This is a genomic window from Autumnicola patrickiae, assembly GCF_031846525.1.
Lineage (GTDB): Bacteria > Bacteroidota > Bacteroidia > Flavobacteriales > Flavobacteriaceae > Autumnicola > Autumnicola patrickiae.
The window spans coordinates 1-48,774 of the sequence record NZ_JAVRHM010000024.1 but is presented as its reverse complement, the minus strand read 5'-3'; the positions used below and the strand labels follow the sequence as shown (position 1 = coordinate 48,774).

The window sequence follows — 48,774 nt, the reverse complement described above, 5'->3', positions numbered from 1 at the left end:
CAAGTGCAAACAACGCAAACGGAGGTTAATCGGATTATAAGTGAACATGGGAGGACCCACGAAAAGGGCGACGGGATCATCTATGTTTCTGAAGTGGAGCAGCTCTTCAAAGTAAAGACCGGCGAAGAAAGTAAACACGAACTTTAACCCCGAAGGCTTCTATAATTCGGGAAAATAGATAGCCCTAAAGAAAAAAGAAGGGATCATGAAAACATACCAAAGACACCGAAAAAGCTATCGTAAAAATTTAAGAAGTGGTGAAAAATCTTCTTCTAGGATAACCGTTAAAGATAAAATCATCGCTATTATAGCATTTATTGGAATATTCGTCCTGGCAGTCTATTTAGCGATAGTGGTGGCTATGCATTAATTAACATCCTGTATAACTGACATTTTCTTTACTTATCTTAAAATGACTTTCATCTATTCTAAAAACCATAATTCTAATTGTGAAAATTAATATTATGTTGTAGTTTTAGTTAATTATTTAAACAAAACCGTTTAAAAATTATCAGTAAATATGATAATCGTCATATTTAAGTTGGCTTTTCCTTATTAAGTTTGAAAATATTCTTTATATAAAGTAAAAGTTAATATTTGTTAATTTTTTTAGATCCGTACTGTGCAAAGCTTTAAAAAAATAATAGCTGTCTCTTTAATATTCGCGGTAATGTTCGCTACCTCGTCTTTTACTGTGAGTATGCATTACTGTTGCAATAAGCTCGTGGATATGGCTGTTTTTACTAAAGCAAAGGTTTGTGACGCTGCACTTCAGGCTCAAACCAATCCTTCAAAAAAATGTTCGTTCGAAAAAAAAGGATGCTGTGACAATAAATCTATAGTGAAAGAAGGCAGTGATAATCTTCAAAAAACTACATTTAAAATGGAGAATCAAAATCTGGTTTTCCGGCACACATTTTTTTACGCTTACATAAATCTATTCGAGGGACTTGTGCAAAATGTTGTCCCTTTTTTAAATTATGATCCATCCCTCATACCAAAAGACTTTCAGGTACTCCACGAGGTATATTTAATTTGATTTCTTTCTAAGTAGGTTCTTTGATTAACCTGCACCACCGTGTTGGCCCAGTACTTCGCACAGGCTTACAACGGGTGCGCCCATTCCTGATCACGCCACACTGTTAACTATTTGCTAAATAGCAAATTAAAAACCTTTGTTAGGATAAGGAATATTCTAACAATCAAAAATGAGACTATGGATTTACAGAAAGAATTCTGGATAAAAAATATGGTATGTAGCCGCTGCCTAAAAGTTATAAAACAGGAACTGGAAGAGCTTGGGATTATCGTGCTCTCTTTGGAATTGGGTAAATTATTAGTGGAAGCATCAAATAAAACGGACAGGAATATTACTGAAAATGTAACTAAAGTTCTTCATTCTAATGGTTTTGAAATTGTACAAAGTGAAGAAGATATGCTGGTTGAAAAAATGAAAATCATTCTGATAGAACTGCTTACTGAACTGCCCCTCCATTTAAAAGTAAATACTTCAAAGCATCTGTCTTTAACCCTTCACAAGGATTATAAAATATTGAGCAAGCTGTTTTCTAAAAATGAAAATACCACCATTGAAAAATATTTTATAAAACTGAAAATAGAAAAGGTAAAGGAATTTATTCAATTAAAGCAGTATTCTTTTTCAGATATAGCATATATGCTGGATTACAGCAGTATAAACCATTTATCAAGACAATTTAAAGAAATCGTGGGAATGAGTATGACGGATTATAAAAATTCAGAAGATTGGAAAAGAAACTTTTACGATGAAATTATATAAATAAGAAAGAAGATTATGAAGATGAAACACTTTAAAAGCAAGTAGGTTTACATTCAATTTAAGCCTGGACATCTCCTAACGGCTTGTGTTGATAACCCCACAATTATTTCACAAGCCAGTTTCAGGCCCTTCGAATGATGAAAAGTAAGAATTAACCAAAAAATTAAAACTATGAACAAAATATTAATCGTGATTTTATTAATTCCTTTTATAGGATTCGCTCAAAACATTGAAAATGTAGATTATATCTCACCGTTCCATAATGATATTGCAGCGGTTAAAAAAGGGGATAAATGGGGGTTTATTGACAAAGAAGGCACACTGGTAATAAATTACCGGGATGACCTTGTGCCTACCAAAACAGGTAATGCAAGTTATCCGGTATTCAGTGAGGAAAGATCCCTGATCGTCCACAAAAAAAATGGTATTTCGTATTTCGGGTACATAGATAAATCTGGAAAAACAGTTATTGAACCGCAGTTTTTAAATGCCACCAATTTTAAAGAAAATGCAGCTATAGCACTGAAATTGGTTAAGGAAAATCTTGGCAGTAATGATGTACTGATGAAAAATGTAGTGAATTACCATTATTTCGAAGTAATTATTAATACGAATGGGGAAATAGGTCAATATTTAACTGAAGACCCTATACACATTACCCTTTCGAAAGAATATTTAAAAGATACCCCAGCTATTACTTCCAAATTTATTTCTGACAATCTAATAGCAATCAGGAACAATAATAAGGGATGGAGGATTAAAAAAATCAATTAAAACAGATATTATCAATTTCAAAAACAAAAAACAATGAAAAATCACTGGTTATGGATGGTCCTCGGTTGCGGGCTTCCCTTGTTATTCATCTTTTTAGCTCCCTCAATTGGGATTGGAGGCGGGACCTGGCTTTTTGCATTCATTATAATAATGTTCGCCATACACCTGCTAATGCCAATGCAACACGGGAGCCATACGCACGGATTATCTGATGAGAACTTAAATAAGAAGAACAAAAAAGAGGGTGAAAAAAGAGATCATCATCACTAAAGTTTAAGATATGAAACGAAAATTTCAAATTAATGGCATCAGTTGCAGCGGATGCGTTAACAGGGTTAAGAAAGTTTTAGAGGCGCTCCCAGCTGTGGAAAAAACAGAAGTTTTTCTGAACCCAAAAGGAGCCACAATTATCACAATGAAGGAAACCCTAACAGTTGATGAACTACAAAAGCAACTAGACAACCTGGAGGGCTATACTATTGAAGAAATTAAAAAATAACTTTAAAACTCAGCACTATGCACTATTACGACGGAACTTTTGGAGGTATGCACCTTATTTGGTGGTTTATCTGGTTAGCATTTATTATATGGATTTTCTTTATCCCAACAGATATTCCTTACCAAAGAACAAAAGAAGAAAAGCCATTGGATATCCTAAAAAAAAGGTTTGCTAAAGGTGAAATCTCAAAGGAGGAATTTGAAGAATCCAAAAAATTAATAAACTCAGATAACTAACCTAAAAACACACAAACTATGTATCGATTGAACGTAAAAAAATTTGGTTTTGCCCTCGGTCTTACTGGAGCTTTGATTTATTTGGGCTGTATGATCGTGATGGCTACAGCGGGACAAGAAGGAACGATTATATTTTTCAATAGTCTTTTACACGGTCTGGACACAAGCAATATTATAAGAATGGACGTTCCCCTATTGGAAGCATTTTTCGGTATTGTTCAAACCTTCATTTTAGGTTGGTTAATTGGAGCGTGCATTGCAGCATTTTATAACGCCCAAGTTAAAAAGGGATAATTTTTTATCAGGGAAATTTAAAAAGCATTTGGCAATAAACCTCTTTAATTAGAATATAACTATATAAAATAAGTTTTAAATCCTTAATAATGCAGAGTAAGAAACCTCTTAGAAATATTAAAACAATAGCTGTTCAAGTATTAATTTGGGCAGGCATTTTCTATTTCCTGGTACACCCTTTTACAATGGTGCTCTATTGGTTTGAATATAGTAACACAGTGTTTTCGTTTTCCCTGTTTCAAGATGTTTTAAAAACTCGATTTTTAGAGTCTTTCACTTTTGATATGAGTGGAATGGGTGGTTTACTCACGCTCTTAGGTGGTCTTTTGGGACTACTGTCTGGTTTGTTTTGGATAAACCTTAAAAGGAAAAATGAACTCATTGGAACACAACAACAGCTGCTTGTTCGTGATATTGAAGAATTAATTGAGTCGGGCGAAAATGAACGGGTAGAATTCAAGTCTTCGATACGGTATGATTATTACCGTAAAACAACCAATAAAGAACTGGAACTGGTCATTGCCAAAACCATCACAGGTTTTATGAATGCCAAGGGCGGTAAATTAATTATTGGTGTAGATGATGATGGAAATATTTTAGGCTTGGAGAATGATTTCAAGACACTCAAACACAAAAACAGGGATGGTTATGAACGTGAAGTTTTTAGAATAATTTCTACCCAGTTGGGCCACGAGGCTTGCTTCAGCAATCAGGTTTTATTTTATGGTTTAAATGAAAAGGAGGTGTGCGTAATAAATATTGAACCTTCTGAAAAACCAATTTATGTAAGTGATACTGAAAACACCACTTTTTATGTTCGGACGGGTAATGCTACGTATCCTTTGACAGTGAAGGAAGCTGTTAATTATTTAGAAAATAGAAAATTATAAGAGTATGCAATACGTCTGGTTTATATGGTCACTTATAATTCTTGCGCTTTGGGCAGTCATCTATCTGTTGAGAAAAGAATCAAGAAAAGAGATGCTCAAAATGAGCCTTATAACAATGCCTTTTGGATTAACAGAACCCTTTTTTGTGCCAGAATATTGGTTCCCGCCCTCCTTATTCAATTTAGCAGAACAAACAGGTTTTGACATAGAGAGCCTTATCTTTTCTTTTGCTATTGGCGGGATTGGCACGGTGCTCTACAACCTTATTTTTAAGCGAAGCCTCGTTGAAATACCGCATAACGAGCGTGGTCACCAGAGACATAAGCTACATATTTATATACTTTTTATACCTTCCTTGGTCTTTTTCATACTCGCCCTATTCACATCGCTCAACCACATTTATTGTGGGATTATCGCTTTGTTTATAGGTGCCTTGGCAACACTCTATTGTCGTCCTGATTTGAATAAGAAGATTTGGGTTGGGGGAATCTTGTTTACAGTATTGTACTTTATTTATTTCGGAAGTATCCTTCCATTCTATCCTCAATATGTGGAGCTGTATTGGAACCTCGATAACCTGACCCATATTCTCTTCTTGGGTGTGCCCATAGAAGAATTACTGTTTGCCTTCACTTTTGGAATGTACTGGTCTGGATTGTACGAACACCTGTATTGGCGAAAACTTATAAAATCGAAAGGAATTTCAACCAACTAAAACATTCAAATTATGAAAATACTATTGGCAGTAGACGGTTCAGACTTTAGCAAAGCTGCTGTGGATGAAATTAATAAAATGATGTTACCATCATATGCTGAAATCTGCATCATAAATGTATATGAGTTTCCCGCGATGATTGGCCCAGAATTAATGACCACGAGCGGAAGCCTGAACAATTACTTCGAAGAATATATAAGCGGTGCCAAAAAAATAGGGAATAAAATTGTTTCGGAAGCCAGCGATGTCCTTAAGAGCAAAAATGAAGCACTCGCCATAACTACCATCGTAGTGAGTGGATTGCCCAAAAGTGCTATTCTCGAAAAAGCCGGGGATTGGAAAGCAGATTTAATCGTAGTTGGCTCTCAAGGGCAGGGAGCATTTTCACGATTTTTACTTGGCTCCGTTTCACAATATCTAGCAACTCACGCCAAATGCTCGGTACTTATTGCAAGAGATAAGGATGAAGGGTGAATGCTATATGAACAACTAACAAATGAAAGATAGCCACACACATAAGAAAATATTGCCATCTGCCTGCAAGGTAACGGATGATATCTGCCTTCCAGATTCTGACCTACCTCGCGTAGTTATCATTGGTGGAGGATTTGGAGGTCTGGCATTGGTTGAAAAACTGAAACACAAAGAGGTGCAGGTTGTATTGTTTGATAAAAACAACTTCCATCAGTTTCAGCCTTTGTTCTATCAAGTGGCCACGAGTGCTTTGGAGCCAGACAGTATTGTTTTTCCATTCAGAAAACAATTTAGTGGTTATAAGAATGTAATATTTCGTTTGGCCGAAGTCGAGGAAATTCAACCCTCATCAAATATATTAATAACTTCCAGAGGAAAAGTCCACTACGACTATCTGGTACTTGCAACTGGTACGACCACCAATTTTTTTGGGATGGATTCCGTAGCCCAAAATAGTTTGGGGATGAAGGATATTCGCGATTCCCTGAACATTCGCCATATGATGTTGCAAAATCTGGAACAAGCAGCGATTACCTGTGATGATGATGAACGGGATGCCCTAACAAATTTCGTTATCGTTGGAGGTGGTCCTGCTGGCGTGGAAATGGCAGGTGCTTTAGCTGAATTCCGTAAATATATTCTACCCAAAGATTACCCAGAATACCCTGCTTCCATTATGAACATTTACTTAATAGAAGCTATTGACGAGTTGTTAAGTACAATGTCAGACAAAGCATCATCAAAAACTTTAAAGTATTTAAAAGGCTTGAATGTAAAAGTACTATTCAATGAGTCGGTAAGTGACTATGACGGTTCAGAGGTTACTACAAAAAGCGGAAAGAAAATTTTAGCAAAAAATCTCATCTGGACAGCTGGCGTAAAAGGTCAATTCCCAAAAGGTGTCGATGAAAAACACGTGGTAAAAGGCAACCGGATTAAAACCGATCCCTATTTAAAAGTAGAAGGCTTTAAAAATGTTTTTGCCATAGGTGATATAGCTGCGCTTATTTCTGAAGAAACACCCAAAGGGCATCCACAAGTGGCGCAGGTAGCAATCCAGCAAGGCAAATATCTTGGCGAATCCTTGTTGAAGCTTATGAAAAACAAACACATAGAACCTTTTTACTATAAAGACAAAGGTTCCCTGGCCACCGTAGGAAAGCGTAAGGCAGTAGCAGATTTGGGCAAGTTCAGATTTACAGGTTATTTCGCCTGGCTCTTATGGTCAGTAGTACACTTAATATCCATAAGCGGATTTAGAAACAAATTGATGGTTGGTTTTAATTGGGCAGTAAGCTATTTCACTTACGAGAAGAGCAACCGTCTAATTATTAGAAATTTTAAACCAAAATCATTAATTAATCACACGAAGAATTAATTTAAAGATGAAAACCAATACAGATAAAAACGATAAGCTTTCCTTAATAGGTTCCATATCTCTTGGTACTGGTGTAATGATTGGTGCTGGCATATTTGTCCTTATGGGGCAAATAGCAGAGTTGGTGGGTGATCTATTTCCCATTGCATTTATTGCAGGTGCTGTTGTGGTGGGTTTTAGCTCATATTCCTATGTCAAGTTTTCAAATGCTTTTCCATCGTCTGGAGGTGTGGTTAAATTCCTTAACAAATCCTATGGACCTGGAACAACAACAGGGTTTTATTCTTTGCTGATGTACGTATCAATGGTAGTTTCCGAAAGTCTGGTGGCGGGCACTTTTGGAGCATATACGTTGAGACTATTTCCCGAGTCCTATGCAGGTTATGCCTCTACCCTGGGTGTTGGGCTAATTGTTGTTGCTTATATAGTGAACATCCTGGGCAATAAGGTTATTGGTGCCACCGCGACATTTACCGCTGTTATAAAGGTAGTGGGAATAGCAATTTTAGCTATTGCCGGCCTTGCAATTTCAGGTTTTGCCGGTATTACGGGAAACTATATTCCCGAAAATACTGAGACATTACCACAAGGCTTCGGATTTGTGGCCGCTTTGGCGTTATCTATCCTTGCTTATAAAGGCTTTACCACTATCACTAACCAAGGTGGGGATATTGTAAATCCACATAAAAATCTAGGACGATCCATTATTATTTCTATTCTTATCTGTACGCTCATCTATGTAGCACTGGCTTTGGCTGTGGCCGGAGGTTTAAATATCCCCGAAATTATTGCGGCAAAAGATTATGCCCTCGCGGCCGCAGCAAGACCTGTTTTTGGCGAATGGGGTTCCTGGATTACTATTGGTATTGCCATAATAGCCACGGTCTCTGGGGTCATTGCCAGTGTGTTCTCATCATCACGCCTGTTGGCGATGCTCAGTAATATGAAACAGGTGCCTTCCTTGACCAAATTTGGCAGTTTAAAGAATCCGGCACTCATATTTACCGTTTCCCTTGCCATTTTATTGACAATCCTGTTTGATTTAACAAGAATTGCATCCATTGGGGCTATATTTTACCTCGTTATGGATATCGCAATTCATTGGGGGCTTTTCCGCAATCTTAGAAAAGAAGTGGATTTTAAACCAATTATCCCCGTGATTGCCATTATACTGGATGTTGCAGTACTCTCGGCCTTTATTTATATAAAATATCTGAACGATCCTTTGGTTCTTATTGTCGCGGCAATTGGGATTGTTCTAATACTTGTGGCGGAACGCCTTTTTATGATTTCACATACAGACGATGAAGGTAATATGCCGATGGGAATGAAGAATACAAGTGACAAAAACAATAAAACATAATTAATTAAAAACAATTTATATGAAAAATGTAGCAGTTATAGGTTACGGAGTCATTGGAAAAAGGGTGGCAGATGCCATCAACCTACAAGAAGATATGAAGCTTTCGGGAGTATGCGATATCATTACCGACTGGCGAATTCAAAATGCCGTAAGAAAGGAATACGATATTTATGCAGCTACCCAGGAAGCTGAAGGTAAAATGAAATCCGAAGGAATTTCAGTAAAAGGAAATTTACAGGAGCTTTTAAAGAAATCAGACCTGGTTGTTGATTGTACACCCAAAAAGATTGCCGCTCAAAATGTAGCTATCTACAAGGAGCAAAACATCAAATTTATTGTACAAGGAGGTGAAAAACACGAAACTACAGGTCATTCCTTTAGTGCTGAAAATAATTACAAATCGGCTTTAAACTTGAATGCGACAAGAGTGGTTTCCTGTAATACTACGTCTATTTTAAGAACCTTGACCGCTTTAAAAAGAGCCGATTTATTGGATTATGCCAGAGGAACCCTCTTAAGAAGAGCTACAGATCCCTGGGAAAGTCATTTAGGTGGTATTATGAATACAATGGTTCCCGAAAAAGATATCCCAAGCCATCAAGGTCCAGATGCTAAAAGTGTAGATCCAGAATTGGATGTCATCACCGCAGCGGTAAAGGTACCCGAAACCTTAAGCCATATGCATTATTGGAATGTGAAATTAAAGAAAAAAGCGAATAAAGAAGAAGTGCTAAAAGCCTTCAAGACGTCGAGCCGTATTAAATTAATTCAATATGACCAGGGTCTGGTTTCTAACAATACCATTAAGGAAATGTTCTTGGATATGGGAAGGCCGTGGGGCGATATGTACGAAGTGGCTCTTTGGGAAGATATGCTGAAAGTACAGGGAGACGAACTTTTTTACGCTTATGTAGTCGATAACCAAGCCATTGTTATACCAGAGACCATAGATGCCATTAGGGCACTTACCGGAATTGAAATGGATGGGGCAAAATCCATTACCAGAACAAATAAAACCTTGGGAATTAATTAAAAAATAAGCGTTATGGACACATATAAAAACATAGTAGATCATTTAGGGGATAAAGCTTCCTTTTACCTTGAGTACGTTAGTAAAAAAATTACGAAAGATGAATTACAGCTACCTGGCAAAAACTTTATCGATAATGTATTTTTGAAAAGTAATCGTAATCCACAGGTTCTTCGTAGCCTTTCCCAATTATACAATCACGGCAACCTGGTAGGAAGTGGTTATTTAAGTATCCTTCCTGTGGACCAGGGTATTGAGCATAGCGCAGCATTTTCATTCTATAAAAACCCGGATTATTTTGACCCGGAAAATATTATAAAACTTGCTATTGAAGCTGGTTGTAATGGTGTGGCATCCACGTTTGGGGTTTTGGGTTTGAACGCCCGAAAATATGCCCATAAAATCCCTTTTATCGTAAAAATTAATCACAATGAGTTGCTCACCTATCCAAATAAATATGACCAAACACTTTTTGGTAAGGTAAAATCGGCCTGGGATATGGGAGCGGTTGCTATTGGCGCTACCATTTATTTTGGTTCAGCGGAGAGTAACAGACAGTTTAAAGAAATTGCTGAAGCTTTTGAAGAAGCCCACAATTTGGGAATGGCCACCATCTTATGGTGCTATACACGGAACGAGGCATTTAAAACCAACAAGGAAGATTATCACGCAGCTGCCGATTTAACCGGGCAGGCAAACCATTTGGGTGTTACTATTCAAGCAGACATCATCAAACAAAAATTACCCACCAATAATTTTGGTTTCAAAGAGATAGGATTTGGAAAATATGATGATAAAATGTATAAAACCCTCACAACCGACCACCCTATTGACTTATGTCGATTGCAAGTAGCAAACTGCTATATGGGCAAAATAGGACTGATTAATTCAGGAGGTGGGTCCAAAGGTGAATCTGATTTAGTTGAGGCGATAACAACTGCCGTCATCAATAAAAGAGCTGGTGGTTCTGGTTTGATAATGGGAAGAAAGGCATTTCAAAAACCTTTCAATAAGGGGATTGAGTTATTGCAAACCGTGCAACAAGTTTATTTGGAAAAAAGCATATCGGTAGCTTAAACTCTTTTTAAAAATGATATAAAAACCATGAATAAGAAAATTAAAAATATCGGGTTGTTTACTTCTGGGGGTGATTCGCCGGGAATGAACGCGGCCTTATATGGAATTGCTAAAGTGGCAGAGATAAATGGGATTAAAATTACCGGGATTCTAAAAGGTTACGAGGGAATGATTAATGGTGATTTTTCACCTCTTAAGAGCAGTGACTTAAAAAAAATGGTGCATAGGGGCGGAACATTACTTAAGACTGCCAGAAGTAAGAGATTTCTAACTATAGAAGGCAGGAAATTGGCCTTGAAACACCTACAGGAAAATAACATAGATGCCCTGATTGCCATTGGTGGCGATGGCACATTTAAAGGACTACTTACTTTTTCAGAAATATGCGACATTCCGTTTATCGGCATTCCTGGTACTATAGATAATGATATTTCAGGAACAGATTATACCCTTGGTTTTGATTCCGCAGTAAATACAGCCATTGAGAATATTGATAAAATAAAGGACACTGCGGAATCTCACAATCGGGTATTCATTGTGGAAGTAATGGGCAGGGATTCTGGCTACATCGCCATTCATTCAGGACTTACCACAGGAGCAGATGCCATTTTAATTCCCGAGAGTGGAAAGGACTTTATTTATCTATTGGATAAGGTTAAAAATTACGATAGCGAAGATGCTTTTCTTGTCGTGGTTTCAGAAGGCGATGAAATAGGTGCCGAACTTGTTTCTTCAAAAATAAAGGAAGTCAACCCCAATGTCGATTTACGAATTACAAAACTTGGGCACGTACAGCGTGGTGGAAATCCTTCTGCTTTAGATAGGATGTTGGGTATTAGGCTTGGGGTGGAAGCCGTAAAATCACTTTTACAAAGTAAAAAGAATGTAATGGTCGGGATTTTAAACAATCAATTGCACTTAACCCCTTTTAATGAAATGGTCAAACAACATCAGGTCAATAAAGAATTGCACGAACTCTTAGAACTATTTGGAAAATAAAAACGAGAAAAATGAAAACATACATAGAGGAAAGACCTTGGGGAAACTTTGAACGCTTTACCCATAACGAGATTAGCACCGTAAAAATACTTACGGTTAATCCAAACGAAGAGCTAAGTCTACAGTTTCACCATAACAGGGAAGAATTCTGGAGAGTAATAGATGGAACGGGAACTTTCGTAATTGGCGACAATACCAAAGTTGGCCATAAAGGGGACGAATTTTTTATCCCGAAGGAAACCGTACATCAAATAAAAACATCTGATTCTTCTGTAAGTGTACTTGAAATTGCTTTTGGAAATTTTGATGAAAACGATATTGTCAGGCTAAAGGACAAATACAACAGGGAAGACCCCAAATAAATATTACAATATGGAACATACACATCAAATTAATACCAGAATACCCATAGAGAAAAAAGGGATACTGCTCAGTCCCACTAAATTGAAATTTGAGAGCAATGGGGTTTTAAACCCTGGAATATTTCAAGAAGGTGAAGAGGTGCATATCTTTTACCGTGCGGTGGAAGATGGCAATTACTCTACCATTGGATATGCCAAAACCAATGAGCATTTAGATCTCATAGAAAGGAAATCAAGCCCGTTAATAACTCGTGATTTTGATTATGAAAAACATGGTGTGGAAGATGCTCGTATTGTTAAAATTGAAGATATCTATTATTTAACTTATACAGCTTATGACGGGTTCAATGCCATGGGTGCTTTGGCAACTTCAAAAGACCTGAAACATTTTGAGAAAAAGGGGATAATCACACCATTCATTACCTACAAAGAATATAAATACCATTTGGAGCATTGTAATCAGGAAAGATTGAATCCAAAGTATTATTATTACTACAACTTGTTTGCACAAATTGGATTGGCAGATGAAAAACATAGGTATCTGAGGGATAAGGACATTGTCCTGTTCCCCAAAAAAATCAACGGTAAATTTGTAATGCTCCACCGTATATGGCCAGGAATACAAATAGTACAGTTTGAAAAGTGGGAAAACCTTACCAAAGAATTTTGGGAAAATCATATAAAGAACCTTCACGATCATATTCTTATAGATCCGTTCTACGATTTTGAAGTGAATTATCTCGGTGCCGGATGCCCTCCCATAGAAACAAAGGATGGTTGGCTGATGATTTACCACGGAGTTTGTGAAACCCACATTGGAAAGACTTATCACGCCGCCGCTGCGTTACTGGATATTGAAGACCCTATAAAAGTAATTGGGCGATTGCCCTATCCCTTATTTTCCCCTACCGAAGAATGGGAACTGCTTGGTGTTGTAGATCATGTAGTATTTCCTACCGGGACCGCATTGTTCGGGGACGACCTTCATATCTATTATGGAGCGGCCGACAAACATACGGCGGTAGCTAAAGTAAGCCTACAACTATTATTGAATGAATTAAAAAAAACAGCTATATCATGAAAAATCATAGAATTTTAATGGTTTGCTCATATCCTCCCCGCGAGTGCGGTATTGCTACTTATTCACAAGATTTGATACGGGCCTTGAAAAGATGCTTTGGCTCAACCATAGAGATCGAGGTTTGTGCTCTGGAAAATGAGTACTGCGACGCTAATGATTATCCAGAGGAAGTTAAATATAAAATAGATGCCCAAGAGTTAAGTTCCTTTTTCAAAGTAGCTAATAAGTTAAATGAAAGGGACGATATTGGGATGGTCTGTGTACAACACGAGTTTGGGCTGTTTGGAGGTGACTACGGTGGCCATTTAGTGGCTTTTCTGCTAAAGTTAGACATCCCTATTTCTTGTGTGTTTCATACCGTTCTTCCCTATCCAGATGAAAAAAGAACTAAAATAGTGCAAGCGTTGGGTGATCTTTCCGAGAAACTGATCGTTCTTACCAATAAATCCGCAGAAATATTAGAAAGTGATTATCATATTGATAATAACAAATTAGCTGTCATACCCCATGGCACCCATGTTGTACTATGGAAAGAAAAACAACGGCTTAAAAATAGATATGGCTTTCAAAATAAAAATGTACTCTCCACATTTGGATTATTAAGTGAGAATAAAAATATAGAAACAGCACTTCGTGCATTGCCAAAAATACTCCAAAAATTCCCTAACACAGTTTATCTGATTATAGGCAAAACACATCCTGATATAATAAAGAGAGAAGGCGAATCATATAGAAATGCACTTTTAACAATAGTCGATGATTTAGATATTAAAGACCATGTCATTTTTATAAACGATTATTTGGAACTTTCCAGATTGTTGGAATACCTATCCTTGTCCGATGTTTACTTATTCTCATCTAAAGATCCCAACCAGGCCGTTAGCGGTACTTTTGCTTATGCCATGAGTTGCGGAAACCCTGTTATATCAACACCTATTCCCCATTCTAAAGAATACCTTGATTCCAGTACTGGTATTTTATTGAATGATTTTGAAGATCCCATAGCAATTAGTAACGCTGTTATCGATTTGTTGGAACAACCGCTAACAGCAACATCAATGGGAAAAAATGCTTTTCTTAAAATGCGTGCTTTTAGTTGGGAAAATGTAGCCATTTCCTATTCCGGTATTTTTCAGGATTATTTGCAACATAATAATTCTTTGGATTTTAGTTTACCACCCATAAAAACAGACCATATTGAAGATATGACTACTGACTTTGGGATGCTTCAATTTTCAAATTTTAGTGTCCCGGATACGTCTTTTGGTTATACACTTGATGATAATGCAAGGGCTCTTATAGCAATGCTTATGTATTATAAGAAAAAAAGAAATGACAAAGTCCTGCGACTAATTGAAATTTATATGGACTTTATTGTGTTTTGTCAACAGGACGATGGACTGTTCTATAATTATGTGGATTATGAAAAGCAATTTACCAATCAGAATACCGAAGTGAACCTGGAAGATTCCAATGGCAGGGCCATTTGGGCACTTGGCTATGTATTGTCTGCTACAGAAAACCTGCCAAAAAGTTTAGTAGCCAAAGCAGAAAACTGTTTTAAAAACGTCATACGAAATGTAGCGGATTTCAAATCCCCAAGAGCCATTGGTTTTATATTAAAAGGACTCTATTATTATCAAGAAAATGAGCCTAAAACCCAATATAATCAATTAGCAGATACATTGGCTGAGGAGCTCTTGCGCGTTTTTAATATTTCCAGTGATAAAAAATGGGAATGGTTTGAAGATTACCTGACCTATGCCAATAGTATATTGCCAGAAGCGCTTTTTTATGCTTGGCTAATCACAAAAAATAAAAAATACAAGGACGTTGCCGAAACTACTTTTGACTTTTTATTATCACAATATTTTATGAAAGGGCAAATTAAAGTCATTTCTAATGACGGATGGTTTCACAAAAGAAACAAACGAACCTTTCACGGCGAACAACCCATTGAGGTGGCTTATACCATTCTTTCATTGGACCTATTCTGTAGAGTTACCCATAAAAAGAAATACTCCAAACAGCTTCATACCGCATTTAGTTGGTTTTTAGGCAATAACCATCTCAAGCAAATTATGTACAACCCTGTTAATGGTGCCTGTTATGATGGTCTTGAAAAAGAAAATATTAATATAAATCAAGGTGCGGAATCCAGCTTGTGCTACTTAATGGCGCGTTTAGTTGTTGAGGGTTACCCTTTGGAGGTTGGTCTTAAAGAAAATAAATCAGATTTAAGTTTAAAGATGGACTCGGCTTCAAAACGTGGCAGAAAGATCATGCAAGAAAAGTGCATCGGTAAAAGTTTAAAAATAGAACGCAATGTATTAAACAGTTAGCGATTTTATCAAACCAAGCAATAAAAAAGTAGTTATGACCGAGGCCTTTAAAAATATCAACCCATTTATCCTTGGATTATTTATTAGTATGGGTATAGGTTTAACCCTTGGATTGGAAGGTGAGTACGACAAGTTGAAGGAAGAACACGGTTTTGCAGGGATAATAACCTTCCCAATTGTCGCAATCATCGGTTTTATATTAGGCAACCTTACCGCAGCTTACACACCTTGGTTGGTCATTATTATTTCGGCAGCATTTCTCTTGTTTTTGACGTTTAGTCATCTTTCTGTTGTGCAAAAACACGTAATGACTGGGATAACCACTAATATGGCATTGTTCGCTACGCTGATTTTAGGTGTTATGGTTGCCAATCATTTGCATAAGAAAGCAGTTGCCACCGCAGTTATAGTGGTTACTCTGATATCATTAAAAGCCACCTTCAATACATTCATAAAAAATATTACTTCAGAAGAGCTTTTTGCCTTTATTAAGTTTTCAATTATTGCGCTTCTTATTTTGCCTTTCTTACCAGATCAAGACTATGGGCCGGAAGGATTGCTTAACCCTTTTGAGATAGGAGCAATTATAGTGATTGTCTTTTTTCTGAATTTCATCGGCTACTTTCTTGTAAAATATGTAGGTTCTAAACGTGGTATTCTGCTCACAGCAATTTTAGGCGGATTGATTTCAAGTACCGCAGTGGCGTGGATTTATGCATCCCGAAGTAAGGAATCGCCAGAGCTCTCAAAAAAATATGCAGCTGGCATCATCATAGCTTCTGCCATACTGTTTCCAAGACTGGCAATTCTGGCCTATATTTTCAATAGTGCCATACTTTCTTATTTAGCTATTCCATTTACCATATTTACACTCATTTGTTTGATTAGTGCACTCATATTTATCAAAAAGGATACAGATGTCACAAAAACAATTATCAATCTGGGTAGTCCGCTCAATATTTGGAACGCTCTTGGGTTTGGTGGTATCTATGTGGTCATCCTGTTTGCAGTTTTTTATGGAAATCAATTTTTTGGCGAAAGCGGTTTATACTATTCAGCCCTAATCGCAGGATTGGCAGATACGGATGCGATAACTATTAGTATGGCAAAATTTGGGTCATTGGAAGAAAAATTCACGCTGGCCACCAATGTCATTTTAACAGCAACCACAAGCAATATGATTGTAAAACTAGGGATTACCTATTTCAAAGGTTCTAAAAAAAACGGAAAATTCGTGATGCTAATTTTTTGAACTGTTGTAATCGTAGTGTTAGTATATAATTTAATACAGTTAGGAAATTAAAAAAAGTGAAATGAAAACAACAGTATTCAGTACACATAAGTTTGAAGAACCTTATCTGGTAAAGGCCAATAATGGCACACACCAATTAAAGCTATTGGAGAGTCGTTTGACCGAAGAAACAGCTATTCTCGCTACAGGCTCTAAAGCCGTTAGCCTTTTTACAGGTGATGATGCCTCGGCGCATATCCTTGAAAAATTAAATGCTTTTGGCGTAAAATGTATCGCATTACGTTCGGCAGGGTTCAATCACGTCGATTTAATAAAAGCATCAGAACTAGGAATTAAAGTGGCTCGTGTCCCAGCCTATTCACCTTATGCCATTGCAGAACATACAATGGCTTTGATACTTGCGTTAAACCGAAAACTGATTAAAGCACACAATAGGGTACGTGAACAAAATTTTTCTTTGAACGGACTTACAGGTTTCGACTTAAACGGAAAAACAGTTGGTGTTATAGGTACAGGGAAAATCGGTTCTGTATTGGTCAAAATTCTACACGGTTTTGGCTGTAACATCCTTGTACAGGATATAGTTGAAGATGAAAACCTTATCAAATCATACGGTCTGCGCTATACAGATTGTGGGACAATTTGCAAACAGGCCGATATTATAAGTCTACACGTACCACTGGCACCATCAACAAAACATTTAATTGATAAAAAACACATTGAGCTTATGAAACCTGGTGTAATGTTAATAAATACAAGTCGTGGAGGACTTGTCGACACCAAAGCGGTTATTGAAGGCCTAAAGACGAAAAAAATAGGGTATTTCGGCATCGATGTGTATGAGGAAGAAGAAGGATTGTTCTTTGAAGACCATTCCGAAGATATTTTACAAGACGATGTCATTGCGCGGTTAATGACTTTCAATAATGTGCTAATAACAAGTCATCAAGCTTTTTTAACCAAAACCGCATTGACCAATATTGCAGAAACGACTATCTATAACCTGGATTGTTTTGAAAAGCAAATACCTTCTGTGAATGAAGTTTATTAAATAAAAGGAATAATCAAATAAAATTTTTAATCGATGAAAAATATACTCGTACCAACAGACTTTTCTGAAAACTGTAACAAGGCAGCAGAACTTGGAATTAAAATGGCAAAACTGTACAATTCAGAAATACATTTTTTCCATTTAATGAACACACCGGTAGATTGGATAAACCTGGATAAGGAGAAAGAAAAAAGATATCCGCAAACGGTTCAACAAATAGGTAGCGCAAGAGCCGATTTGAGGGAACTGGGGTTAAAAGCGGAACGCGAAGGACTTAAATGCAGGACTTTTCTGGAATTTGATGGAGGCCAGGCCAATATTTTAAAACATTCCGGGCATTTTCATCACGATTTTATAGTTACGGGAAGTAGCGGTACGCAAGGCGGTGTAAGGGAATTATTGGGAAGCAACGTTGAGAAAATTGTGAGAAAAGCAGATGTGCCCGTAATTGTGGTGAAGAACAAAGAAGTATCCTTTCCTTTTAAAGATATCGTTTTTGTTTCAGATTTTCTGGAAGATGTGAGTGAAGCCTTTAAGCAGGTTATTTCTATTGCTAAAAAATGCGGTGCACATATCCACTTAGTAAGGGTCAATACACAGACTGATTTTAATAGTATTGAACAGGGTTTGAACCCCCTTAAGAAGTTCCTGGAAAGGTTTCCGGATTTGGAGAAGTACTCAATGAATGTATATAACGAACCTGCTGTAGAAACGGGTATAAACAATTACTTAAAGTATAATGATGCCGATTTGATAGCTATGTGTACCCACGGCCGTACAGGATTTTTGAGCCTATTTTCAAAAAGTATTGCCGAAGGTGTAACTAATCATTCAGAACTTCCTGTGATGACCATACATATTAAAAAATGAAACATCCAATCAACATAGTAAAATATTCAGGAGATGTGGTAGCTTTTGATGTGGAGAAACTTATCAATTCATTAAGACGTTCGCAAGCAAGTGAAGAATTGATTCAGCAAATAATAGGACAAGTTGAAGACCAATTATATGAAGGCATTACCACCAAAAAAATATATCAAATGGCATTTAAAATGCTAAAAGGTAAGTCGAGAGTAAGTGCTTCAAAATACAAACTCAAAAAAGCCCTGATGGAATTAGGCCCTTCTGGCTTCCCATTTGAAAAGTTAGTAGGCAAACTATTGGCACACGAAGGATTTTCAACACAGGTTGGTGTCATAGTTCAAGGCAATTGCGTTCAGCACGAAGTGGATGTGATAGCGCAAAAAGGAAATAAACATTATATGATTGAATGTAAATACCATAGTGACCAAGGCAGGTTTTGCAATGTAAAAATCCCATTATATATCCATTCACGGTTTTTGGACGTGGAAAAGCAATGGAAACACCAAAAAGGTCACGAGGCTAAACTTCATAAAGGCGGGGTTTACACCAATACGCGTTTCACAACCGATGCCATTCAGTACGGGAAATGTGTTGGAATGCTTATGACCAGTTGGGATTATCCAAGAGGAAATGGTCTCAAGGACAGAATAGATAAATCGGGGCTACATCCCTTAACCGCTTTAACAACACTTACCAAAGCTGAAAAAACAAAATTATTGGATCAAGGCATCATACTCTGCAAGGAGCTACACGAAAATCCAGACTTTTTGGAACAAATGGGTATCAGTAAGCTAAGGCAAAATAAGATACTCGAAGATTCAAGAGAATTATGTAGATCCCATTAATTCAAATAATGAATAATTACTAATTTTTAAAAATAATACAAATGAAAACTGAAGAATTGCAAAAACAGGGCAACATAGATTTAGAACCATTTTACCAGGCATTGGAAGATGACTCAAAACTACTTGAAGAAGCACTGGAAATATTATTAGATATGGTAAACCCAGAGCCTAAATCCGTAAAAAAATTAGCGCTTCTTATAAAAGAAGATTCGCGCAATCTATATAATGAAATAGTACTACTATATAAATCGGACCAGGATAAAGGAAACTCACCTTCCTGCTGCGGTGGTCACAAATTTGGGGAGCAGCTCTTGTAGTAAATTAAGTACAACAACCTAAATAGATACCAATGAAAAAAAATAAAATAAACATCCATTTTTTAGGAGCGGCAGGCACAGTAACCGGCTCAAAATATTTAGTGGATACAGGAGATAAAAAGATACTCATAGACTGCGGACTTTTTCAAGGGCTAAAGGAATTACGCCTTAAAAACTGGGAGTACCCACCTGTTAATGTTGCTGATATTGATGCTGTTTTGCTCACCCACGGCCATATGGACCACACAGGTTATCTGCCGAGATTGGTAAAGCAAGGCTTTAATGGACCCATCTATGGTACCAACCCCACTTTGGATATAGCAAGAATCATATTGAACGATAGTGCCAAAATACAGGAACAGGAAGCCGAACGTGCCAATAAAGAAGGCTATTCCAAACATAATCCTGCTGAACCACTTTACGATGTAAAAGATGTAGAAAAAACAATCCCTTACTTCAAAGGAGTACCGACCTCGCAATGGCTACCCATTCTCAAAGATGTGAAAGCGAGGTTTCAATACAACGGACACATCCTTGGTGCCACATACATTGAGTTAGATATACGTGGAAAACGTTTCGTTTTTTCAGGTGATATCGGTAGAACAAACGATTTATTACTGTTTCCACCCTTAAAGCCAAAAAAAGCGGATGTACTTTTCATTGAATCCACTTATGGTGGAAGGTTTCATCCAGATGAAGCAGAAGCACTTCCGCAGATTGAAAAATTGGTCAACGAAACCATTGATAGAGGTGGCAGCTTATTTATCCCCAGTTTTTCGGTAGAGCGTGCCCAACTGATGATGCTCATCTTTTGGAAATTACTCAAGGAGAACAAAATTCCAAAAGTACAAATGATTATGGACAGTCCGATGGGTGCCAACGTATTGGAACTGTTTCATAGAACTCGTGATTGGCACAGATTGGAAGATAACGAATGTGACGAAATGTGCTCACACTTTACGGTCGTTAGCAGTTATCGGGAAACAATGGAGTTAAGAACAGACAACAAACCAAAAATCGTGATTGCAGGAAGCGGAATGCTCACTGGTGGCAGAATGCTAAACTATCTTGAAACACAGGCACAAAATCCAAATAACACCTTGCTTTTTGTAGGCTATCAAGCTGAAGGCACACGAGGTAGAAAATTATTGGAAGGTGAGAAAGAACTAAAAGTCTATGGAAAATGGGTGCCATTTAAAATGCAAGTTGCGGAAATTGAAGGTCTTTCAGCACACGCAGACCACGCTGAACTTATGGATTGGTTGAGCAAAATAAAAATCCAACCCGAACGTATTTTCATTGTACACGGTGAAAAAGAGAGTGCAGAAGCATTACAAAAGGGCATTAAGGAAACCTATGGGTGGGATGCAGAAATCCCGCAATTATATAATATAGAAGAAATAGAACAAATCCCATTAAATAAGGAAGTATGGACCAACATTCAAACATCTTAAAATATAAACATCTCGGAATCTATACCCAAAACGAAAATGTTGTGTATATGCGGGAAGACTGCCACGTTTGTATTTCAGAAGGTTTTGAAGCTTTGACCCGTATTAGGATATCCAATGCAAATTCCTCAATCGTTGCAAGCCTCAACGTTATAAATTCAGGTATGCTGTGGCCCAATGAAATCGGACTATCAGATGCTGCTGCGAAAAAACTGAATGTTTCCCAAAACGATACATTATATGTTTCCCATTTAGAACCTATTGAATCCTTAAGCCACGTCAGGGCTAAAATCTATAATCAAAAACTGGATTATAAGGCCTATAACAACATCATAACCGATATCGTTGAAGGCGATTATTCCAACATCCACCTTTCGGCATTCATAACTGCCTGTGCTGGTGACCGAATGGATATTGAGGAAATATCCGACCTCACCAAAGCGATGATTGCCTCTGGTAAGCAACTAAATTGGGAAAAAGAAATTGTGGTTGATAAACATTGCATTGGTGGATTGCCTGGCAATAGAACAACGCCATTGGTAGTTGCCATTGTTGCCGCGTATGGGCTCACTATGCCAAAAACATCCTCACGGGCAATCACTTCGCCAGCAGGCACAGCAGACACAATGGAAGTACTAACCAATGTTACGCTCTCTTCCGAGGAAATAAAGACCGTAGTAGAAAAAGAAGGCGGGTGTTTTGTTTGGGGCGGTACAGCACAGTTAAGTCCTGCCGATGATGTGCTCATTAAAATTGAAAAAGCCTTGGATATCGATAGCGAAGGTCAGCTAATTGCTTCTGTACTTTCTAAAAAAGCTGCGGCAGGTTCCACACACGTGGTCATTGATATTCCCGTGGGGGAAACCGCCAAGGTTCGTAGTACCGAAATGGCAGAAAAACTAAAAAATCATATGGAAACCGTTGGAATTGCTGTTGGGTTGAATGTAAAAGTTGTAGTTACGGATGGCACGCAGCCTGTTGGAAGGGGTATCGGTCCAACTTTAGAAGCCATTGATATATTAAAAGTTTTGAAAAATGAGGAAGATGCACCTAAAGACTTAACAGAAAGAGCATTGCTTTTAGCTGCTGAACTATTAGAACTTTCTGGAAAAGTAGATAAAGGAAAGGGTTTGGAAACCGCACATCAAATTCTCAAATCTGGAAAAGCATATGAAAAATTCATAGCCATTTGTAAGGCGCAAGGTCAATTTTCAAAACCAGTTTTAGCACCTTATAACATTGAAATTACAGCCGAAAAGTCAGGGTTTTTAAAAAGAATTGATAACCGAAAAATCGCAAAACTGGCAAAACTATCAGGTGCGCCTAAATCTAAAGCGGCAGGGATCCTTCTAAATGTTCATTTGGGAGAACCCATTGAGGAGAACCAATTGCTTTATACCATATATGCTGAATCCAAAGGTGAACTTAACTATGCCTTGGAATATAAAAACAACCATAACGACATCATAACTATAATTTAAAAAACATACTATGAAAACAATATTATTCAGTCTTCCCGGAAATGAAAAACTCACAGAACTGTTGGCTACAAAAATGGATGCCGACGTGGGCGAAGCCATTTTGCGCAATTTTCCGGATGGGGAATCATACGCGCGCATATTATCTGATGTTAAAGATAAATGTGTGGTACTGGTATGCACCTTGAACGAACCAGACGAGAAACTGTTGCCACTATATTTTTTAAGCCACACGGCCAAATCATTGGGAGCGATGTGCACCTGTTTGGTAGCGCCCTATTTGGCGTATATGCGTCAGGACAAAGTCTTTAATGAAGGTGAAGGCGTTACTTCTGGTTTCTTCGGAAAACTGATTTCTGGGTTTGCAGATAGCCTTACCACGGTTGACCCTCACTTGCACAGAATTAGTTCGTTAGGGGAAGTATATCAAATTCCAAATAAAGTAATTCACGCTGCCGATGCCATTTCAGAATGGATAAAGGAAAACATCGATAACCCGGTACTTATAGGGCCTGATTCGGAAAGTGAACAATGGGTTTCTGAAGTCGCTAAAAATGCCGGCGCACCTTTTACGGTATTACAAAAAGTACGTCACGGCGACCGTGACGTGGAAGTCTCTGTTCCTGATATGGATAAGTACAAGAATGCCACACCCATTTTGGTAGATGATATTATTTCCACCGCGCGAACAATGATTGAAACCGTACAACATCTGAAAAAAGCAGGAATGAAACCACCGATATGTGTTGGTATTCACGCGGTTTTTTCAAGTAATGCCTATCAAGATTTATTGGATTCCGGAGTAGAAAAGATAGTTACCTGCAATACCATTCCGCATCGGTCCAATGGCATAGATTTAAGCGATATTATGGCAAAAGAGGTAAAGAAATTAATGCACCATATATGAGAAGTCGAATTTTAATAGTACTAATCACTTTATTCAGCATCACAATGACTGGACAAACTGAAATGCTCATTGGGCAGCTTTCAGGCAGAGTTGTTATTCGGGAAAACTTTGATGAAAATGGCACTTTTTTAAATAAACAAACTTTCAAAGCGGGTGAAACAATAAAGAAAAATGGATACTATGAAATTGAGGTGGTTACGGAATTGTTTGATAAAGACAAAAAATTGACCGATAAATACACCACAACCTATCGCTGTAGGCCTGATGAAGCAAGTGTAGTGGTAATGGCTTTCCCGTTTTCCAATCCAAAATCAAAGGAGACCGAAATTAATACCACCTCTGAAAAATTTAAAGAGATCTACGATTTGGACAACCTTGAAAATATAGAATTGGAAATGACTTTTGATTCGGGACTGTTGGATTTTTTTGGTTCAAAAAGCATCATAAAGATTTACGACCGAATATTTGAGGGCAACAAAAACAAGATTAATTCAAAAATCAATATAAAGGCCTATGCGTGGGGAATTCGCATCAAGCAACTCAACTATACCGTCAACGAAAAATTAAATGAAAAAGGTTTACTGACCTTTCAGAAATTTACAGAGGAAGATAATAGTTATTTTACAATGACATATAAATAAAATGAACAATTACGACACACTTTCAGAAGCCATAAACGATTTACAGGCAAACGATTATCCCTACGATTTCAATTTGAAGCCTGAATGCTTGGAATGTGCTTCGCTAAAAATTGAAATCCGGCCTGAAGATTTTAAAGTAGATAAAACCTTTCGCTTTGAAGGAATGAGCAGTACCGACGATAATAGCATTTTATATGCTATATCCTCCAATGATGGAATTAAAGGACTTCTGGTAGATGCCTATGGCGTCTATGCCGAAAACATTTCAGAAGAAATGCGAAAAAAATTAAGATAAAAATCAACAAAAACAGAAATTATGGAAAATCACGAACATCATCCCCACGAACATAATGGCAAAGGGAATACTTCAGCAAAGAATGAAGCATTAAAAAAAGAAGCTGATATAAAGGATAACCTGGTCGAAAAAACCAAACACGGCCATAACGAAGCAATGGATGAAAGTGACCATTCGGGACATAGTGGCCATTCAGGTCATAATCCCGGTCACGGCGAGACGGGTCACGACCATCATAAAATGATGATTGCAGACTTTAGAAAACGTTTTTGGGTAACGCTTGTGCTTACCATCCCTATATTGTTCTTCTCACCAATGATTCAGGAATTTTTCGGGTATGAATTTTTACTCCCAGGAAATCCATATATCCTTTTTGCACTTTCATCTGTGGTTTACTTTTATGGTGGTTGGCCATTTTTAAAAGGGTTCTGGTCTGAAATCAAAAAAGGTGCGCCAGGAATGATGACCTTGATTTCTATGGCAATTTCTGTAGCTTATTTTTATAGCACCGCTACCGTATTTGGCTTAAGAGGCGAAGACTTTTTCTGGGAGCTATCAACACTTATAGCCATAATGTTGCTTGGCCATTGGATAGAAATGAAAAGTGTGTTAGGTGCGTCAAAAGCTTTACAGTTACTGGTAAGTATGATGCCTGCAGAAGCGCACAGGGTAAAAGGCGACATCATAGAAGACATCCCTCTTGAAGATTTACTGAAGGATGATGTGATTTTGGTAAAACCAGGTGAAAAAGTTCCTGCTGATGGGATTATAACAGAAGGCTCCAGCTACCTGAATGAATCTATGCTTACCGGGGAGTCCAAACCTGTTAAGAAAGAAATAGATGATAAGGTTATTGGAGGTTCGGTAAACGGTAATGGCACTTTAAAAGTAAAGGTTGAACATACTGGAAAAGACAGCTATCTCAATAAGGTTATTACGATGGTCGAGGAAGCTCAAAAAACCAAATCCAAAATGCAAAACCTTTCAGACCGGGCTGCAAAATGGTTAACTTACATCGCTTTGGCTATTGGTTTTGGAACATTAGCGGTATGGCTGATTTTAGGCTTTCCATTTGTCTATGCTTTAGAAAGAATGGTTACCGTTATGGTCATTGCTTGTCCACACGCATTGGGTCTTGCGATTCCTTTGGTAGTTGCCATATCGACTGCTGTTTCAGCTCAAAACGGATTATTAATTCGCAATAGGACTGCTTTTGAAGAATCGAGGAAAATTTCAGCTTTGCTTTTTGATAAAACAGGAACATTGACCAAAGGTGATTTTGGTGTCACTCGAATCAAATCTGTAAATGCGTCTCATTCAAACGAAGAAATCTTAAGACTCTCAAGTGCCTTGGAGCAAAGTTCGGAACATCCTATTGCTGTTGGGATTATTAAAAAAGTCAAAGAAGACAATATTACCATCCCAAAACCTGAAAACTTTAATGCAATTACTGGTAAAGGTGTAGAGGCAAATGTAGAAGGAAAGCAAGTAAAAGTGGTAAGTCCTGGTTATTTAAGGGATGAAAAAATAACTATTCCTGAAGATGCTTATAGTGACGCTGCTGAAACTGTTGTATTTGTATTAATTGATGGACAACTAGCAGGATACATTGCTCTTGCTGACGAAATAAGACCTGAATCTGCGGCAGCTATCAAAATATTTAAAAAGAACAATATCAAAGTCTTGATGGCAACTGGCGATAACGAAAAAACCGCTAAGGCTGTGAGTGAAAAACTTGGATTGGATGGTTACTACGCCGAAGTATTGCCACATCAAAAAGTTGAAATTGTAGAAGAGTTACAGAACAAAGGCGATTTTGTAGCGATGACGGGTGATGGTGTAAATGATGCGCCCGCACTTGCCAAAGCTGATGTGGGAATTGCGGTTGGTTCAGGTACGGACGTTGCCGCCGAAACAGCAGATATCATTCTGGTCAACAGTAACCCACAGGATATTGCCAACTTAATTCTCTTTGGAAAAGCCACCTACAATAAAATGATTCAGAATTTGATTTGGGCAACAGGATATAATGTAGTGGCTATTCCTTTAGCAGCCGGTGTATTATATTCTTCAGGCTTTGTTTTAGGACCAGCTGTAGGAGCAGTATTTATGAGTTTAAGTACGATTATAGTGGCTATTAATGCGCAATTATTGAAGCGAAAAATCGGAAAAAAATAAATGAACCAAAAAGAAAAACTCAACAGGATATCTTTAATCCTGTTGAGTTTATTTGTAGTGATGTTGGGCTATGGTATTTTATTACCAACCCTTCCCTACTATACCGAAAGATTAGCTTTAAAAGACAATCTCGATACCGACCTTATTAACTTTCATATTGGTCTGCTCACGAGTATCTATCCTTTTTTCCAGCTACTATTCGTAGTGGTTTGGGGAAAACTATCGGATAAATACGGCCGTAAGCCTATAATCATTTGCGGTTTAATTGGCTTTGTAGTAATGCAGTTGCTTACCGGTCTTGCCACGTCGCTTACTATGCTTTATATCGCTCGTATTTTTGGCGGCATATTCACTTCTTCAGTTATTCCTGTTAGCAATGCATATTTAAGTGATATTACATCTAAAAAACGCCGAACAAAAATAATGGCGTGGTCTGGTGTTGCCATAAGTTCAGGAGTTATTTTTGGCCCTGTTTTAGGTAGCCTTCTATCCCAAACCAATCTACATTTCAAGTATTCCTTGGGGATATTACATCTGGATCGCTTTTCAATCCCATTTCTTCTGGTTGCACTTTTGGGTTTTGTTATATTGAGCATACTGATAAAATGGCTTGGGAATACAACACCAATAAGACGGTTTGTTTCAGAAAAACAAAAATTAAGCTTTAGCTTTAGTAGGTTCTTTACCATCCTATTACTGCTTTCTTTTGTAATGCAATTTGTGGTCACCCTCTTTGAAACGGTTTTTTCAATTTACGGAAAAGATGAATTGTTATTTACAAGCAATCAAATAGGCATAGGATTTATGCTCTGTGGATCAGTTATGGCAGTTTTACAACCTGTATTTGCAACCTATGGTGAAAAAATATTAACGGCAAAGCAGCAAATTGCAGCCGGATTATTGATTTCAGGAATTTCGATGATTGCATTTCCATTTTTTAGTAATGAATTTTATGTCTATGCACTAATTATAACATTCGCCACTGGTGGAGCAATGGTAACCCCCAACCTGCTTTCAGCAGTATCTTTGCTTTCAAAAGAAAATGCAGGAAGCAATATTTCCATACAAACTTCCGCCAATAGTGTAGGACAGATTTTGGGTCCGATTATAGGAACCTGGCTGATAGCTGGTGGTTTTTACTATCCATTTATTATTGCCGGCATCATCATTTTGATTGGATTACTGTGTTTTTTTAGAAGCTTTTATAAACCTAACAATGAAAATACTTGAAGATTACTTACCGATAATTAAACGAAATTCTAAAACTTATAATGCTACACTAAACTTATTAAATTATGATACATATAATCACAACAGGAGGCACCATTGAGGGCATGAATTATGAAAACCCAGAAAATAAAACAAAGGAAAGTAAAATTGCTATTGGGGAATTTCTTGATTCCGCTAATGTTTCGATCCCTTACATCATCGAAAAAGCATTCGCCAAAGATAGCCGATCCATTACTGATGAAGACAGAAATTTTTTGCTAAAAAAAATAGAAGCTTCCAATGCAGAAAAAATTTTAATAACCCATGGAACTTTTACTATGGAAGATACCGCGACTTATCTTGGAAAGGAAGAACTTAAAAAGACTATTGTCCTTGTAGGCTCATTTATAATGGGAATCTCTAAAAATACGGATGCCGTTTTCAATTTAGGCTATGCAATTTGTTCTTTACAATTTTTGGAGCCTGGTGTTTATGTGGCTATGAATGGCAGGATTTTTCATTGGGGCAATGTTACCAAAAATCTGGAATCCAACAAGTTTGAGCCTAAAAATGAATAAAAATGTTCGGCACCTCAATACCTTGGACTACCTTTTTTTACCTGCTTATAGATACTTTTATTGTAGTTGTTGCTACCATTGCAAACATTAATCTTAAGCATCTTAGTTTCCACAGGTACATAATTCTCGGCCTCCTGTACATCGCTTATAATGCCACCGGAGGATTTTTGCCTATTGAAAATTTAACCGATCCACTTTTTCTCCAGTACATTATTACTTACGGGGTTGCCATTGCACTATGCCTATATATGATTTATTACCTGTTCAAAGATTATGATATTATTTTTTTGAAATTCCGTGCGTCTTTTATAAATATAGCCATTTTGGTAATTAGCAGTTTTATCTTGTTATTTTTAATCCCCTATTTTCTAACAAATTCCTTAAATACTGCCAGAATCCTGTTTACTATTCCCATATCAATTATAGCATTTATCTTCCTCGGGCTGTTTTATAGAAGGATTTCAAATCTAAAGGATTCCAATACATTCTTTTCAAAGCGAAAAAAATTGGCACTAATAAGTATTAGCTGTATTGTACTCTTACCTATTTTGACCGTAATTGGGGATTACCAATGGCTGACATTTTCAATAATGAACCTGGCATTTTATGCAATAACAGCCATTGAGATCAATAGATATCTATATTTCCTAAAAAATAAAAATATTGTATATGAAGTTTTTGCATTTAATAAAGGGCAAAAAGATGATCCAATTAATACGAAAATTATCTATCAGAATTTAACCAGAAGGGAAGTCGAGATTGCAGTATCGATTTTAAATAATCTTTCCTATAAAAAAATTGCCAAAGATCTTTATATTGCCGAGAGCACTGTATCTAAACATGCCTCCAACATCTTTAAGAAAACGGGAGTAAATGGCAGAAAAGAATTTTTATCACGCTTCCACAAAAACCCATAACATACAAACAACCGGGTTTTTTCTGAAACCTGATAACAAAGTAGCGATAAAAATCTCAATTAAAGTATTCACTCCTTATGTTCCGTACATAAATACGGACTTTTCGTAGCTAAATACGCAATATATTTCAAGAATTCTGTATTGGTGAAATTACCTTAGAAGTAAGGCTGATGCTTTTGCTTTTCTAAGCTGTACATGCCTGAAATGGTACTTTTTCAAAAAATAACCTGTAAAATGATTAGTAATGGATTTACAGTTGGAATCGGAAATACTCATTCAGAAATTGCATGAATTGAAGCTCCAAAAAGAAAATATTTTGAGCAGGGCCTATCATTCCATTGAATTATGCCGCAACTTACTATATAAGCTCAAAAAAGAAATAATATTACATGGTCTTAACTCTCAGGAAGAAGAAATAGATTTCTTCAAAAATATCAAACAAGTCCCCCTTGTACAGCTTATTTACTTCTCAGAAATCCACTCTTTAGAAATTCAGTTTCCGAAAGCTGATAAAAAAGCCCAATTAAAATTCATAAAAAGGAAAATTAAAAGGCTTAACCGATTCTTCCTGTATAACATTGATTTCGGGCAATACATTAACTCTAACGCTACTCATTTTGATAAAGAATATTACACCCGGAACAATCTCGACACCTACTATATACCCACTTCAAATTTCTATTTTCAAGATCCTGATTTTTCTACACCAAGAGATATGCTATTAGGTAAATTTAAAGCGTATAATTCCATAGTTGTTTATTTGGATAAGCGAATGTCCTGTATTATTAATAATTCCAACGGAAAAACATTTAATCATACTCCTACCGAAAAAATTACCTGGCCATTTACTAATTCAGATTGGGTGGAAATGGTTTATGCCCTATGGTACAATGGACTTCGGAACCAGAATGGCCTTAGCATTATGAAGGTTTCACAAAAGCTTCAGGAAATTTTTGATTATACACCAAGGGACATCTATAAAACCAACCAGGACATCAAGGGAAGAAAAAATAGCAGGACGTTGTTCCTTGATCAATTAGCGACCTCACTACTTTCCGAAATGGATAAGAGTGAAGACTAAAAATTTCCATTTTTCGATCTTCTAAAATTGTTAAAAAAGACCGTACTACGGTGGACCTACGGTCCTTTGTGTTTGGAAGCCCTCTTCATATAATTTAGTGTGATTTAATACTCGATTTCTACATTAGAGCCTTCAAAAACACTACAAAATCCATCGAATTTCAAGATGTTAAATTTTGACCGTACTACGGCCGTACTGGGGAATAAAATCCAGTAATTCCTCCCAATTTTGTGGAACGAAAGTCAAATCCTGCGAGGGGCTATCAAATTAGCTTAAAGCAATTTGGTAGTCCCTTTCTTTTAAAAAAATCTATTATGCCAACAAGTATTATTACCACAGACGACCTTCGGGAATTCAAAATGGAATTGCTCGATGACATTAAAAAATTACTTTCCAATCAGTCTAAAGGAAAGCTCAAAAAATACCTTAAATCTTGCGAAGTGATGGAATTGCTTCAGGTCAGTCCGGGCACACTTCAAAACCTTCGCGTCAATGGCACATTGCCCTACACGAAAGTGGGCGGTATCATTTACTACGATGCCGAGGAAATCGAGAATGTAATGACCGCAAACCGTGTGCAGCACGGTATAAATTCTTAAGCGATGAACTATATAAAGCTACTTAATGCGGCTTTTGAAAAGTTCTTTTTTGATGACCGCCTAAATCCTACTCATATCAGTCTGTATATGGCATTGTTCCAAGAATGGAACAGTTGCCGCTTTATGGATGAATTTTACGTGAATCGTCGGGATTTGATGCGCTGTGCCAAAATAGGTTCAAAATCGACGTACCACCGGTGTGTGACCGACCTCGATTTGTGGAATTATCTTTCCTATTTCCCGTCTAACAATCCATACAAAGGGAGCAAGATCAAGATGGCCATTATCGGGACAAGTGATGAACCGGATATGGGACGGTACAATCCCGAATTGGAACAGCTTGCGGAACGGTACCATCCCATACGTGAACCAGTAGTGAACCTGCACCGTCCCACCAATGGACAAGCTATGTACCCGCACCGTCCCGTGAGTGGACAAGCATTGGTATCTAATATAAACAATACCAAACAGGTAAACATTAATAAACAGCCAAAGGGCAGGCAGGCCGTTTTTATTTTTTTTGAAGAAAAAGGTTTTGATGCTGATGAAGGAAAAAAATTCTTCGAGCATTATGAAGCTAATGATTGGAAAACAAGCGATGGAAAAGCAATTAGAGATTGGCAGGCTCTAGCCAAAAATTGGATGGATAGAACCGAATTGTTTGCCGAAGAAAACACACCAAACAAAGCGGGAGCGTCCCAAAATCGGGACAACCTCAAAACCACTAAAACCAAGGATTATGGACAACCCCTCTAAAATAACCGAAGGCGGCGTGGAATACTCGCTGGGCAAGTTTGACGGGAAATGTGTGCTCTACGATTTCCCGAAAATCCTGATTTACCTGAATGCCAAGGGAAAGCTCCTCTTTGGAAAGAAATTTAAAATCTACGAAGAGGACAAGGATATTTTACTAAAACTCTGTTCCTACTTCATCAAGGACACGGAAAACTGCAAAAAATTTGATATCGATGTTGAAAAAGGGATTTTACTCTCTGGGCCCGTAGGATGTGGTAAAACCAACCTAATGAAACTTTTACGGCATTTAGTGCCGTTGCAACGCCCTTACGAAATGATCCCTTGCCGGAATGTTGCGTTCAGTTTTAACCATCTTGGCTTTAAAACCATTGAAGATTATGGAAACACGAAATTCTTCTGTTTTGATGATCTGGGCGTAGAACCCGCAGGTCGTTTTTACGGAAAAGATCTGAACGTTATGGGCGAAGTGCTTTTATCGCGCTATGAACTTTACCTCCAGACCAAACATAAAATCAAGACCCATGCGACTACGAATCTGAATGCAGAAGAATTGGAGGAACGTTACGGTAACCGTGTTCGTAGCCGGATGCGGGAACTCTTCAACCTGATCGCCTTTGATGAGGGGGCTGGGGATAAGAGGAAGTAGATTAATTTCTGAAAGATTTATATAATAAAATCACTTCCGAAATAAATTGTTCTACAATGGCCTTTAAACTTTTTGTTAACTCTAAAAAAATATCTTTCAAAGCTCTATTGGTTTTTTATTGATAGTAAAATTGCTAAAGCAATCTGCTGGATATTTACAGAACCTGAAATATAGCTACCTTCATCTTTATTGCTCAAAAAACCCAATTCCAACAGCAAAGAAGGGCAATAACCCACTGTTTCCCGTAGCACCTGAAAGTTGGCAAACTTTACGCCTCTGCTTTTATATCCTATTGCTTTGCAAAATGCCCTTTCAATTTGATAACCGATAAATACAGATTCTTTTGAATATTTTTCCTGTTTTCTTGAAACATAAACCTCAATCCCCCTCGCATTGGGATTGTCTGAATGATTACAATGCAATGAAACGAACAAATCAGGTTTTAAAGCTTTGGTCAGCTTGGTTCTATTTGATAGTGAAATGAGGGTATCGCTGTACCTGGTCAAATAAATATCCAACGGCTCATTCCAAGCATCATTCAACTTCAAAATTTCAGTTGCAAGAGACAAAACCACATCCTTTTCTTGGATGCCATTTATGCCAATTGCACCAGAATCTTTTCCCCCGTGTCCAACGTCAATAACGATTCGTTTTTGAGCAGTCGTTTCTTGCCCAAAAATGATGCACATTTTTAGAAGCAAAATCACAAAACTGACGTTTTTAAGCACTTTTTTCATTTTCAATTTTCGGGTTATCAACAACTTCCCTTCAAAATTCCATAGGATTTGATGCCAAATAACAGCAACGGAATTCAAACTAAATCAAATAATATTTTATTTACAAATATTTGATTTTCAGTTATTTATATTCAAATATATGTAAATTTCCAATAGCGAAAATGAATCAAAAATTTAAACTGTTCCGTTATGAAAAAATCAATCTACTTGGCAATGTTTCTTTCGTTGCTCTCAAAATCGCTTTTTGCACAAATCGGAGGGATAGAAGATTCCGTTGATGATGTTTCGAATACCATTAGGGTTATTTTTCCCATTCTCCTGGGTGTTATTTTTCTAGTTGGTTTCCTCTTTAACGCAGGGCACTTCTTTGGAGAAAATGCCGATCTCAAAAAAGGGATAACCCGTGTTCTGGTCTTTGTCTTGATCGCCGGCGCGGTCGTAGGAATCTTTACCTACTTAATTGGAATTGTGGTCTAAACCTCGCAGAGAGATTTATTATCCAAGCACTATGAAAAAATTCGAGGTATATAAAAACATCAGGAAACGGGCGGTCATTTTTGGGCTGCCCATTTCCCTGTTCGCCTTAATGATGGTTTCCATTTTGGCTTCTTTGCTAATCATCATCTTCTCTTTCAGCTTTGGGATAATAATAGGTGTACTGGTATTCAATGCTTCATTATATGTAGCGCTGACAAGGATAGCTCACAATCCACAGCTTTTCCAAATGGCTAAAGCATTGCCAAAAATCATTAGTAACAAAAGAAACTCGGGCTTCGATTATGAACAAGATTAACCTTTCGGCATATCAACCCATTACAGATATTCAGGACAATATCGTATTTGCCAACAATGGTAACGTAGTCTTGTGCTATAAAGGGAATCTACCGGAAATCTATTCACTATCTGAAAAGGACTTTGAGGATATGCACGGTGCTTGGTTTCAGGCTTTGAAGTCATTGCCAATTGGTACTGTCGTACACAAACAGGATATCTACTTGAAGAAATCATATACTTCAGAACAACTACCAAATTCAACCTTTTTGGAAAAGGCTACTCATGAGCATTTTAAAGGTCGTGGCCATATCGAGCACAGCTGTTATTTGTTCCTCATCTTGACCAAAAACAAGGCTCTAAACAATCCGAAATACGTCAATCCCTTCAGAAAAGTTTCAAAGGGAATCGTACAGGAACTGGATGATAATATAAAGCGTTTCGCCAACTCGGTTAGCGATTCGGTTTCCTTCATAAACAATAGCCGAAAGATGGAATTTATTTCGCTTAAAGCGGAAGAAATACAGCAACTGACAAACAGTTACTTCAACGGTTTTAATGAAGGTTACGATACCGATATTTTACTGGACAAAAAAAGCGTCAATATTGGCGAAAACCATTTTGATGCCCTTGCCATCAACAGCGAACTGTGCTTTGGCGAAAGTGTACAGAGTAGCAAAACCAATGAGAAATTCACTTCTGACGATTTTGTGTTTCATCAAGGTTTTATTGATGGCTTAGGGCTTACGCTTAATGAGAACCATATCGTTAACCAGATTCTATATCTGGACGACAAACAAAAGTGGCGGAAGCTGCTCGATAAGAAAGTTGAAGAGCTTAATAAAAGTTCCAACTTCGGTTCACAAAACAAAGTGGTACTTGGCAAAATTCAACACATCCTTGACCAAATCAATGCCGATGATAATGCACGAATCATCCGTGGTCATTTGAACATTGTGTATTGGTCCAAAGATGCCAAAGAGCTCGACAAGATAACTTCAAAAATAAAGACTGAATTTAAGGAATTGGATATCATACCATACTATCCAAGAGGCGAAGAACGTAAAAATTATATACTGAACAGTTACTGCTGTTTCTCTTCCAATTTCTCAAACAATGATTTATACGTCACGGACTTGAAGCACGCACTTTGCCTGTTCATCAATAACACCAATTACAAAAGCGATACTACTGGAATCATCTTTAATGACCGTGAGCATAATATTCCTGTTTTAAAGGATGTTTGGGATGAAAAGAAGAAACGTATCAAGGCAAGGAACTTTGCCATTTTCGCGCCTACTGGCGAAGGAAAATCCTTTTTGGCTAATAACATTTTGCGCCAGTATTTTGAAAGTGGCGTTCGGTTGGTTATCATAGATTTGGGTGGCTCATACACCAAGTTTGCCAAACTCTATCCTGAAAAATATACGGTGCTTCGCTATGAAAGCGGAAAAAACTTAGGTATCAATCCTTTTTACATAAGTGACACAAATGACCTTACACCCGAACGATTGGAAGACTTATCAGTTTTCCTGTTTGAACTTTTTGCTTCAGACTTAAAAGTTACGAAAGCACAGTCAGTTTCGGTTAAAAAAATACTTCGTCATTATTATGATAGTATTTCAGAAAATCACTCGTTGGATGGTTTTTACCATTTCATCGAGGCCAACCAAAAAGACCTTTTAGGTAAACTTAAAATCCATCCTGACTACTTCAATGTTACGGGCTTTCTGCACGTAATGTCGGAGTATGTTGGCGATGGTCTATATAGCTTCCTCTTTGAGGTCAGCGAAGACCAGACCTATAAAATCGAGGACAAACGATTGATAGTGTTTGAACTGGATGAAGTGAAGGACAACAAAGAAATCCTTTCCGTAATGTTGAAACTGATTAAGTCTGCAATCCAACGAACCATTTGGAAGAATAGAGCCGAAAAAGGCATCATTCTTTTTGATGAGTTTGCCAAGCAACTGAAGTTTGAAAACGTATTGGAAAGCGTCGAGTTCTACTACCAAGCAATTCGTAAACAGAACGGTGCTATTGGGATTATTCTTCAATCCATCAATCAGCTTCCGAACAATTCAACTTCAGCGAGTATTCTTGAAAACACACAAGTCATTTATAGTCTGAATAATGAAAAAGGCTATGATGAACTGGTCAAACGTCTCAACCTATCCAGCCACGACCTGAATCAATTAAAATCCATCAAGAACAATCTTTCAGGACCACGGAAGTACACCGAAATGTTCATCAAAATTGGTAGGGAAAGTAACATCTTCCGGCTTGAAGTTCCGAAGGAAGTCTATGCAGCTTACTTGACCGATGGACAGGAAAATGAGGAAATAATGCAGCTCTACAATGAGCACCAGGATATGCAAAAAGCAATAATTCAATTCACATCTAAAACATAATATTATGAAATCGAAGATTCACGAATACCAAAACAAATATTTTACAATGAGTAAAACAAAAATCTTAATTATCGCAACGGCATTCATCTTTTTATTGCCCACACGCGCTGCGTGTCAGGGAATGCCCACTTATGACAATACCAATTTTATCAGCTTGGTAAAACAACTTGTTGAATCAGGTAAACAGACAGCTCAAATGATTAAGTCTGTAAAATTCTTAAAAGATGCAAAGGAGAGCATTGAGAAAGTATCCAGTGTGGTACAACAGCTTAGAGCAGTTGAGGAAATTGGACAGAACAATCAGCGCCTTATCACCGTAATGCAGAACGATGTACAGGACATACTCAACTCGCCCTACATCAAACCAGAGGAAGTTTCAAGGGTTGTAAAATCTTTTGATGCTATTGTTCAAAACTCACTGGACACGGTAGATTTTATTGATGAAGTCCTGTCCAGCGATTATCTTAAAATGAGCGATGCAGAACGTGCTGAAATTTTAAAAGCAAAGGAGCTGGAATCAAAGCAAATGGTTTCCACTATCACAACAAAAACAAAACGCTACCGAGACATTATTTCCTTCAGGAAAATGCAAGATAAAGTCAATAACCGAGAAACCGAATATTAAAAATGACGGCGACCATTCTCTTAGGAATCGGGCTGGAATATATCGACACAGTTTTCCAGACCATACAGGCCAGCAGCTTTTCGCAATACACCATTGCGGGAATGAAAACGCTCGCTGTCCTGTTCTTTTTGGTCAATATCCTTAAAAAATACAATGAAGGCATCGCAGATAAGGATGGCTACACTTGGGGATTGAGTCCAGGCGAACTGATCAAGAATTTTGCCATTGTCATTTTGGTCATATTCTCAACTCAGGTTTTAGGATTTTTTGACGGGATTTTAGTGGCTATCGAAAGTCAATATCGTGGCACAGCACCCGCATTGCTTCCATTGCAAATGCAGGACATTCCCATTGAAGAGGACGTTAGTATCATAGAGGTTGCTCAAGCGGCTATGACGCTCTTATATGAAGCCTTGGTAACACCGCTTTATGGATTCAAAATATTTGCATTTATCATTTGTCTTTTCCTATGGATTTTGGACTTGTTCATCTATCCTTTGTTTTTGGCCGAACGTTTCTTCCTGTTGGGGATTATGCAAGCGTTTTTCCCATTGGTTATTAGTCTTGCCGTATTTGAAAAATTCCGTTCATTGGCTTACACGTTTTTCAAGCTTTATGCGGCAGTATATATGTTAGTACCTGCCTTCTTTTTGGTTAACGTGTTTGTGAATGCCCTGTACACAGAAATCAACACAAACTTCTGGAATAACCTTTTTGGATCAGATGTCGGCAGTGGCTTTTTTGCGCCGGTTGTCCAGCTTGGTTCGGTGGGCTTCATTGTCTTTCTGAAATTCAAATTATATAGACGCGCCACGTCATTCACACTCAGACTATTTACCAACTAAATCTATTCAGAATGAAAACACCATATAAGAATATTTACAATGTCCTAAAGCTGAATCGGTTTGTCGTTTTGGCAGTCGTTGTCTGTGCGCTGCTGTCCAGCACATTTTCGGTTTGGATGGTATTCAACACCAATCAAAAAGCGCTCGATAGTGCCTTTGCCATTAATACTGATGGCAGTATCATTCCACTGAAGCTCGTGACCCAAAAGGAGAATTTTCGGGTTGAAGCTTTGGCGCATTTGGATCTGTTCCACAATTACTTCTATAACATCGATGCCAGTAATTATGAACGAAACTTGGAAAAGGCATTGTGGCTGGGCAATAGTTCCGTGGACAATCTCTACCGTCAGAAAAAAGCGGATGGTGTTTACAACAGATTGCTTCAGTATTCCTTGGTTCAAAAAGTACTGAGTATCGATTCACGGATAAATGAAAATAATGGCTCGTATAGCTTTACTACGACCACCATTTTTGAAATCAATAGAGGTTCAATTATCGACACCTATGAGTTGGTTTCCACCGGAAACTTGATTATGGTTGACCGAAACTTCCCGAACAATCCGCACGGATTGTTGATTACCAACTATTTCGAGAACACCTTAAAAAAACTAAACGATGAAAGTTGAGCCGACCCGCCTGCCGTCGGACAGGTAATCGGCATTTAAAAAAACACGATTATGAAAGTAGAAAAAAACAAGATAGTATTTGCAGCGGTATTGGCCGTGATTTTCATATTCCTGATTTCCTATTCCGTTATGGTAATGGGCGATGATGAAAGTGAGACTAAAAACCTCAAACAGACCTTAGTGCCAGATTTGGAAGAGGATCAAAAAGAGTATGATTCCAAACTGGATGCGATTAACGACTTGAAAAAAGTACGTGAAAACAATGCGCCCAGCATCTATGATGAAAAGTTAATTGATTCCTTGGGATTTTACGATCCAGACCTTCCAGAAAGAGAAAAAGAGCGTATCGTAGATAGCATATATGAAGCTGGAAAAATTTATTATTCAGAAAAACGATACCAAAACTTGGGACAGAAAAGAACTGTTCGCAAAGTGGTATCAACAATTGATTCTGCTGAAGTAAAGCGAGAACAAAAAATCCAAGCGAAAGAATTGGGCTTGGAACATCAATTGTTTTTTTCTGCTGCGCCCAAACCCAATGAAGTTTCAATCATCGACAATACAGATGAAACTATTTACGTGGTTGTAGATGGTGACCAAGTTGTAAAAGCAAACACCAGATTGCGAATGCGCTTGACTAAAGCTGCTACCATAAATGGTAAGCTAATGGTAAAGAATACACCCATTTTAGGTTTTATAAGCTTTCAGCCTAACCGGGCTTTAATTGAAATTGAAAACATACAACACCATCCTACCAAACTTAAGGCTTTTGATTTATCTGATGGAAGCGAAGGCATCTACGTACAGAATAATTTTAGAGCAGAAGCCACCACCGAAGTTTTGGACGATATTATTGGCGACATCAATATCCCTACCGTTCCGCAAGTAGGTGGCGTAACAAAGGTGCTCAGACGTAACAACCGTAATGTAAAAGTTACAGTACTAAACAACTACAAACTCATTTTAAAACCCAAATTATGAAATCATTTATCTCAGTTTTAATAGTCCTATTGATTGCCGCTTCCGCGAAAGCACAACAGCAACCCATACCACTCGACACTATTTATGCAAACGATACCAAAAACGTTGCGCTATTTTTTCCTGAACCCATACGACAAGGCATAACGGGTTCGGACAATTTTGTTTTTACCTACAACCGTGAAAAAGAACAGTATTTCGGACTTCTTCAAGCAAAGCCTGGGAAGGAAAGTAATTTGCTGGTAGTCAACAGAAATGGTTCGATTTTTTCGTATATTGTAAGGTATAAACAAAAGCTTTCTAAGCTCAATTATTTCATTCCGCTATCAAATAGTATCGGTAATGAAAAACCGATTGCAAAGGATTCGGTTCTTGTTGAATCTTCTGAAGAACTTGTAGATGACAGCACCTATTATTACCAAAAATTCTGCTCATATCTTCTTAAAAGAAAACAGCGCATAGGGCGCATCAAGAAACGAAACGAAGGTATTATCTTGAACGTAGAAAATATTGTTTTTGATAAAGAGGAACTCTATTTCGTTATCGAGATTGAAAATAATTCTACGTTGGATTACGATTTGAATTTCTTGAACCTTTCGATTGAAACTCGGCAAAAAGGGAAAAGAAAATCATTGCAACGACTTAATCAAGAACCGATATATAAACATAATCAGCCGTCTAAGATTAAGGAAAATGAAACGGCTCGCTTTGTTTATGTGCTGCCCAAATTTTCATTATCCGATGACCGTCGAGCAATTTTGGAATTGAATGAAAAGGATGGCGAACGCAATATAGAACTGAAAATATCACATAGATATATTAATAATCCAAATTAATACTGTTATGAAAAGAATAGTCATTTGCTCGCTCGTACTGTTGTTCCTTTCTTGTTCAGAAAGCACAACAAAATCCCCTTCTGAAACTTCCAAAGTTGTTGCAGAAAGCTTTTTCTCAAAAGATGAATCAGCCTTAAAAAAACATACCACTTCAGAAGGCTATGCCAGTCTGATTACCGTACAGAATATGATGCCAGATTCTGATAAAGAGATTGAGGTAGAAATTTTAGATGAAGCTGTTGATGGCGAACTTGCCTGGGTAAAATACAGCACCACCTACGATGGGAAAATAGGAATTTTTAAACTGACTAAAGAAAATGGTCAATGGAAAGTTACCAGTAAAGGTCCGAAGGAAAAAGGGCCTTTTTAAAAAGGATTTTTTAGTTTTTATCGAGGTTGATTTTCCAATAACCTCTTGTACCACCAACACGCTCTATAAAGCCGGTATCCTTCAAATTGTTTAGATGCTTTTGGATTGCAGATTCGTTTATGTGTAATACCTCGGCAATTCCTGAACGGCTTATTCGATTATCTAAAGCAATTAACTTCAAAACTTCCTTTTGTCTATGTGTCAATTCTTTAATATCGTCAATTACGGCAACCTTTTGACCACCTATTTGACCACCTTCTTCTACAGTAGTTTCTTTAGCTGTAAGGTGAATTGTGCCATTTATAACAATACCTCCGATATTTGAAATTATTAGAAAAGTATGCAAAAATCAAGCCTATTGCGATACGGCTATTTGGGAAATATATTTGAAATAAATTAGAAAAAAAAGCAAATTGTAATTCATATCCCCGTGCTAATCCCTTGACATCTAAAGAGAAGTTTCAATTTTAATGAGAAAAGTAAACAATATTACTATTTTTGTGGTTTTTCAAATAAGTATTTATGCCAAAGAGAAATCACTTAAGAATACTTGCAAATCAGCAATTTGAAGAAGCAGGGGAAGTAAAATTTAATTATGGTTTTGCCACGCAAGAGGAGGAAGTAAATAGAGAACCAAATTATATCTTGATGGCAAGAGCATTTAGTAACGATTTACGTTCCTTCCGTCGTGACTTGCAAGAAAAGCGAGCTTCAAAAGATGATGAAATTGATGTTCCTTACGATATAGATTATGTTGAGATTGATTTTATAGGTCAGTTTAACATTGAGAAATATTATCAAATATGGTATAATACTTTTGGGTTAGAAGGTGTTAGTTTTACTGAATATAACAGAACTGCAATATTTTCTATTACTGACAGGGAAAAATTTCGCCTTTTTATAAATAGCGTGGAGACCCTTATCCGAAAAGGGTTGGAAAATATTAATGAAGTTATTCCTTCCAGATACATTCTCTATGTAAAGAACTTCAAATTGCTTACATTAACTGATATTCTGCAAGTAACCGCTGAACATATTGGTAATGTGGTAGTTTTAAAAACAATTGAACTACCGGCAAATTCTGAAATCGAAAATAATATTTTAAATGCCCTCGAAAAATATTTAAACGACCATCTGATAGAATATTTGATTGATAGAGAAAACCATAGATTGGAGATTTTCGATGCAACTTTAGACCAACTCATTACTATTGCCCAAAATTTTGATGTTATTGAAAGCATTACATCCTCTCTTTCGGGCGTTATTCGACCTGGAGTATATAATGTTCCAGAAAGAGGATTTGGTTTTGAAATTGCAAACTCTAATGAGAATTTACCACTTATTGGTATACTCGACACAGGCATAAGTATGCAAACGCCATTAGCCGCAATTACCCTGCAAGATGACACTTTTTCACTTGACGGAAACCCTCTTATTGATAACTATAATCGCAATGGTCACGGAACAATGGTCGGTGCGCTTGCATCGTTAGGGAAGTACAACCATACAAATGAGTTTAAAGGAGAGGTTAATGCAGATGCTAAGCTTCTTTCAATGAAATTATTAAGTAATGGTGATGGCTATCTGTCTGAAAAGGGAGTAATTGATATGCTCTATCGTGCTAAGACAAAATATCCTTCACTTGATTTATTCGTCTTAACATTTTGCTATAAAACTCACAAGAAGACTAATGAGACGTTTTCAAACTATACTTATGAGTTGGATAAATTTGCTCACGAGACTGACAGTTTGATATTTATCAGTACTGGAAATAATCCGCACGCTCTTAATGAAAATACAGATTATGATATAGATTACTTCAACAATGAACACACTAACCTAAATACACCAGCGGACTCTATGAATAATATTACCGTAGGTGCCGCAGCTGATGGTCTATACAATGGCGCCTTCAATGGAATTTCTTCCGGGAAAGAGTTCCCAACAATTTATTCAAGAAAAGATCACGTAGACCTTTCGGTTCTTTATCCACCAAAAAAGAAAAATAAAAATCTATTTAAACCAGATATTTTAGAAAGTGGTGGTGACTATGGATTTTATGAACCAAACACTATAGATTTTATGGAAAATGCGGCGATGTCGGTTCTTTCTTCAAATCCTGCGATGGGATTTACCAAGGATGTTGGTACAAGTCTGGCTGCCCCACTTGCTGCAAATCTTGCAGCTAAACTTAAAATAGCATATCCCGATTTAAAATCCCAAACCATTAAAGCACTCATAATTAATGGTGCTTCTCTGGAAAACACCAAATATCCGGCAGCTTATGAAAACTTGTTGAATCGCACTTCAGGGTATGGTATTTTGGAAGCTCAATCTACAATATTTTCAAATGAAAATGCAGCCACACTTGTACTTGAAGATAGTATTAAAGCAGAAGAACAAAAAATATATCCTCTCAATTTTCCGGATTATTTACTAACAACAGACTTAGGTAAGAAAAGAGGTATATTAAAAGTTACCGCTACTTTGTGCTTCAGTTTTAGACCGTTGCAGCACAATCAACTCACCTACTGTCCTATACATATGGCTTTTTGCGTGTTTCGTAATCATACATCAAATCAGATTAATGCTAAAGACAAAGATTTAAATTCAAAACTACGTACTGGTCAAACCTGGTCGCAGTCAGCACGGGAGAAATCAAATCCCTTACCATATAGTAACGTTCAAAAAATCGAATTCTTTATCAATTTAGACCATTTACGAAGCGAGGAAAAAACCTTAAAATTGGCTGTACAGTCAAGACTATCGAATCAAATTATGGCTTCCCAAATCGAAAATTACCCTAATAAATTTAATTTTTCTTTGGTCGTTAAAATTGAGGAAACTACAAAAAGTCCAACAGGTAGGTTATATGATGAACTAAGGGCAATTAATAAAGTTGAAATTATAACAGCTGCACAAGCAGATGCTGATTTAGAAGGAGAGGTTTAATGAGATTAGGAAATTTCCAGTGATTTTTTTTCAGCGATTACAAGATTCTTCCAGATATGACTATTTATTTTTGTAATGACCTTTATTTCATTATCGCTTTGTTGAAACAAACTGCGCTTGAGCGCAGTAAGCAAAGTTTTTTGTATGCTATAATAAGAAAGTCCGATGCATTGGCTCATCACTTTAGCAGCTTCTTTTTTGTTGCTGAATATGAAACCACTTTTACTTAGGGTAAGTTCAACAAGATTCCTTATTTGAGAAATGGTAGGTAGTGAAAATCCAATAATATTATCAAATCGTCTGGTTAAAGCTGTGTCCAGCATCTCCTTTTGATTAGTAGCGGCAATCACGATACTACTTTGAGGAAGGTAATCGAACAGCTGTAGAATTGTATTTACTACACGTTTCATTTCGCCGTGGTCTTGGCTGTAATCACGAACTTTACCGAGACTATCAAATTCATCAATAAAAATAATACAATCTTCTAACGCTGCCTTTCTAAATATTTTCGATAAATTCTTACTCGTTTCACCAAGTTTTGAAGAGACGATGGCACCTAAATTCACAACTACCATCATTTTTTTAAGTTCTCCAGCGATAACATAAGAAGCCAATGTTTTTCCACATCCCGAAGGTCCGTGAAGTAAAAGTTTGTTTGCTACAGGCAAATTAAATCTTTGTAAAAGCTCTATCCTATCGTGCTCTTCAATAAAGTGTTTGAGGTCATTCATTACTTTATCTTCAGCAACAATGTTTTCTAAAGAATAGTCTGAAGTAATTTTTTCAAGAATTAACTCTTGAATGTCACGGTCATCAACACGTTGATAATAGGAATCTGACCCAACTTTAGTCAAATTGTTTACACTCTGTTGACGCATCGATTCCTTTAAAATTGATTGCAATTGTATGGCAAAATTAACTTTTTTTGTTTTTTTAGAGTATTCGACAAGCTCGTTAAGCACAGTCAATAAGCGGTCTTGATCATTTTCCAGACCATATTTAGCAATCTCTTTTATATAATCAAATTGACTCAAAATTCTACAGTAAATTATATGCGAATATAACGAAACTTGTTCTATTTTTAGTATTTCATTGAGAACAAAGTGCGTTACATCTATTTGAAATTACAACCTCATATGTTGAATTATTTTGTTTTAGAATCCACTAAATCAGTAATTTGCAATAAGCATTTTTCCAATTTTTAAAAACAACTCTCTTACTTCCTTTTATTTTGCAATCTAATACGCCCCATAACACCAGTTTATACCCATCTTTAAGAAATAATTCAATCGGTTCATAAAATAAAATGTTATGTAAATATCGACCGCGCCTCATCATATATCCTATCAAAATTAGTAGATAAATCAGCCTGAGAAAATTGCTTGGATTCTTCAGGAAGTTGCCGTTGAATTTCGGACAATCTAAACTGCACCTTTTTATCCTTTCCATCTGCATAAGTGATAAACTCGCCCTGTTTCAAACGAAAGAAAACATCTGCCCTTATTTTAGGGATTTCCTTTTCTCCGGTGGTAATTCGGGTATCAAAATCCAGATTATGACCGCGGCTCACACTTTTGGTTGGATCTTTGATGATTTCAAAAAAACGTTCGTAGTATTTGGCGGTGTCCGGATCATTGACCTTGCCAAAAAACTGGTAGGATAAATTGCTCAATATGGCCTTGCTCGCCTTATCGCCGTACATCATATCGTTCTGGATCTTGTCCTGCATCACATAGACCGTAGAAATATTATAGCTCCGCAATGTTGCCGGAATACGGTGCATATTCAATAAGCGTATGGTCGGCGCTTCTTCCATCAACAGGAAAGAGGGTTTTGAATTCCGCACGCTCATTTGTTTGGTGATGGTATGAATAATAGTCGCGATAACGGGCGAATATGAAGTTTCAAATTTCGGGTTGTTCACCACAGAAATTACGGCGGGATTTTCTGGATTATTAATATTAAGCGGCACTTCATCTGCGGACAAAGCCATAAAGATGCGTTGGGTGCTTATCCGTTTTAGTGCATTGGCCAAGGTGCTTTTTACCCCTGCGGTCTGCCGTTCCGAATCCTTGCCGCTAATAAAGGCATCTGCCATTGCCCGTGATGTCGTATTGGTTTCCAAAAACTGGATCAGGCTGTCCGTATCCAGATATTGATAAATCGCAATCAAATGTGGAAGGGTACAGAATTTCGGATAGGATGTTTTCAGTTTCCAAATTAATCCGCCAATTAACCCTTCAGCTGCATCATTAAAAAATTTAGTCGTGCCGCTCGTGCCGGATTCCCTCTGTTCCAAAAGGTTCTCGATCAGCACCCGGGAAACCTCGTTTACGCTTTCCTCGTTCTCTAAATATCGTGGGGCAATAGGATTTACCCTGTGGATGATTTTATCAAAGGAAATAACCTTAAAAGGGATATTGCTATCCTTGAACAGCGGATAGGCTATTTCCGTCAGCTCAAAATCCTTATAGTCGTGAATGATCCCGCAAAATCCTTCTTTTTGAAAATGCCTTAAAAAACCATACACCACGCTTTCCGTCTTACCGCTTCCAGCGGATCCTATGATGGATGCCCCACGTTTTACGTTTTCCAGTTTAAAATTTCCATTCCTAGTGGCAAAACTTACACGATACTTGCCCTCGACATTTTTTGGCTCATCGGTACTGTGCAAGAAAACGTACATTCCTGTATTAATTAGCATCAGCGGACAGACCAGCACCAATGAAATCGAGATTAAGTCATTGCTATTCGATAGGCAAAATACCAAAGCTCCAAGCAAAACCACGTTTAAAATAAAGGCATAACGCGTCACTTTGTACCCCATATAAAATAAGATACTTGTTAAACCAATGATTGAGAGTATCGTTGTAAGGTTGTCCAGTTGCATAACAAAAATTTAGATTCCGATGGAACTTGATTTGATGGCCACGTCCAAACCTTTGCGCAGCTTATTGAAAACCTTTAGGGCAAGCTGCGCCTGGTTGGTCGGGATGCTTGGCATTATCGGGATGCCCGTTTCCCGCATCAGTTTGAAGGCTATTGCCTTTTCGTTGGTGGGCAATTTCATCAAAGAAGCAAAATAGATTTTAGGACTTTTAATAAAATCCTTTCGCGCCTTGTAGGTTTCCGCAAAATTCCTTTGGTAGCCAAACGTCCTGTCAAAGGTCTTTTCGGCATTTTCAAAAAATTTATCCCGGTCAAAACCTCGTTTAACTTGTTTCCCTCTCATCTCAACATCGGAAGCTTTGTATTTACTCCCGGGCGAAAGACTGAACGAATTGGATGCATCCTTGCGGCTTACGATAATATGGATATGGCTTTGGCTTCCGGCCTTGGGCACCCCTTGAACGATCCGTTTGCCATCCTGTTGATGCGGTGCTTGCTTTTCCAATTTTGCGATTTCCCGTTCCCGCTTCCCAACACTTCCTTCCATCGAGCCGCTTTCAATACTTCTGATCTCATTTTTTAGGTGCAATATTTTGGTGGCAAAAGGTTGGTTTTCTTTGATCTGTCTGTCCGTTCCCTTAAAGGTTCGTTGGTGCTCAATTTTTGCATAGTATTTAATGTCATCGATGGTCACGGTTCGCCCATTGATTTCCCGGTTGAACGATGCCACATAATCCTTCATCAGCTCACGGGTGTACTTTTTTAAATCTTCACTGCTGTTCTGCAATCTGTTTAATTCATACTTCGATGGACTGACCGTGATCGAATAGAATTTCGGCTCTTTCTTTTTCAGTTTGGCACCGTTTCCGTCAATATCCTTTACCACTTCTTCCGCTGAAAATTCATAGCCATATTGGTTGAAAAAGTGTTCCATATCTTCCTGTTCCAGACTTTGATTTTCCTTCTCCAGATAGTCCACAAAATCTGCCGAACTTTGGGAATAGTTCCCACCCAGTTTTTGAGGTGTGATTGTGATGTACATAGCTCAAAGATTTAGAGTTCGTTGTTGTGGTTTTGTTTTTCTTGAAATTTTACTTTCGGCTTTTCTTCCACAAATTTCTTCTCTAAGATTAGGGGTTTCTTTTTGGGTTCTTCGGTCTGGAAAAGGGATTCGATCATCGCCACGGTGGGTTTCGTCTGGGTCTTTTCCATATCCCGCATTATGGCAATTACCGCATTGATCCGTTTCTTTAAATTGGCCTCAATCGTCCTTCCGGTCGGGCCCAGTTTTTCCCGTGGGGATATCTCGTTATAGAAGAAAAAATCGAGCATCACAGCCATTGCCTCGGTGTGCGATTTGAAGTGTGTTCTTGAAAATTGCTGGAAACGCTTGGCGGTTTCCTTTTTGAATCTAATGCCGATAAATGAGTCCATAATTCGCCGATTTGTCGCAAATCCTTCTCTAAAAATGGGCGCTTGAAGGGCATTTGTCGCAAATTGTAGAAATCTAAACAATCACTTGATTTTTAAACAACTAAAAATCAAGTGATTAACAAGGAGTAGGAGTGCTTAACATCGCATCGCGTGTTACCCTCTTGCTACTCCTTTTCGTTCGCCCCGGGCGAACAAAAATTTCGTACAATTTGGCTAAAAGCCAATTGCCAATTTCAGGGAAAAGATTTCCCGTTATGTAATTTTTCGATGGGCAGGGTTATCGGCGAAAGTCAAAAAATGGATACCCCTACGTAAAATTGAATGCTGAATTTCAGCGAAATAAAGATAGGTATTTTTCAACTTATAGGATTTAATTTTCTTAAAAAAATAGCTTCTGTTTTTAGAAAAAGCATTAAATTTAAACAGTAGGCCTACAAGGTCTAAATAACAAAGGGAAAATTCAGGTAACAGCGAATTTTCCCTTTTTAGTTGTTATCCCTGATAATTCAGGTATGCAATTTTTATTTTGATGATTTTTCAAATATTAAACATATAGGTATAACTGTATAAATTCCGCAATGCTTCTTCTTCAATCATCACCTCAAAATTGGCGCAATGTTCCTTTGCATAGTTTCGGATATCATCGCCAAATTTTTGTTCCACATCTTTTTTTGAACTTTCCAAAAGGCGTTCTTGGGCTTCCCCGTTCAGGTCTGAAAAATTCAGATAAATCATAATTTTTAGGTTTTTGAAAGGGTTAATATTCGCTCGGCAGCATCAACGTATTATCCACAAAAAATAACCGCAGTTCATCCAATGGAAAATCCGTTACATTGTATCGGTGGGTTTCAAAAATGTTCCCGTTTCCATCGCTGTACGTTATTTCGGCTTCGTACCCAGAATAATCCTGTTTTTCCTTGGAC

The 48,774-nt window shown here is 37.5% G+C and carries 55 protein-coding genes; 47 read left to right on the top strand and 8 right to left on the bottom strand.

The features are described from left to right. Window positions 1-205 precede the first annotated feature (205 nt). From RM549_RS16665 to RM549_RS16490, 37 genes are all read left to right on the top strand, one after another. Entirely contained in the window at window positions 206-370 is a 165-nt protein-coding gene (locus RM549_RS16665) for a hypothetical protein (protein WP_311686866.1), read from the top strand. Window positions 371-622: 252 nt separating this feature from the next. Continuing rightward, complete coding sequence (locus RM549_RS19545; protein WP_432264721.1) at window positions 623-1,039, top strand: HYC_CC_PP family protein; 417 nt, start codon at window positions 623-625, stop codon at window positions 1,037-1,039. A 177-nt stretch (window positions 1,040-1,216) separates the two neighbouring features. Continuing rightward, window positions 1,217-1,798, top strand: a complete 582-nt coding sequence (locus RM549_RS16660; protein ID WP_311686864.1) for a helix-turn-helix domain-containing protein — start codon at window positions 1,217-1,219, stop codon at window positions 1,796-1,798. 171 nt (window positions 1,799-1,969) lie between these two features. Further along, window positions 1,970-2,572, top strand: a complete 603-nt coding sequence (locus tag RM549_RS16655; RefSeq protein ID WP_311686862.1) for a WG repeat-containing protein — start codon at window positions 1,970-1,972, stop codon at window positions 2,570-2,572. Between the two features lie 33 nt (window positions 2,573-2,605). Then, window positions 2,606-2,842 (top strand): hypothetical protein, encoded by a 237-nt coding sequence (locus RM549_RS16650; RefSeq protein ID WP_300440179.1) that lies wholly within the window; start codon window positions 2,606-2,608, stop codon window positions 2,840-2,842. 10 nt (window positions 2,843-2,852) lie between these two features. Further along, window positions 2,853-3,071, top strand: a complete 219-nt coding sequence (locus tag RM549_RS16645; RefSeq protein WP_300440176.1) for a heavy-metal-associated domain-containing protein — start codon at window positions 2,853-2,855, stop codon at window positions 3,069-3,071. Window positions 3,072-3,088: 17 nt separating this feature from the next. Continuing rightward, window positions 3,089-3,307 (top strand): SHOCT domain-containing protein, encoded by a 219-nt coding sequence (locus tag RM549_RS16640; RefSeq protein ID WP_311686859.1) that lies wholly within the window; start codon window positions 3,089-3,091, stop codon window positions 3,305-3,307. Window positions 3,308-3,325: 18 nt separating this feature from the next. Beyond that, complete coding sequence (locus tag RM549_RS16635; protein ID WP_300440171.1) at window positions 3,326-3,601, top strand: DUF5676 family membrane protein; 276 nt, start codon at window positions 3,326-3,328, stop codon at window positions 3,599-3,601. Between the two features lie 89 nt (window positions 3,602-3,690). After that, window positions 3,691-4,491, top strand: a complete 801-nt coding sequence (locus RM549_RS16630) for an AlbA family DNA-binding domain-containing protein (RefSeq protein ID WP_311686856.1) — start codon at window positions 3,691-3,693, stop codon at window positions 4,489-4,491. Window positions 4,492-4,495: 4 nt separating this feature from the next. Next, window positions 4,496-5,206, top strand: coding sequence for a lycopene cyclase domain-containing protein (locus RM549_RS16625; RefSeq protein WP_311686854.1), 711 nt, complete (start codon window positions 4,496-4,498; stop codon window positions 5,204-5,206). A 12-nt stretch (window positions 5,207-5,218) separates the two neighbouring features. Further along, complete coding sequence (locus RM549_RS16620; protein WP_311686852.1) at window positions 5,219-5,680, top strand: universal stress protein; 462 nt, start codon at window positions 5,219-5,221, stop codon at window positions 5,678-5,680. Window positions 5,681-5,702: 22 nt separating this feature from the next. Next, a complete protein-coding gene (locus RM549_RS16615) occupies window positions 5,703-7,058 on the top strand; it encodes an NAD(P)/FAD-dependent oxidoreductase (protein ID WP_311686850.1) in 1,356 nt (451 codons plus the stop codon). Between the two features lie 7 nt (window positions 7,059-7,065). Further along, window positions 7,066-8,421 (top strand): APC family permease, encoded by a 1,356-nt coding sequence (locus RM549_RS16610; RefSeq protein ID WP_311686848.1) that lies wholly within the window; start codon window positions 7,066-7,068, stop codon window positions 8,419-8,421. Between the two features lie 19 nt (window positions 8,422-8,440). Beyond that, window positions 8,441-9,454 (top strand): type II glyceraldehyde-3-phosphate dehydrogenase, encoded by a 1,014-nt coding sequence (locus RM549_RS16605; RefSeq protein WP_300440155.1) that lies wholly within the window; start codon window positions 8,441-8,443, stop codon window positions 9,452-9,454. A gap of 12 nt (window positions 9,455-9,466) precedes the next feature. Continuing rightward, window positions 9,467-10,528, top strand: coding sequence for a class I fructose-bisphosphate aldolase (locus tag RM549_RS16600; protein WP_235329212.1), 1,062 nt, complete (start codon window positions 9,467-9,469; stop codon window positions 10,526-10,528). 27 nt (window positions 10,529-10,555) lie between these two features. After that, the gene (locus tag RM549_RS16595; protein ID WP_311686842.1) at window positions 10,556-11,527 is read left to right on the top strand and encodes an ATP-dependent 6-phosphofructokinase; all 972 of its coding nucleotides are present in this window, start codon (window positions 10,556-10,558) and stop codon (window positions 11,525-11,527) included. An 11-nt stretch (window positions 11,528-11,538) separates the two neighbouring features. Next, window positions 11,539-11,889 (top strand): phosphomannose isomerase type II C-terminal cupin domain, encoded by a 351-nt coding sequence (locus RM549_RS16590; RefSeq protein ID WP_121344443.1) that lies wholly within the window; start codon window positions 11,539-11,541, stop codon window positions 11,887-11,889. A 10-nt stretch (window positions 11,890-11,899) separates the two neighbouring features. Continuing rightward, entirely contained in the window at window positions 11,900-12,970 is a 1,071-nt protein-coding gene (locus RM549_RS16585; protein ID WP_235329207.1) for a glycoside hydrolase family 130 protein, read from the top strand. Next, window positions 12,967-15,312, top strand: coding sequence for a glycosyltransferase (locus RM549_RS16580; protein WP_311686837.1), 2,346 nt, complete (start codon window positions 12,967-12,969; stop codon window positions 15,310-15,312). The genes RM549_RS16585 and RM549_RS16580 overlap by 4 nt, the downstream gene beginning before the upstream one ends. A 34-nt stretch (window positions 15,313-15,346) precedes the next feature. Further along, entirely contained in the window at window positions 15,347-16,564 is a 1,218-nt protein-coding gene (locus tag RM549_RS16575; RefSeq protein WP_311686834.1) for an MgtC/SapB family protein, read from the top strand. A 61-nt stretch (window positions 16,565-16,625) separates the two neighbouring features. Beyond that, a complete protein-coding gene (locus RM549_RS16570; protein ID WP_311686832.1) occupies window positions 16,626-17,615 on the top strand; it encodes a 2-hydroxyacid dehydrogenase in 990 nt (329 codons plus the stop codon). A 33-nt stretch (window positions 17,616-17,648) separates the two neighbouring features. After that, window positions 17,649-18,485, top strand: coding sequence for a universal stress protein (locus RM549_RS16565; protein ID WP_311686830.1), 837 nt, complete (start codon window positions 17,649-17,651; stop codon window positions 18,483-18,485). Next, on the top strand, window positions 18,482-19,324 hold the full coding sequence (locus RM549_RS16560; protein WP_235329181.1) for an ATP cone domain-containing protein: 843 nt from the start codon (window positions 18,482-18,484) through the stop codon (window positions 19,322-19,324). The genes RM549_RS16565 and RM549_RS16560 overlap by 4 nt, the downstream gene beginning before the upstream one ends. A 41-nt stretch (window positions 19,325-19,365) precedes the next feature. Further along, complete coding sequence (locus RM549_RS16555; protein WP_235329179.1) at window positions 19,366-19,641, top strand: hypothetical protein; 276 nt, start codon at window positions 19,366-19,368, stop codon at window positions 19,639-19,641. 32 nt (window positions 19,642-19,673) lie between these two features. Beyond that, the gene (locus RM549_RS16550) at window positions 19,674-21,095 is read left to right on the top strand and encodes an MBL fold metallo-hydrolase RNA specificity domain-containing protein (protein ID WP_311686827.1); all 1,422 of its coding nucleotides are present in this window, start codon (window positions 19,674-19,676) and stop codon (window positions 21,093-21,095) included. Continuing rightward, on the top strand, window positions 21,071-22,573 hold the full coding sequence (locus tag RM549_RS16545; RefSeq protein WP_311686825.1) for a thymidine phosphorylase family protein: 1,503 nt from the start codon (window positions 21,071-21,073) through the stop codon (window positions 22,571-22,573). The genes RM549_RS16550 and RM549_RS16545 overlap by 25 nt, the downstream gene beginning before the upstream one ends. Before the next feature lie 10 nt (window positions 22,574-22,583). Further along, entirely contained in the window at window positions 22,584-23,477 is an 894-nt protein-coding gene (locus RM549_RS16540; protein ID WP_311686823.1) for a ribose-phosphate pyrophosphokinase, read from the top strand. Continuing rightward, window positions 23,474-24,118 carry a hypothetical protein gene (locus RM549_RS16535; protein ID WP_311686821.1) on the top strand — a complete coding sequence of 215 codons (645 nt, stop codon included), beginning with the start codon at window positions 23,474-23,476 and terminating at the stop codon, window positions 24,116-24,118. Before RM549_RS16540 ends, RM549_RS16535 begins: the two co-directional genes overlap by 4 nt. Before the next feature lies 1 nt (window position 24,119). After that, window positions 24,120-24,413 carry a phosphoribosylpyrophosphate synthetase gene (locus RM549_RS16530; protein ID WP_311686819.1) on the top strand — a complete coding sequence of 98 codons (294 nt, stop codon included), beginning with the start codon at window positions 24,120-24,122 and terminating at the stop codon, window positions 24,411-24,413. A gap of 21 nt (window positions 24,414-24,434) precedes the next feature. Beyond that, window positions 24,435-26,591 carry a copper-translocating P-type ATPase gene (locus tag RM549_RS16525; protein ID WP_432264720.1) on the top strand — a complete coding sequence of 719 codons (2,157 nt, stop codon included), beginning with the start codon at window positions 24,435-24,437 and terminating at the stop codon, window positions 26,589-26,591. Next, the gene (locus tag RM549_RS16520; RefSeq protein WP_311686817.1) at window positions 26,592-27,821 is read left to right on the top strand and encodes an MFS transporter; all 1,230 of its coding nucleotides are present in this window, start codon (window positions 26,592-26,594) and stop codon (window positions 27,819-27,821) included. A 65-nt stretch (window positions 27,822-27,886) separates the two neighbouring features. Then, the gene (locus RM549_RS16515; RefSeq protein WP_311686815.1) at window positions 27,887-28,378 is read left to right on the top strand and encodes an asparaginase domain-containing protein; all 492 of its coding nucleotides are present in this window, start codon (window positions 27,887-27,889) and stop codon (window positions 28,376-28,378) included. A 2-nt stretch (window positions 28,379-28,380) separates the two neighbouring features. Further along, window positions 28,381-29,295: a LuxR C-terminal-related transcriptional regulator gene (locus tag RM549_RS16510; protein ID WP_311686813.1), complete on the top strand. Its 915-nt coding sequence runs from the start codon at window positions 28,381-28,383 to the stop codon at window positions 29,293-29,295. A gap of 244 nt (window positions 29,296-29,539) precedes the next feature. Continuing rightward, the gene (locus RM549_RS16505) at window positions 29,540-30,376 is read left to right on the top strand and encodes an RteC domain-containing protein (protein ID WP_311686811.1); all 837 of its coding nucleotides are present in this window, start codon (window positions 29,540-29,542) and stop codon (window positions 30,374-30,376) included. A 314-nt stretch (window positions 30,377-30,690) separates the two neighbouring features. Beyond that, on the top strand, window positions 30,691-30,975 hold the full coding sequence (locus RM549_RS16500) for a helix-turn-helix domain-containing protein (RefSeq protein ID WP_311686809.1): 285 nt from the start codon (window positions 30,691-30,693) through the stop codon (window positions 30,973-30,975). Between the two features lie 3 nt (window positions 30,976-30,978). Further along, window positions 30,979-31,731, top strand: coding sequence for a hypothetical protein (locus RM549_RS16495; protein ID WP_311686807.1), 753 nt, complete (start codon window positions 30,979-30,981; stop codon window positions 31,729-31,731). Continuing rightward, on the top strand, window positions 31,715-32,377 hold the full coding sequence (locus RM549_RS16490) for a P-loop NTPase family protein (RefSeq protein ID WP_311686806.1): 663 nt from the start codon (window positions 31,715-31,717) through the stop codon (window positions 32,375-32,377). Before RM549_RS16495 ends, RM549_RS16490 begins: the two co-directional genes overlap by 17 nt. Before the next feature lie 104 nt (window positions 32,378-32,481). On the opposite strand, the gene RM549_RS16485 is transcribed toward RM549_RS16490, so the two are convergent. Beyond that, entirely contained in the window at window positions 32,482-33,114 is a 633-nt protein-coding gene (locus tag RM549_RS16485; protein WP_311686804.1) for an N-acetylmuramoyl-L-alanine amidase family protein, read from the bottom strand. A gap of 189 nt (window positions 33,115-33,303) precedes the next feature. Here RM549_RS16485 and RM549_RS16480 point away from each other — a divergent pair, with 189 nt between their 5' ends. From RM549_RS16480 to RM549_RS16440, 9 genes are read left to right on the top strand one after another with little or no spacing between them, the layout of a single operon-like run. Then, complete coding sequence (locus tag RM549_RS16480) at window positions 33,304-33,591, top strand: hypothetical protein (protein WP_311686802.1); 288 nt, start codon at window positions 33,304-33,306, stop codon at window positions 33,589-33,591. Between the two features lie 31 nt (window positions 33,592-33,622). After that, on the top strand, window positions 33,623-33,907 hold the full coding sequence (locus tag RM549_RS16475; protein WP_311686800.1) for a hypothetical protein: 285 nt from the start codon (window positions 33,623-33,625) through the stop codon (window positions 33,905-33,907). Next, window positions 33,894-36,296 (top strand): TraG family conjugative transposon ATPase, encoded by a 2,403-nt coding sequence (locus RM549_RS16470; protein WP_311686798.1) that lies wholly within the window; start codon window positions 33,894-33,896, stop codon window positions 36,294-36,296. Before RM549_RS16475 ends, RM549_RS16470 begins: the two co-directional genes overlap by 14 nt. 46 nt (window positions 36,297-36,342) lie before the next feature. Continuing rightward, window positions 36,343-36,921, top strand: a complete 579-nt coding sequence (locus RM549_RS16465) for a conjugal transfer protein (RefSeq protein ID WP_489752693.1) — start codon at window positions 36,343-36,345, stop codon at window positions 36,919-36,921. A gap of 2 nt (window positions 36,922-36,923) precedes the next feature. Next, a complete protein-coding gene (locus RM549_RS16460) occupies window positions 36,924-37,766 on the top strand; it encodes a hypothetical protein (protein ID WP_311686794.1) in 843 nt (280 codons plus the stop codon). A gap of 11 nt (window positions 37,767-37,777) precedes the next feature. Beyond that, on the top strand, window positions 37,778-38,392 hold the full coding sequence (locus RM549_RS16455) for a conjugal transfer protein TraK (protein ID WP_311686793.1): 615 nt from the start codon (window positions 37,778-37,780) through the stop codon (window positions 38,390-38,392). A 51-nt stretch (window positions 38,393-38,443) separates the two neighbouring features. Continuing rightward, window positions 38,444-39,373 (top strand): conjugative transposon protein TraM, encoded by a 930-nt coding sequence (traM, locus tag RM549_RS16450; RefSeq protein WP_311686791.1) that lies wholly within the window; start codon window positions 38,444-38,446, stop codon window positions 39,371-39,373. Beyond that, complete coding sequence (locus tag RM549_RS16445; protein ID WP_311686789.1) at window positions 39,370-40,206, top strand: DUF4138 domain-containing protein; 837 nt, start codon at window positions 39,370-39,372, stop codon at window positions 40,204-40,206. Before traM ends, RM549_RS16445 begins: the two co-directional genes overlap by 4 nt. A 7-nt stretch (window positions 40,207-40,213) precedes the next feature. Next, window positions 40,214-40,576, top strand: coding sequence for a hypothetical protein (locus RM549_RS16440; protein ID WP_311686787.1), 363 nt, complete (start codon window positions 40,214-40,216; stop codon window positions 40,574-40,576). Between the two features lie 10 nt (window positions 40,577-40,586). On the opposite strand, the gene RM549_RS16435 is transcribed toward RM549_RS16440, so the two are convergent. Continuing rightward, entirely contained in the window at window positions 40,587-40,922 is a 336-nt protein-coding gene (locus RM549_RS16435) for a winged helix-turn-helix domain-containing protein (protein ID WP_311686785.1), read from the bottom strand. A 176-nt stretch (window positions 40,923-41,098) separates the two neighbouring features. On the opposite strand from RM549_RS16435, the gene RM549_RS16430 reads away from it, so the two are divergent. Beyond that, a complete protein-coding gene (locus RM549_RS16430; RefSeq protein WP_311686783.1) occupies window positions 41,099-43,528 on the top strand; it encodes a S8 family serine peptidase in 2,430 nt (809 codons plus the stop codon). A gap of 5 nt (window positions 43,529-43,533) precedes the next feature. On the opposite strand, the gene RM549_RS16425 is transcribed toward RM549_RS16430, so the two are convergent. The 6 genes from RM549_RS16425 to RM549_RS19500 all read right to left on the bottom strand — a co-directional run. Next, window positions 43,534-44,562, bottom strand: coding sequence for an AAA family ATPase (locus tag RM549_RS16425; RefSeq protein WP_311686781.1), 1,029 nt, complete (start codon window positions 44,560-44,562; stop codon window positions 43,534-43,536). Between the two features lie 275 nt (window positions 44,563-44,837). After that, window positions 44,838-46,418, bottom strand: coding sequence for a type IV secretory system conjugative DNA transfer family protein (locus RM549_RS16420; protein ID WP_311686779.1), 1,581 nt, complete (start codon window positions 46,416-46,418; stop codon window positions 44,838-44,840). A gap of 9 nt (window positions 46,419-46,427) precedes the next feature. Beyond that, the gene (mobB, locus tag RM549_RS16415; RefSeq protein ID WP_311686777.1) at window positions 46,428-47,459 is read right to left on the bottom strand and encodes a MobB family relaxase; all 1,032 of its coding nucleotides are present in this window, start codon (window positions 47,457-47,459) and stop codon (window positions 46,428-46,430) included. Between the two features lie 11 nt (window positions 47,460-47,470). Then, window positions 47,471-47,851 carry a BfmA/BtgA family mobilization protein gene (locus RM549_RS16410; RefSeq protein WP_311686775.1) on the bottom strand — a complete coding sequence of 127 codons (381 nt, stop codon included), beginning with the start codon at window positions 47,849-47,851 and terminating at the stop codon, window positions 47,471-47,473. A 537-nt stretch (window positions 47,852-48,388) separates the two neighbouring features. Then, window positions 48,389-48,586, bottom strand: a complete 198-nt coding sequence (locus tag RM549_RS16405) for a hypothetical protein (RefSeq protein ID WP_311686773.1) — start codon at window positions 48,584-48,586, stop codon at window positions 48,389-48,391. A gap of 22 nt (window positions 48,587-48,608) precedes the next feature. Next, window positions 48,609-48,774, bottom strand: a 166-nt coding sequence (locus RM549_RS19500; RefSeq protein ID WP_349254678.1) for a DUF6876 family protein, incomplete at its 5' end; no start/stop codon positions are given.

Bases quoted from the DNA above. Each gene is read 5' to 3' on its own strand.
- RM549_RS16575 (WP_311686834.1), top strand. From the start codon at position 15,347: ATGACCGAGGCCTTTAAAAATATCAACCCATTTATCCTTGGATTATTT.
- RM549_RS16660 (WP_311686864.1), top strand. From the start codon at position 1,217: ATGGATTTACAGAAAGAATTCTGGATAAAAAATATGGTATGTAGCCGC.
- RM549_RS16565 (WP_311686830.1), top strand. From the start codon at position 17,649: ATGAAAAATATACTCGTACCAACAGACTTTTCTGAAAACTGTAACAAG.
- RM549_RS16645 (WP_300440176.1), top strand. From the start codon at position 2,853: ATGAAACGAAAATTTCAAATTAATGGCATCAGTTGCAGCGGATGCGTT.
- RM549_RS16480 (WP_311686802.1), top strand. From the start codon at position 33,304: ATGAAAAAATCAATCTACTTGGCAATGTTTCTTTCGTTGCTCTCAAAA.
- RM549_RS16460 (WP_311686794.1), top strand. From the start codon at position 36,924: ATGACGGCGACCATTCTCTTAGGAATCGGGCTGGAATATATCGACACA.
- RM549_RS16510 (WP_311686813.1), top strand. From the start codon at position 28,381: ATGTTCGGCACCTCAATACCTTGGACTACCTTTTTTTACCTGCTTATA.
- RM549_RS16420 (WP_311686779.1), bottom strand. From the start codon at position 46,418: ATGCAACTGGACAACCTTACAACGATACTCTCAATCATTGGTTTAACA.
- RM549_RS16495 (WP_311686807.1), top strand. From the start codon at position 30,979: ATGAACTATATAAAGCTACTTAATGCGGCTTTTGAAAAGTTCTTTTTT.
- RM549_RS16430 (WP_311686783.1), top strand. From the start codon at position 41,099: ATGCCAAAGAGAAATCACTTAAGAATACTTGCAAATCAGCAATTTGAA.
- RM549_RS16550 (WP_311686827.1), top strand. From the start codon at position 19,674: ATGAAAAAAAATAAAATAAACATCCATTTTTTAGGAGCGGCAGGCACA.
- RM549_RS16445 (WP_311686789.1), top strand. From the start codon at position 39,370: ATGAAATCATTTATCTCAGTTTTAATAGTCCTATTGATTGCCGCTTCC.
- RM549_RS16540 (WP_311686823.1), top strand. From the start codon at position 22,584: ATGAAAACAATATTATTCAGTCTTCCCGGAAATGAAAAACTCACAGAA.
- RM549_RS16530 (WP_311686819.1), top strand. From the start codon at position 24,120: ATGAACAATTACGACACACTTTCAGAAGCCATAAACGATTTACAGGCA.
- RM549_RS16615 (WP_311686850.1), top strand. From the start codon at position 5,703: ATGAAAGATAGCCACACACATAAGAAAATATTGCCATCTGCCTGCAAG.
- RM549_RS16465 (WP_489752693.1), top strand. From the start codon at position 36,343: ATGAGTAAAACAAAAATCTTAATTATCGCAACGGCATTCATCTTTTTA.
- RM549_RS16525 (WP_432264720.1), top strand. From the start codon at position 24,435: ATGGAAAATCACGAACATCATCCCCACGAACATAATGGCAAAGGGAAT.
- RM549_RS16580 (WP_311686837.1), top strand. From the start codon at position 12,967: ATGAAAAATCATAGAATTTTAATGGTTTGCTCATATCCTCCCCGCGAG.
- RM549_RS16665 (WP_311686866.1), top strand. From the start codon at position 206: ATGAAAACATACCAAAGACACCGAAAAAGCTATCGTAAAAATTTAAGA.
- RM549_RS16585 (WP_235329207.1), top strand. From the start codon at position 11,900: ATGGAACATACACATCAAATTAATACCAGAATACCCATAGAGAAAAAA.
- mobB (WP_311686777.1), bottom strand. From the start codon at position 47,459: ATGTACATCACAATCACACCTCAAAAACTGGGTGGGAACTATTCCCAA.
- RM549_RS16515 (WP_311686815.1), top strand. From the start codon at position 27,887: ATGATACATATAATCACAACAGGAGGCACCATTGAGGGCATGAATTAT.
- RM549_RS16405 (WP_311686773.1), bottom strand. From the start codon at position 48,586: ATGATTTATCTGAATTTTTCAGACCTGAACGGGGAAGCCCAAGAACGC.
- RM549_RS16635 (WP_300440171.1), top strand. From the start codon at position 3,326: ATGTATCGATTGAACGTAAAAAAATTTGGTTTTGCCCTCGGTCTTACT.
- RM549_RS16455 (WP_311686793.1), top strand. From the start codon at position 37,778: ATGAAAACACCATATAAGAATATTTACAATGTCCTAAAGCTGAATCGG.
- RM549_RS16555 (WP_235329179.1), top strand. From the start codon at position 19,366: ATGAAAACTGAAGAATTGCAAAAACAGGGCAACATAGATTTAGAACCA.
- RM549_RS16475 (WP_311686800.1), top strand. From the start codon at position 33,623: ATGAAAAAATTCGAGGTATATAAAAACATCAGGAAACGGGCGGTCATT.
- RM549_RS16560 (WP_235329181.1), top strand. From the start codon at position 18,482: ATGAAACATCCAATCAACATAGTAAAATATTCAGGAGATGTGGTAGCT.
- RM549_RS16470 (WP_311686798.1), top strand. From the start codon at position 33,894: ATGAACAAGATTAACCTTTCGGCATATCAACCCATTACAGATATTCAG.
- RM549_RS16630 (WP_311686856.1), top strand. From the start codon at position 3,691: ATGCAGAGTAAGAAACCTCTTAGAAATATTAAAACAATAGCTGTTCAA.
- RM549_RS16545 (WP_311686825.1), top strand. From the start codon at position 21,071: ATGGACCAACATTCAAACATCTTAAAATATAAACATCTCGGAATCTAT.
- traM (WP_311686791.1), top strand. From the start codon at position 38,444: ATGAAAGTAGAAAAAAACAAGATAGTATTTGCAGCGGTATTGGCCGTG.
- RM549_RS16655 (WP_311686862.1), top strand. From the start codon at position 1,970: ATGAACAAAATATTAATCGTGATTTTATTAATTCCTTTTATAGGATTC.
- RM549_RS16535 (WP_311686821.1), top strand. From the start codon at position 23,474: ATGAGAAGTCGAATTTTAATAGTACTAATCACTTTATTCAGCATCACA.
- RM549_RS16620 (WP_311686852.1), top strand. From the start codon at position 5,219: ATGAAAATACTATTGGCAGTAGACGGTTCAGACTTTAGCAAAGCTGCT.
- RM549_RS16605 (WP_300440155.1), top strand. From the start codon at position 8,441: ATGAAAAATGTAGCAGTTATAGGTTACGGAGTCATTGGAAAAAGGGTG.
- RM549_RS16490 (WP_311686806.1), top strand. From the start codon at position 31,715: ATGGACAACCCCTCTAAAATAACCGAAGGCGGCGTGGAATACTCGCTG.
- RM549_RS16410 (WP_311686775.1), bottom strand. From the start codon at position 47,851: ATGGACTCATTTATCGGCATTAGATTCAAAAAGGAAACCGCCAAGCGT.
- RM549_RS16650 (WP_300440179.1), top strand. From the start codon at position 2,606: ATGAAAAATCACTGGTTATGGATGGTCCTCGGTTGCGGGCTTCCCTTG.
- RM549_RS16595 (WP_311686842.1), top strand. From the start codon at position 10,556: ATGAATAAGAAAATTAAAAATATCGGGTTGTTTACTTCTGGGGGTGAT.
- RM549_RS16610 (WP_311686848.1), top strand. From the start codon at position 7,066: ATGAAAACCAATACAGATAAAAACGATAAGCTTTCCTTAATAGGTTCC.
- RM549_RS16570 (WP_311686832.1), top strand. From the start codon at position 16,626: ATGAAAACAACAGTATTCAGTACACATAAGTTTGAAGAACCTTATCTG.
- RM549_RS16520 (WP_311686817.1), top strand. From the start codon at position 26,592: ATGAACCAAAAAGAAAAACTCAACAGGATATCTTTAATCCTGTTGAGT.
- RM549_RS16600 (WP_235329212.1), top strand. From the start codon at position 9,467: ATGGACACATATAAAAACATAGTAGATCATTTAGGGGATAAAGCTTCC.
- RM549_RS16640 (WP_311686859.1), top strand. From the start codon at position 3,089: ATGCACTATTACGACGGAACTTTTGGAGGTATGCACCTTATTTGGTGG.
- RM549_RS16625 (WP_311686854.1), top strand. From the start codon at position 4,496: ATGCAATACGTCTGGTTTATATGGTCACTTATAATTCTTGCGCTTTGG.
- RM549_RS16500 (WP_311686809.1), top strand. From the start codon at position 30,691: ATGCCAACAAGTATTATTACCACAGACGACCTTCGGGAATTCAAAATG.
- RM549_RS16505 (WP_311686811.1), top strand. From the start codon at position 29,540: ATGGATTTACAGTTGGAATCGGAAATACTCATTCAGAAATTGCATGAA.
- RM549_RS16440 (WP_311686787.1), top strand. From the start codon at position 40,214: ATGAAAAGAATAGTCATTTGCTCGCTCGTACTGTTGTTCCTTTCTTGT.
- RM549_RS16485 (WP_311686804.1), bottom strand. From the start codon at position 33,114: ATGAAAAAAGTGCTTAAAAACGTCAGTTTTGTGATTTTGCTTCTAAAA.
- RM549_RS16590 (WP_121344443.1), top strand. From the start codon at position 11,539: ATGAAAACATACATAGAGGAAAGACCTTGGGGAAACTTTGAACGCTTT.